This is a genomic window from Kitasatospora sp. NPDC087271 (genome assembly GCF_044744605.1).
Taxonomy (GTDB): Bacteria; Actinomycetota; Actinomycetes; order Streptomycetales; family Streptomycetaceae; genus Kitasatospora.
The window spans coordinates 57,672-99,103 of record NZ_JBIUYQ010000010.1 but is presented as its reverse complement, the minus strand read 5'-3'; the positions used below and the strand labels follow the sequence as shown (position 1 = coordinate 99,103).

Below are 41,432 nucleotides of genomic sequence, written 5' to 3'. Positions count from 1 at the left end.
GGACGTCGGCGGAGTACGCCTCGGCGGCGGTGCGCTGCTCGGTGGTCTCGCGCTCGGCGAGCTCGCGCAGTTCGGTGGTCTCGCGCTCGGCGAGCTCGCGCAGTTCGGCGCTCTCCCGCTCGGCGAGGGCCCGCAGCTCGGTCGCCGTCTGCTCGGCCTGCTCGTGGGCGGCCTGGGCGGCGGCCAGCTGCTCGGCGGTCTCCTCGCGTTCGCGGCGCAGCCCGGCGGCGGCCTCCTCGTGCTCGCGCCGGCTCTCCTCCCGCAGCGCGTTCGCGGCGGCCTCGGCCTCGCTGCGGGTACGGGCGGCCTCGGCGTCGGCCTCGGTGCGGACGCGCTCGGCGTCGGCCACCGCGGCGTCCCGGACGGCGTTCGCCTCGGCCTGCGCCTCGGCGCTGAGGGCGGTCGCGGCGGCGTTCGCCTCGGCCCGGACCCGCTGGTCGAACTCGGTCGCGTCCCGGCGGAGTTCGGCGGTCTCGCGCTCGGCGGCCGCACGGTTCTCGGCGGCCGCGGCCTTGGCGGCGGCGAGGGCGTCCTGGCCCTGCTGCTCGGCGGCGGTGGTGGTCTTCTCGGCCTCGGTGCGGGCCCGGGCGAGGGTCTGCTCGGCCCGGCCCTGGGTCTCGGCGGCCTGTTCCTGGGCCTGCGCGCGCAGCCGCTCGATCTCCCCGGCGGCGCCCGCGCGCAGCTCGTCGGCGTCGGCCTTGGCCCTGGTGAGCAGTTCCTCGGCGTTCTTCGCCGACTCCTCGATCTGCACGACGGCCTGGCGGCGGGCCTCGCCGCGCACCCGGTCGGCCTCGGCGGCGGCCTGGGCGCGCAGCTCCTCGGCCTCGGCCCGCAGCCGGGCCGCCTCGTCCTGCATCTGCTCGATCCGCTCGCGGATCGCGGCGGCGTCGTCGAGCGCGGCGTTCTGGGCCTGCTCGACTGCGGCCTGGGCCTGCTCGCGCAGGCGCTGTGCCTCGGCGGCGGCCTCGGTGCGGATCCGCTCGGCCTCGGTGGCGGCCTCGGTGCGGGCGGTCTCGGCGTCCTGGTCGGCCTGGCCGAGCACCTCCTCGGCGGTCTTGGCGGCCTTGGCGAGGTGGACGGTGGCTTCCTTGGCGCCGGCCGCCCGGCCCTCCTCCTCGGCCGCGTGGCGCAGCCGCTGGGCCTCGGCCTCGGCGTGGGCGCGGAGTTCGGCGACCTCCCGGTCGGCCTGGGCGCGCAGTTCGGCGATCGCGGCCTCGGCCTCGGCGCGCAGCTCGCCGGCCACCGATTCGGCGGTGGCCCGCAGCCGTTCGCTCTCCTCGGCGGCGGCGGCCTTGGCGGCCTCCGCCTCGGCCTGCTTGGTGGTGGCCTCGGCGCGGATCGCCTCGGCCTCCTTGGTGGCGTGGGCGACCATCCGGGCGACCTCGGCACGGGCGGTCTGCGAGCGCTGCTCGTTGGCGGCCTCGCCGTCGGCGGCCTTGCGTTCGGCGGCGGCCTCGGCGTCGGCCTGGAGCTGTTCGGCGGCCTGTTCGGCCTGGGCCCGCAGCTCGGCGGACTCGCGGCGGGTGCGTTCGGCCTCGGCGATCGCCTCGGCGCGTAGCCGCTCTATCTCGGCCTGGGCGTGGGCGAGCTGCTGCTCGGCCCGGATCTGCTCGGCGGAGGCCTGTTCCTTGAGCCGGCCGATCTCGGCCTTCGCGACGGCGAGCTGCTGCTCGGCGGCGGCGTGCGCGGCGGCCAGCTGCTGCTGGGCCTCGCCGCGGGCGGCGTCCACGTCGGCGGCGGCCTGGGCGCCGGCCTGCTGGGCGTGCTCGGAGGCGGCGCGCAGCAGGCGCTCGGCGTCGCTCTGGGCCCGCTGGAGGGCGGCCTCGGCGGCGGCCTGGGCCTCGCCGCGGGCGGCGTCGACGTCGGCGGCGGTCTGGGCGCGGGCCTGGTCGGAGAGCGCGACGGCCTCCGCGCGGGCGGCGGCGACCATGCGCTCGGCCTCGGCGCGGGCGTCCTGGAGCAGGCGCTGGGCCTCCTGCTCGGAGCCGGTCCTGGTCTGCTCGGCCCAGCCGTTGACGTGCTGCTCGGCGGTGCGGCGCAGCTCGGTGAGCTCGTCCTCCAGCTGGCGGCGGCGGGCGGTGAGCTCGGCCTCCAGCCGGGCGGTGCGCTCGGCGGCCTCGGCCATGATCCGCTGGGTGGCGGCCTGGGAGTCGCGCAGCTGGCGCTCGGCGTCGGCGCGCAGCTGCTGGGCCTGCATCTCGGCAGTGCGGAGCATCTGCTCGGCCTGGCCGGAGACGGCGTCGAAGGCGCGCGGCTGGGCGAGCATGCGGCGGGACTCGTGCAGCTTGGCCCGGAGCACCTCCACCTGGTAGGCGAGGTCCTCGGCATGCTCGACTGCCTTGTCCCGCTCCTTTCGAGTCCGACCCATCTCGGCCTCGAACTGGGAGAGGTGATCGTCAACCTCGTAGCGGTCGTTGCCCCGCACTCCGCGGTCCCATCCATCTCCTGGTCGCGTCCTCGACCCGGCCGGTCCAGGGCACCCGTTGTCCGGGTACTGGTCCGACTGGCTCCTTGCATCCGCAGCCGGTGGACGGCCCGCCGGTCAAGCCGGGGCCGCCCGCCGCGGTCGTCGGAGCCCTGGGCGTGGAAGCGCGGTGATGCCGCGTTCCCCCGTCCGGGTGGACTCCTGGGCGAACTCTTGCCTTGTGGAGAATGGTGACAGATCAGTGTTGCGACTGTTCAGCCGTGCCCGCGTTGTGGACTCCCCTGCGACGGGCCGGCCACCGCTGGGCGGACGGGCCTGTCATCGGCCGTGCCCGTCGCCTCCGTCCCCCGGAGCCTTCGCGCACCTGGGCATTGTAGTGGGAGCGCACCGCGGGGGAATGGCCGCGTGGTGGTTTTCCGGCTGTCGGACGAGGTTACTGACGGGTCATGACCGACGATTCGGGGGTGCCGCCCGGTCGTGGACGGCACCTGGCGGGGGTCAGTGGGCGTCGTGGACGCCCGGTTCGGCGGAGGTGACCAGCTCGGTCAGGACGCCGCCGCAGTCCTTGGGGTGCAGGAAGGTGATCCGCGAACCCATCGAGCCGATCCGGGGCTCGTCGTAGAGGACCCGCACGCCCTTGGCCCGAACGGCCTCGGCGTCGCCGTCCACGTCGGCGGTGCCGAAGGCGATGTGGTGCACGCCCTCGCCGTTCTTCTCCAGCCACTTGGCGACGGTCGAGTCGGGCCGGGTGGGCTCCAGCAGTTGGAGGTAGGAGGCGCCGCCGTCGCCGGTGTCGTTGATCTTGAGCATGGCCTCGCGGACGCCCTGCTCCTCGTTGACCTCGGTGTGGAACACCTCGAAGCCGTAGGTGGCGCGGTAGAACTCGACCGTCTTGTCGAGGTCGCGGCAGGCGATGCCGATGTGGTCGATACGGGTCAGCACGGCGACCTCCGGGGGCGGGTTGGGTACCTCGGGAACCAGGTGGCACCAGTGCAGCGCATCGCCGCTGACCGGCGCCAGCGCCGGACGTGCGAGTCTGCTCACACGCCGGGGGTCCACCCGGGCCGCACACCGGGGGCAGACGCCGGGGTTCACCCGGGCCGCGTTGACACGGTGTTGACTGGAAGGTGCCAGTGCGCTCGATCACACCGTCGCTCCGGTGACGGGCGGGTAACGGGTCAGTACATTGAGCGCATCCTCACCTGGCCACGACGTGCGAAGGGGCTCGTCCCATGACCAACACCACCTCTGTGATCGTTGCCGGTGCGCGGACCCCGATGGGTCGCCTGCTCGGTTCCCTCAAGGGCTTCTCCGGTGCCGACCTCGGCGGCTTCGCGATCAAGGCCGCGCTGGAGCGGGCCGGCATCACGGGTGAGCAGGTCCAGTACGTGATCATGGGCCAGGTGCTGCAGGCCGGCGCCGGCCAGATCCCGGCCCGCCAGGCCGCCGTCCGGGCCGGCATCCCGATGAGCGTCCCGGCGCTCACCATCAACAAGGTCTGCCTCTCCGGCCTGGACGCCATCGCGCTGGCCGACCAGCTGATCCGGGCCGGCGAGTTCGACGTCGTGGTGGCCGGCGGCCAGGAGTCGATGACCAACGCCCCGCACCTGCTGCCGAAGTCCCGCGAGGGCTACAAGTACGGCGCGATCGGGATGCTCGACTCGATGGCCCACGACGGCCTCACCGACGCCTACGAGAACATCCCGATGGGCGAGTCGACCGAGAAGCACAACACCCGGCTGGGCATCGCCCGCGAGGTGCAGGACGAGATCGCCGCGGCCTCCCACCAGCGGGCCGCCAAGGCGCAGGCCGACGGCGTCTTCGACGCCGAGATCACCCCGGTCGCGATCCCGCAGCGCAAGGGCGAGCCGGTGCTGTTCGGCCAGGACGAGGGCATCCGCGCGGACACCACCGTCGAGGGCCTGGCCAAGCTGCGTCCGGCGTTCGCCAAGGACGGCACGATCACGGCCGGCACCTCCTCGCAGATCTCCGACGGCGCCGCCGCGGTGGTCGTGATGAGCAAGGCCAAGGCCGAGGAGCTGGGTCTGAGCTGGATCGCCGAGATCGGCGCGCACGGCAACGTGGCGGGCCCGGACAACTCGCTGCAGTCGCAGCCGTCCAACGCGATCAAGCACGCGCTGGCCAAGGAGGGCCTGGAGGTCTCCGACCTCGACCTGATCGAGATCAACGAGGCGTTCGCGGCCGTCGCCCACCAGTCGACCAAGGACCTGGGCGTCTCCTCGGACATCGTCAACGTCAACGGCGGCGCGATCGCGCTCGGCCACCCGATCGGGATGTCCGGTGCCCGCGTGGTGCTGCACCTGGCGCTGGAGCTCCAGCGGCGCGGCGGCGGGGTCGGCGCGGCCGCGCTGTGCGGCGGCGGCGGCCAGGGCGACGCCCTGATCGTGCGCGTCCCCAAGGACGCCAGCCCGAAGGCCTGATCAGCTGACATGCCTTCGGGGCTGCGGACCGCCATGAGCGGCGCCGCGGCCCCGAAGGCATCCGCGCGAGGAGCTCCCGATGATCGATGTCGCCACGCTGGTCGAACAGGCCCGGGCGGGCCGGCCGCGGGCGGTCGCCCGGCTGATCACGCTGGTCGAGAACGCCGCCCCGCAACTGCGCGAGGCGATGGCCGCGCTCGCGCCGTACACCGGGCAGGCCTACACGGTGGGCCTGACCGGCTCGCCCGGGGTCGGCAAGTCCACCTCCACCTCGGCGCTGGTCTCCGCCTACCGGCGGCTCGGCAAGCGGGTCGGGGTGCTGGCCGTCGACCCGTCCTCGCCGTTCTCCGGCGGTGCGCTGCTCGGCGACCGGGTCCGGATGCAGGACCACGCCACCGACCCCGAGGTGTTCATCCGCTCGATGGCCACCCGCGGCCACCTCGGCGGGCTGTCCTGGACGGCGCCGCAGGCCCTGCGGGTGCTGGACGCGGCCGGCTGCGACGTGATCCTGGTCGAGACCGTCGGGGTGGGCCAGTCCGAGGTGGAGATCGCCGCGCAGGCCGACACCACCGTGGTGCTGCTCGCCCCCGGCATGGGCGACGGCATCCAGGCCGCCAAGGCCGGGATCCTGGAGATCGGCGACGTCTTCGTGGTCAACAAGGCCGACCGGGACGGCGCCGACGCCACCGCGCGCGAGCTCAACCACATGCTCGGCCTCGGCGAGGCCCGCGGGGCGGGGGACTGGCGCCCGCCGATCGTCAAGACCGTCGCCGCCCGCGGCGAGGGCGTCGACGAGCTGGTCGAGGCGCTGGAGAAGCACCGCGCCTGGCTGGAGGAGCACGGCGAACTGGCGGCGCGCCGCCGCCGTCGGGCCTCCGACGAGATCGAGGCCATCGCGCTGGCCGAACTGCGCACCCGGATCGGCGACCTGCGCGGGGACCGCCACCTGGCTGGCCTGGCCGAGCGGGTGGTGGCGGGCGAACTGGACCCGTACGGCGCGGCCGACGAACTCGTGGCCGGCCTCACCCGGGGCTGAGGACGGCGCGGGGCCGGCCCCCGGTGGGGCCGGCCCCGGTGTGCTGGGGGGCGGCGCGTCAGGCGCGGCCGCGCAGGCCGCGGAGGTGTTCGGCGACCGGGGCGAGGGCCTCGTACATGGCGTCGAGCTGCTCCTGGGTGAAGCGGTCGATGAAGTGGGCCCGGACGCTGCGCACGTGGTCGGGGGCGACCCGCTGCATGGTCTCCCAGCCGTGCTCGGTGAGGTGGGCGTAGAGGCCGCGGCGGTCGCCGGGACACTCCTGGCGCAGCACCAGGCCGGCGTTCTCCATCCGGGTGATCTGGTGCGAGAGCCGGCTCTTGGACTGGAGGGTGGCGGTGGCGAGGTCGGTCATCCGCATCCGGCGGTCGGGGGCCTCGGAGAGCACCACCAGGATCTCGTAGTCGTTGATCGCCAGGTTGTGCGGCTGGAGTTCACGGCTGAGCTGGTACTCCAGCAGCTTGGCGACCTCCAGATGGGCGCGCCACATCCGCTGCTCCCTGGCGGTCAGCCAGGGAGTCTCCTCCTCGGGCTGCGACGGAGGGGTGTCCGCAGTGTTGATCGTGTGCGTATCCATGGGCTCAGCATACCCTATTTAGTTCAATCTTGTACAAGTTTACAGGCCGAAACGTCGCCCCAGATCGCCCAGATTACCGAGACCCGGCACGTTGAGGTTGCCCCCGCCGTGGCCCGACGCCGCCGGCTGCGACGGCACCCCGCCCACCGGCACGCCCGCCTCGGCGTCCACCTGGCCCACCGACCGCTCGGCCATCAGTTTCTCGCTGGACTGCAGCAGCACCTGGCCGGCGCCGATGAACTCGAACTGGTGCTCCTCGCCGGAGGCCCCGCCCAGCCCGGTCAGCCGCCGGATGCCGCCGATCAGCCCGTGCATGTAGTCGTGGTCGTAGTGGTGGCACGGCGCCGGGCAGTCCGCCCAGCCCACCAGCGCCTGCGGGTCCACCCGGATCGGCGGCTCGACGAAGTGCACCGGCCCGTTGGAGGCGGCGACGAACTTCCCGGTGCCGATCAGGGTCAGGAAGCCCGGGATGATCGACTGCTTGAGCCGCAGTGACGGGTCGAAGGCCAGCAGGTTGCCCGAGCGGACGGTCAGGTTGCCGTCGTCCAGGTCGTAGGAGTTGAGGTCGAAGGCCCGGTCGGCCAGCAGCAGCTTGCCGCGGCCCTGGGCGACCACCCAGTCCGCCGCGTGCATCGGCGAGTTGAAGTGCTGGCCGATCACCCGGTCCAGCATGCCGGCGCCGACGCCCTTGAAGGTGATGTCGCCGTAGTAGGCGACCATCTTGCCCTTCTGCAGGAAGTACGAGCCGTTCAGGTCGACCGAGAAGGCGTACGGGTTGACGTTGTCGTTCACCGGCAGGCTGTACGCGTCGTGCACCACCGGGCCGGAGCCGCCGTGCGCGCTCGGCAGCGGGGCCTGCTGGCCGCCGAACTGCTCCTGGGCGTAGGCCTGTTGGGGCTGCTGCGGGGGAGGCGGCGGCGGGTACCCGCCCTGCTGGGGGTAGCCCTGCGCGGGCGGCGGCGCGTAGCCCGGCGGGGGAGGGGCGGCGAAGCCGGGCTGGGTCGGCTGGTCGTACGGCGACTGCCCGTACGGCGGCTGCGGCGGGTAGGACATCAGAGCTTCTCCTCGCTCGCCTGGACGTACACCGCGCCCTGTCCGGACAGCTCCAGCTGGAAGGCCTCGCCGGAGCCGCGGCCGATCATGTCGCGCCAGCCCAGCGCCGTGGACAGCTTGTTCTGCACCTGGCCGCGGTGCGCCACGTACGCCTGCGGGTCGACGTGCACCGGCTGGCCCGGGACGATCGGCAGCTCGAAGACGCCGCCGTGCGCCATCACCGCGACCGAGCCCTTGCCGTCCAGCTGGGTGGTGAACAGGCCCTGGCCGGTGACCTGGCCGCGGACCATGCCCATCACCCCGCCCTGCGAGCCCATGAACATGGTGGACTGGCGCAGCGTGCCCTCGAAGGCCAGCAGCCGGTCCGCCTCGACGTACAGGGTGTCGCCGGCCAGGTCGATCACGTGCACGTGGTGGCCGCCGTGGCCGAACATCACCCGGCCCTGGCCCTCGACGGTCATCAGCGGGGTGTCCTCGTTGGCCACCCGGCGGCCGATCATCGACATCACGCCGCCCTGCCCGCCGGTGATGTTCGGCGTGAAGCGGACGTCCCCGGTGTACGCGAGCATCGCGCCGCGCTGGCTGAACAGCCGCTGCCCGGGCAGCACCACGGCCTCGACCATCTTGCCGTTGATCTTCGTGAAGCCCATCAGACGTCGCCCCCGATGGTGACCTTCTCCGACGGCTGCACGTACACCAGGCCCTCTCCGGTGAACTCCACCTGGACGGCCTCGCCGCCGCCCTCGCCGATCACCGTCGTCCAGCCCGCGCCCGACTTCAGACTGCGGTGCAGGCTGCCGGTGTGCGCCACGTAGGCGCCCGGGTCCACCCGCAGCGGCTGGCCTTGGCCGACCCGCAGGATGATCGCGGGCCCGTTCGAGGTGACGGCGGCCCAGCCGTGGCCCTCCACCTTGGTGGTGAAGAGGCCGTTGCCGGAGGACATGCCGTTGAGTCCGGTGAAGGTGGTGCCGGTGCGCAGCGAGCCCTCCGTGCAGAGCAGGTTGTCCGCCTCGACGAACAGCGTCTCGCCGTTCAGCCGGACCAGGTTGATCTCGGTGGCCTTGTCGGCGAAGTAGCAGGTGCCCTGGCCCTTCACCTCCATGACGGTCATCTGCTCGCCGGTGAGCCGGCGGGCGACCATGCCGCGCAGGCCGTCCCCGCCGCCGGTCAGCTTCTTGAAGCTCATCTGGCCGGTGTAGGCGACCATCGAGCCGTGTCTGGCCTTGACGGCCTCGCCGGCCAACTCGACCGCGAGTACCCGGGATCCCTGGAGTCTGAACTGTGCCACGGCCGCAATCTAGCGGGCGCGGCCGGTGCGGGGGGAGGGGCGGGGGCGGAACTGGTACCGGTCTGCGACAAACGCGCCGGTCACGCCCGCGCGTGCGCCCCCCGTGCGGCGTGCGGGACGGCGCCGGCCGCCTCCTCGACCTCCAGCAGCGAGGCCGAGTGGCGCTCCGCCTCGAAGGCCACCACGCCGCCGCGCAGCCCGAACAGCCGCTTGGACAGCATGATCCAGAGCACCGCGGCGATGTTCAGCACCAGCGTGCCGATCTTCACGGCGCTGACGTGCTCGCTCAGCTCGTAGCCCTCCAGCGGCAGGAAGGCGGCGGTGGCCACGACGGTGAGGTACTCGGCCCAGCGCCTGCCCAGCCAGAGGCCGACCGCCTCGACGATCTCGATCAGCGCGTAGGCCAGCAGCGCGCCCGCGACGATCAGCAGGGTGCTCTTCCTGTAGTCGAAGGTCTTGCGGATGGTGTCGACGATCGGGGAGTGCTCGAGGTCCCAGTGGAAGTGGTCGGTGACCGGCCGGAAGACCGACAGGTTCTCGTCGAAGACCCGGTGCACGGCGTCCTGGCTGTTGGAGAACTTCCAGACGGCCCAGGCCACGATGATGATCAGCAGGCCGCGCAGCACCCGCTCGACGGCGAGGAAGCGCAGGATGAAGAGGTCCCGCAGCGCCTTGCCGCGCGGCACCAGCGGGGCGTCCTGCGCCGGGCCGGAGCCGTGCGGGGTGCCGAGCGCGAAGTCGCCGCAGCGCAGGCAGCGCCAGGCGTCGCCGAGGGCGGTCGCGGCGTGCAGCCGGGCGGCCAGCTCGGGCTCGGTCGGCGCGTAGGTGGTGTGGCCGCGCTTGGCGCAGGTCCTTCGGTCCCAGTCCCGCTTGAACATGTGGTCGCTACCCCCGGTCGTCCGATGTCTACGGCGCCCGGTGCGTCGGGCGCGGGCAGCAGGATAGGGGCAGCGGGTGACGGGCCGGCGCGACGAGCCGGGTTCTGGCGCACAGCTGTGACACGGACGCGACGGTCGTGGCGCCGGGGCGGGCCACGGCGGTTGTGACGTCGGGCACGGTGCCCACCCCGGCCGGGGCTTCGGACAGGTACTCGGTGATAATGGCCGGAAGGCTTGTGAGTCGCTTCACAAGCAGGTACGCCTCCGACCCCCGTATTGAGGTACCCATCGTGAACAGCAGCGCCGTCCACCGCCTGCGCCTGGTCTCCGGCCCCGAAGGGGTCTCGTTCATCCTGCTGCTGATCTGCTCCGTGCTGAAGCGGACCACGTCCTTCGACGGCGTCCCGGTGATGGGCATGGTCCACGGGATCCTGTTCATCCTGTACGTCGTCTTCTGGATCCAGGCCTGGCAGGCGCAGAAGTGGGACGCCAAGCGCGGCGTGCTGCTGTTCGTCCTCTCGGTGCTGCCCACCGGCGGCTTCTTCGCCGAGCGGATGCTCGCCAAGGAGGAGCGCGGCGAGCTGAAGCCGGCCACCGCGTAGGGACGCGCGCCCGCCACGCGACGGTCGACAGGCTGCCGCGGCCTCCTCTCCCAAAGGGCCGCGGCAGCCTGTCGCCGTTTCTTACCGGGGGTGGCTGGGGGGTGCTGGGGCGCGCACTAGTTGACGTTGACGCCGCTCCACGCGGCCGCCACGGTCTTGTACTCGGTGCTGGTGGCGCCGTACAGGTCGGTCGCGGCCTTCAGGGTCGCCGTGCGGGCGGCCTTGTAGTTGGTGGTGGAGGTCATGTAGACGGTCAGCGCGCGGTACCAGATCGCGGCCGCCTTGGTCCGGCCGATGCCGGTGACCGTCGAGCCGTTGGAGGTCGGGCTGTTGTAGCTGACCCCGTTGACCACCTTGGCGCCGCTGCCCTCGGACAGCAGGTAGAAGAAGTGGTTGGCGATGCCCGAGGAGTAGTGGACGTCGAGGTTGCCGACGCCCGAGTACCAGGAGTCCGCGGAGCTGCCGTCCTTGGAGGGCTTGTCCATGTAGCGCAGCGGCTTGCCGTTGCCGAAGATGTTGAGCTTCTCGCCGATCAGGTAGTCCGGCGGGTCCGCGGGCAGGTTGGCCGACCACTCGACCATGGTGCCGAAGATGTCGGAGGTGGCCTCGTTGAGGCCGCCGGACTCGCCGGAGTAGTTGAGGTTCGCCGTGGCGGAGGTGACGCCGTGGGTCATCTCGTGGCCGGAGACGTCGATCGCGGTCAGCGGGTTGGTGTTGCCGGAGCCGTCCCCGTACGTCATGCAGAAGCAGGAGTCGTCCCAGAACGCGTTGACGTAGTTGGAGCCGTAGTGGACGCGGCTGGCGGCGCCGACGCCGTTGTTCTTGATGCCGTTGCGGCCGAAGGTGTTCTTGTAGTAGTCCCAGGTGGCCGCGGCGCCGTACTGGGCGTCCACGGCGGCGGACTCGCGGTTGGAGGCCAGGCCGTTGCCCCAGGAGTTGCTGGTCTTGGCGAACAGCGTGCCGTTGCCCGAGGTGGCGCCCTTGAGGTCGGTGGTGGACTGGCCGCCGCGCGTGGCGTCCTTCAGCGAGTAGGTCGAGCCGCTCTGGGTGGTGGTCAGCGTGACGGTGCCGACGTTGACGCCCTTGCCGGTGCCGGAGGCGGTCTGCACCTGCTCGCGGGTGGACAGCACCTCGCCGGTGGCGGCGTCGGTGACGACCTGCTGGCTGCTCGGGGTGCCGTCGGCCCGCTCACCGCGGACCACCGTGCGGTGGGCCAGCCGCGGCGCGCCGTCGGCCGCCCACACCACCAGTTCGGCCGCGCCCGCGCCGTCGACCCGGCTGAGCGCCGCCTCGTCCTCGTCGGCGGCCGTCCCGACGGTCGCCCGCACCGCGGCGGTGGCCCGCTCGGCCGCCTGCCCGGCGGCGAGGCCCGGGGCCAGGCTCGGCAGTGACAGGCTGCCGTCGAAGGCCCGGTCGACCGAGTCCACCGAGCCGTCGGCGCGCTGGTGGACGACCAGGTCGCCGCCGAGCACCGGCAGGCCGGCGTAGGTCCGCTCGTAGCGCAGGTGGCGTTCGCCGTTGGCGTCCGCGACGACGTCCTTGACCACCAGCCGCTCCTGGCCGCCGAGGGCCAGGGCCTGGGCGACCGGGCTGCTCTGCCCGGCGGCCACCGCGAGCAGCGCGGCGCGCTGCTGCTCCGGCGACGGGGCGGCGGCCTGGGCGGCGGGGACGATGGCGATCTGGATCACGCCGGCGAGCAGGGCGGTGGCGGAGAGTATGGCGCCGGCTGTCAGCTTTCGCTTCACGTGCGGGGGTTCCTTCCACGAAACCGCGTGTGCGCGCGGTTGCGCCGCGTACCGGGGCGCCGGGGTTGGCGCCGTGGGGCGGTAGGGCGCGGACGTGCTGCTCCCGTGCGGTACCTGACGATCCGTCGACGGGTGGGGGTGACGGACGTCGGACGGGGCTTGGGCAGAAGCATGACAATCGATGGCAGGAAATGACAGACCACGGACAGGGATTGGCCGGGATCCGCCAGTGCCGGTGCGGATGGTTCGGCTGCCGCCCAGTGCCCGCTACGGGCGGTTCGTCCGGCTGGCGGGACTTCGCCACCCCGGGAGCGGAGCGGGCGGGCGGAGCGGGCGGGCGCGCGGGGGAGGGCGTGCGAGGGGGTGCGCGGACGCCCGGGGCCGCCCTCCACGGGGCCCCGGACGTCCTGTCACCGTGCGCCGTGCGTCAGTTGACGTTGACGCCGCTCCACGCGGCCGCGACCGCCTTGTACTCGGCGCTGGTGGCGCCGTACAGGTCGGAGGCGGCCTTCAGGGTGCCGGTGCGGGCACTCGCGTAGTTGGTGGTGGAGGTGAAGTAGACGGTCAGCGCGCGGTACCAGATCTGCGCGGCCTTGTCCCGGCCGATGCCGGTGACGGCCGAGCCGTTGGAGGTCGGGCTGTTGTAGCTGAAGCCGTTGATGCTCTTCGCGCCGCTGCCCTCGGACAGCAGGTAGAAGAAGTGGTTGGCGATGCCCGAGGAGTAGTGGACGTCGAGGTTGCCGACGCCCGAGTACCAGGAGTCCGCCGAGGCGCCGTCCTTGCTGGGCTTGTCCATGTAGCGCAGCGGGGTGCCGTCGCCGTTCAGGTTGATCAGCTCGCCGATCCAGTAGTTCGGCGGGTTGGAGGGCAGGTTGGCGTAGAACTCGACCATCGTGCCGAAGATGTCGGAGGTGGCCTCGTTGAGGCCGCCGGACTCGCCGGAGTAGTTGAGGTTCGCCGTGGCGGAGGTGACGCCGTGGCTCATCTCGTGGCCGGCCACGTCGATCTCGGTGAGCGGGTGGGTGTTGCCGCTGCCGTCGCCGTAGGACATGCAGAAGCAGGCGTCGCTCCAGAACGCGTTCACGTAGTTGGAGCCGTAGTGGACGCGGCTGGTCGCGCCGACGCCGTTGTTCTTGATGCCGTTGCGGCCGAAGGTGTTCTTGTAGAAGTCCCAGGTGGCCGCGGCGCCGTACTGGGCGTCCACGGCGGCGGACTCGCTGTTGGAGGCCAGGCCGTTGCCGAAGGCGTTGGTCGAGTTGGCGACCAGCGTGCCGGTGCCGGAGGTCTTGTTCTTCAGGTTGACGGTCGACTGGCCGCCGCGCGTGGCGTCCTTCAGCTGGTACGAGGTGCCGCTCTGGGTGGTGGTCAGCGGGACGTTGCCGACGAAGACGCCCTTGCCGGTGCCGGAGGCGGTCTGCACCTGCTCGTGGGTGGACAGCACCTGGCCGGTGGCGGCGTCGGTGACCAGCAGCTGGCTGCTGGGGGTGCCGTCGGCGCGCACGCCCTCGACGGTGGTCCGGTACGCCAGGCGCGGGTTGCCGTCGCTCGCCCAGACCACCAGCTCGGCCTTGCCGGTCTGGTGCACGGCCGCCAGCGGGGACTCGTCCTTGTCCGCGGCGACGCCGACGGTGGCCTGGACGGCGCCGGTGGCCTGCGCGGCGGCCTTGTCGGCCGGGATCTGCGGGGCCAGGCTCGGCAGGCTCAGCTGCGCGGAGACCGCCTTGTCGACCGACTCCACCGCGCCGCGGGCGCTCTGGTGGACGACCAGGTCGCCGCCGAGCACCGGCAGGCCGGCGTAGGTGCGCTCGAAGCGCAGGTGCCGGGTGCCGTCCTGGTCCACCACGGCGTCCTTCGCCACCAGTTGCTCCTGGCCGCCGAGGGCGAGGGCCTTCGCCAGCGGGCCGGACTGGCCGCCCGCCAGGGCGAGCGCCGCCGCGTGCTGCTCGGCGGCCTGCGCCTGCGCCGCGGGGATCGGGCTGGCCTGGGCGGCGGTGCTCACCTGGACGACGCCGGTGAGCAGGGCGGTGGCGGAGAGTACGGCGACTGCTGCGAGCTTTCGCTTCACGGACGAGTCCTTCCGGGTAACCGCGTGTGGGCGGTCGCGCCGCGTCCCGGGGGCCGGGGTCGGCACCTGAGGGGCGGGACGGGCGCTGACGTGCGGACCCCGTGCGGTCGAGCGGCGCGCCACCGGTGGGTGGGGGTGGTGGCTACCGGACGGGGTTGGCGGAAAGCATGACAATCGAGCAAATCAAATGACAGGTCTTGCTCATGAATTGGCCAAGTCCCGCCAGCCGGAGGGATTGTGAACGGGCGGACAAAGGGTGCGAATCACCCGGCCTTTCAGCGGGTTACCATCCGAACCGAGGCCTGATAGTGCGGCTGCGGACGGATCGGCCGTCAACTCCGCCGCGCCCCGGTCCCGTTGCCCCGCATTCACACCGGTGCAATGTCCTGGTATGGACCTGGCCGCCCTTTTGGCGGGTTCCCGCCACGCGTCGCGCTTGTCCACCATCAGGACGGCTGGTAGCGCCCGCCCCCTCCGCCGGTACGGTAAGGAGGTGCCCAAGCCCCTAGCCCTCGACTTCGACCCGATCGCCCGCGCCGACGAGCTCTGGACCCGCCGCTGGGGCGGGGTCCCCTCGATGGCGGCGATCACCTCGATCATGCGAGCCCACCAGATCCTGCTCTCCCGGGTCGACGCGGTGCTCAAGCCGTACGGGCTGACCTTCGCCCGGTACGAGGCGCTGGTGCTGCTGACCTTCAGCCGGACCGGCGAGCTCTCGCTGTCCAAGATCGGCGAGCGGCTCATGGTCCACCCGACCAGCGTCACCAACACCGTCGACCGGCTGGAGCGGGCCGGCCTGGTCGCCCGCCGCCCCAACCCGCTGGACGGCCGCGGCGTGCTCGCCGCGATCACCGGCCGCGGCCGCGAGACGGTCGAGGAGGCCACCCGGGAACTCATGGCGATGGAGTTCGGGCTGGAGGAGTACGACACCGAGCAGTGTCGGCAGGTGTTCGAACTGCTCAGGCCGCTGCGGATCGCCGCCGGCGACTTCACCGACGACCGCGGCGAGGGGGCTGCGCGGGAGCGGCCGTGAGGACGGTTACCCTCGTGGGAGCGGTGCGCGGATCCGGGCGTACCGGTCGATCCCTGCCGAACGAGGCGATGAAGAGTATGAAGGCGACCCCCCTGCTGGGCTGGTACCGGGCCCTGGCCATTGCGACCGGTGTGGCCCTGCTGGTGTTCTGCGGCTTCATGGTCGCGAAGTACGGCTTCGACGCGGCCGAGGACCTGACCACGTACGTCGCGATGCTGCACGGCTACCTGTACATCGGGTACTTCGTGGTGACCTTCCTGCTCGGGCAGAAGCTGAAGTGGCCGCTCGGCCGGATGATCCTGACCCTGGCCGCCGGCTGCATCCCGTTCGCGTCCTTCGTCTTCGAGCGCAAGGTGGTCCGCGAGGCCGCCGAGCGGCTCCCGGCCGGCGCCGACGCCCGCCAGCCCGCCGGCGTCTGATCCGACGCCCCGGCGAGTGCCCCTTCCCCCGCGGGGGAAGGGGCACCGTGCGTTTCCGGGCCCCGGGAGGGCGCCCGCGGCGTTTCGACCCGGGCATCCATCGACAGCTGCTAGGACGTCCGAGTAAATTAGTAGGACGTCCTAATAGCTGTGCCGCCCCGGTGCCGTGGCGGCCGTACGGAGCGGAGTTCGGGGTCATGGACGCCGAGGAGATCGAGCGCGGACGGCAGCGCTGGCAGCAGCGGTACGACAGCGCCCGCAAGCGAGACGCGGACTTCACCACCCTGTCCGGCGACGAGGTCGAGCCGGCGTACGGTCCCGCCCCCGGGCAGGCCGTCGAGGGCTTCGAGCGGATCGGCTGGCCTGGCGAGTACCCCTTCACCCGCGGGCTGCACCCCACCGGCTACCGGGGCCGCACCTGGACTATCCGCCAGTTCGCCGGCTTCGGCAACGCGCAGCAGACCAACGAGCGCTACCGGATGATCCTGGAGGCGGGCGGCGGAGGCCTCTCGGTCGCCTTCGACATGCCCACCCTGATGGGCTACGACTCCGACGACGCCAAGTCGCTCGGTGAGGTGGGCCACTGCGGCGTCGCCATCGACTCGGCCGCCGACATGGAGGTGCTGTTCAACGGCATCCCGCTCGGCGAGGTCACCACCTCGATGACGATCAGCGGCCCGGCCGTCCCGATCTTCTGCATGTACCTGGTCGCCGCCGAGCGTCAGGGCGTCGACCCGGCGGTGCTCAACGGCACCCTGCAGACGGACATCTTCAAGGAGTACATCGCCCAGAAGGAGTGGCTCTTCGCCCCCGAGCCGCACCTGCGGCTGATCGGCGACCTGATGGCGTACTGCGCCCAGGGCATCCCCGCGTACAAGCCGCTGTCCGTCTCCGGCTACCACATCCGCGAGGCCGGGGCGACGGCCGCGCAGGAGCTCGCGTACACCCTCGCCGACGGCTTCGCGTACGTCGAGCTGGGCCTGTCCCGGGGCCTGGACGTGGACGTCTTCGCGCCCGGCCTGTCCTTCTTCTTCGACGCGCACCTGGACTTCTTCGAGGAGATCGCCAAGTTCCGCGCCGCGCGCCGGATCTGGGCCCGCTGGATGCGCGACCGCTTCGGTGCCAAGACCGACAAGGCGCAGTGGCTGCGCTTCCACACCCAGACCGCCGGCGTCTCGCTGACCGCGCAGCAGCCCTACAACAACGTGGTCCGCACCGCGGTGGAGGCGCTGTCCGCGGTGCTCGGCGGCACCAACTCGCTGCACACCAACGCCCTGGACGAGACCCTGGCGCTGCCCTCCGAGCAGGCCGCGGAGATCGCCCTGCGCACCCAGCAGGTGCTGATGGAGGAGACCGGCGTCGCCAACGTGGCCGACCCGCTGGGCGGTTCCTGGTACGTCGAGGCGCTCACCGACCGGATCGAGCAGCAGGCCGAGGCGATCTTCCAGCAGATCTTGAACAAGAGCCGTCTCGACAAGGGCCGCGAGGACCACGGGATCGGCCCGATCACCTCCGGCATCCTGCGCGGGATCGAGGAGGGCTGGTTCACCGGTGAGATCGCCGAGGCGGCCTTCCAGTACCAGCAGTCGGTGGAGAAGGGGGACAAGCGCGTGGTCGGCGTCAACTGCCACCCGCGCAGCGTCACCCCCGAACTGGAGATCCTGCGGGTCAGCCACGAGGTCGAACGCGAGCAGGTGCGGGTGCTGCGCGAGCGCAAGGAGGCCCGGGACGAGGCGGCGGTGCGGGCCGGGCTGGACGCCATGCTGGCGGCCGCGCGCTCGGGCGAGTCGATGATCCCGCCGATGCTGGACGCGGTGCGCGCCGAGGCGACCCTGGGCGAGATCTGCAACGCGCTGCGCGAGGAGTGGGGGACGTACCGGGAGAACGCGTCCTTCTAGGACGTGCGGGTGGGCCGCCCCCTACGGAGCTTCTCCGTGCGGGGCGGCTTCGCCGTGCCCTCGGCCGGGCAGGACCTGGTCACCCAGCAGGCTGGGGAAGGGGCCGAGCAGCAGGTTGGTGAAGCGGCGGGTCCAGTCGGCGGTGATCGGCTCGCCGCTGACCAGGACGCGGTGCTCGACCGTCCCGGCGATGGTGTCGAAGATGATGTCGATCTCCTCGCCGGCCGTCCGCGGGTCGGCGTCCGGGGCGAGTTCGCCGCGCGCCTGGGCGGCCGCCCGGCCCTGCCGGACCAGGCGCTTCTGCGGGTCGACGATGGCCTCCCGGATCCGGCGGCGCAGGTGCGGGTCACGCGTGCCCTCGGCGAACAGCGCGAGCAGCGCGGCCTGGGTCTCGGGGCGGGCCAGCAGGTCGGCGAACTGGGCGACCACCGCCTCGATGTCGGCCCGCAGGCTGCCGAGGTCGGGCATCACCAGGTCGTCGAAGAGGCTGGCGACGGCGTCCACCACGAGTTCGTTCTTGGATGGCCAGCGGCGGTAGAGGGTGGTCTTGGCGACCTTGGCGCGGGTCGCGACGTGGCCCATGGTCAGCCCGCCCCAGCCGAGTTCGGCGAGGGTCTCGCGGGTGGCGTCGAGGATGGCGCGGTCGGCGGCGGCACTGCGCGGGCGCCCCTTGGCCCTGGTCGTGGCACCCGCCGAGGGGGCGGGGCCGTCCGCGGTCTCCGGGCCCGTGACGTCCGGGTTCGCGGGGGGCTGGGGGGCCGGCAACCGGGGCTCCTTGCGCTCTACTGGTGAGTAACATGGGTGGGGCTGGTAACGGTAGCGGCTGTTCGCCCGTTCGGGCAGCCGGGCCGCCCCGGAAAGTGGGGCAGGTCACGTCGCGGAACCGCCGGTGGGGCTTGCGGCCGGGACCCCGGCTCCAGTTACGCTACGACTCGTAGCGAAAGCAGTGACAACCAGGCGCCGCACCCGTGGGACGGGGCGGCGCGGGCGCGGGTGGGGATCCGCGCCGAACGGTTCAGGCTACCGGGGGAGGGCCACCGCGCCCGGGAATCCGCGCCGCGCGGCCCGTGCGGGGCGACTTTCCCGAGGTTGGTTGCCCGCGGGCGGCGCGAACGGGGGAGGATGGTGCCATGCAGCCACGGAATTCGCGTCTCAACAGCTCCGCCCTGCGCGGTGCGGTCGACCTCGCCGCAGTGAAGGCAGCCGGCGAGGCTGCCCAGAAGGCCGAGCAGGCCCGGGTCGAGCGGGCCCGCCAGGCGGCCGCCGACGAAGCGGCCGGGGTCACCCCCGCGCAGTCCGCCTACGCGCTCGTCATCGACGTCACCGAGGACACCTTCGAGGCCGAGGTCGTCCAGCGCTCCACCGAAGTGCCGGTCGTCATCGACTTCTGGGCCGAGTGGTGCGGCCCCTGCAAGCAGCTCAGCCCGATCCTGGAGGGCCTGGCCGAGGAGTACGCCGGCCGGTTCGTGCTCGCCAAGATCGACGTGGACGCCAACCCGCTGATCTCCCAGCAGTTCGGCATCCAGGGCATCCCGGCCGTGATGGCCGTGGTGGCCGGCCAGTTGGTGCCGCTGTTCCAGGGCGCCGAGAGCGCGGCCAACGTCCGCAAGGTGCTGGATCAGCTGATCCTGGTCGCCGAGCAGCGCTTCGGCGTGGTCGGCGGCGCCGGGGCCCCGGGCGAGGCGTCGGACGCCGCCCCGCAGCGACCGGAGGACCCGGCCCTGGCCGCCGCGCACGACGCGCTGGACAGCGGCGACCTGGGCGGCGCCGTCCAGGCCTACCGGAACGTGCTGGCCGACCAGCCGGGCAACACCGAGGCCAGGCTGGGCCTCGCCCAGGCCGAACTGCTGCAGCGGATCGAGAGCGTGGACCCGCAGGCCGTCCGCGCCGCGGCCGCGGCCGACCCGAAGGACGTTGAGGCCCAGCTGCGGGCGGCCGACCTGGACCTGGTGGGCGGTCACGTCGAGGACGCCTTCGGCCGGCTGGTGGACACCGTCGGCCGGACCGCCGGTGAGGACCGGGACGCCGCCCGGCTGCGCCTGCTGGAGCTGTTCGAGGTGATCGGCCCGGAGGACCCGCGGGTCACCGCGGCCCGCACCGCGCTGGCGCGCGTGCTGTTCTGACGCCGCCTCCGGTCCGGGCCCGGCCGGTCCCGGGCGGGTCCTGGCACGGCGGATGACCTGCGGTGTCGCCGGGTGATTTGGCGACAATCCGGTCAACCGGACAGAGGTTTACCAAATCTTGACAACACCCGTGGACAGTCACACTTGGTGACTGTCCACGGGTGTTTCGTTCGTGTTTCCGGCGGATTTCTTCGTCACGTTTCCTTCAAGACGTCACACACGGTGCATGTCGCATCGATTTCATGATCAACGCTGTCGAGTGTTGCATTACCCGTCAGTAAGGAACCTCTTGTGCTTCGCCCGGGATTCGAGCACGATCGGCGACGCCCGGTCCCTGACTCCACACCCTCCGATCCGGTCGGCCACGTGGAGCACGGGATCCCCACCGGGTGATCCGCCGGCCCCGGTCGGCGGTAGGGAGGGCAGGGGGGTATCCGCGGTCCCACGGCGGTTCCTGTCCTTCGACCGGCCGCGCGGCCCTGCGCGGTCGCTGGTTGTCGCTCGGGGGTGATCGCCGATGTCGTCGGTCCTGCCCGCCGCCCCGCAAGGACGGCCGGTGGAGGGACGGGAGTGCCGCTGTGTGCCGGCCGCTCCCGCGTCCGACGACGCCCAAGGCGCTCTCCGCTACCGAGGACGTAGCTCTCTCCCATCCCAGTCCCCCACCGGCGCGGGCGCGCCGCCGGGGAGCCGGAGATGTACGTCCTAGAAGGAGGACTCGCATGTCCCAGACCTACGGCAAGACCCGCTGGAAGCGCTTCGCGCTGGTGATGGTGCCGAGCATCGCGGCCACCGCGATGGTCGGCGCCGCCATGGCCAACAACGCGCTGGCGGCTTCGTTCAGCGTCTCCGGCCAGAGCTTCAAGGTCACCACGCCGGAGCTGCACGGCAAGAACTTCGCCCAGTTCGGCTCGATCGACGCCGAGGTGAACGGCACTCCGCACCCGGTCGCGGTCTCGGCCTTCGACGAGGCCACCATCAAGGGCCTCTGCCAGTCGGTGGTGACCGACCCCAACGTCATCCCCGGTCTGCCGTGGAAGCTGCCCAAGATCGTCCTTCGCCTGGAGGCGGGCAACAGCGACGACGTCAAGAAGCAGGTCTACGCCAAGAACCTGCTGATCGACCTCGACCAGCTGAACGCGGACGCCGAGTTCACCAACATCAACATCGGCCAGGACGCCTCGACCCTCAAGGGCGAGGCCACCCAGGGCTGGAAGTCCAAGCTCGGCGGCCTGCCGTCCGGCGCGACCGGCTTCGCCCAGGCCGCCGACAAGGCCGACCTGTACAACGTGCAGCAGACCGCCTGGGCCACCTCGGCCGGCACCTTCAAGCTCCCCGGCCTGAAGCTCGCGCTGCACACCGACGGCACCGGCGAGTGCTACTAGGCCGTTGACGGGCGGCGGACCGGGCCCGGTCCGCCGCCCCGACGGCACCTGTGGGACCGGTGGCGGCGCGTGCGCCGTCGCCGGATCCCGTGTCTCGTCCATCCCTCGTTCACACCATCGAGGAGCTGCACCGTGTCCAGCGCCCTTGCCTCATTCCGGCCCGCCGAGCACGAGAACCCCGTCCAGTGGCTGCGCCGGGTGTTCCGTACCTTCCGTCGGACGCGGCCGTACTACGGCGGCCTGCTGGCCATGATCGCCGGCGTCCCGATCATGTACTTCCCGTACGCCAAGCTCTCGTTGGGCGGCATGACGGTGGCCATGGCCACCACGGCGGGCGCCGGATCGCTGATCATCGGCGTGCTGCTGATCGTGCTCGGGCTGACCGCGTGGTTCCAGCCGACCGTGCGGGTCTTCGCGGGAGTCGCCACCACGCTGCTGACGCTGGTCTCGATCCCGGTCTCCAACCTCGCCGGGTTCGGCCTGGCGCTGCTGCCGGGGCTGATCGGCGGCGGCCTGATGGCGTCCTGGGCGCCGCTGCCGGAGCCGAAGGCGGCCAAGACCGCCGTCGCCGCGAGCGTCGCCGCCGAGGCCCCCGCTGCTGAGGTCCCGGCACCTGGGACACCGGCCTCCGAGGCCGCCGTCGGCGAGAGCGCGGTCGTCGTCGAGAACGTCGCCACCGAGCCCGCGGCGGCCGGAGCGCCCACCGCGAAGCTGCCCGCACAGGCCGCGTCGAACGAGCAGGCCGCCGCCGTGGACCCGAAGGAGGCGCGGTGAGCGCGTCGGAGGACCAACCGCAGCGCGCCGGTCGACACGCGGCGCCGCGCACGCCCGTCCGGGTCCGGCTGAGAGGCCGCGCGCTGGCGATGGCCGCGGTGCCGACGGCGCTGCTGATGGCCGCCGCGTACACCCCCAACCCGGCCGTCGCCGAGTCCACGGCGGGCAAGCCCTGCGGGACCGCGCCCGCCACCGTGCCGGACGTCGCACCGCTGGAGACGCCCGTCCCCAAGAGCGAGCTGCCCGAGCCGCCGCCCGGTCCGTCCACGGCGCCCCCCACCGTGCCCTCGACGGCGCCCTCGACGGGGCCGAGCGCGATCCCCACCCAGACGCCGACCACCGCGCCCACCCAGCAGCCCTCCGCGCCGGCCGGTACGCCGAGCGCCGGCGCGACGCCGACCGATGCCCCGACCGGCGCGGCCACCACCCCGGCGACCACGCCGCCGGTCGCCCGCTCCGCCGCCCCCGGCGGTTCGGACACGGCCCACCGGGCCGGGCTGATCGACGACGTCCTGGGCGGCGTCAACCACCTGCTGGACCCGGGTGGTTCACCGAGCCCGACGCCGAGCGCCAAGTCGACCGGCACCCCCGCTCCGGCCACCACCCAGGCCCCCGCGCCGGCCGTCCCGGCCCCGCGCGCCGGGACGCCGGCCCAGCCGCAGGCCCCGACGACCGGGGCCCCGGCCGACGCGCAGCCCGGCACCCCGCCGCCGCCCGCCGCCGGCAGCGGCGAGCAGGCCCCGGCGGGCGACCAGGCCTCGCCCGCCGCGACGGCCTCCGCCGCCGGTGGCCCGGCCGGCGGCACGGCGGGGAAGCCGAGCGGCAAGGCGAGCCCGAGGACAGCCCCCGCCACGCCGTCCGGGGCCGCCGCCGACACCCCGGCGTCCTCGCCGAGCGCGAACCCCAACTGCGCGGTGGACACCAGCGGCCTGACCGCCGGCGCGCCCGCCACCGGGGACGTCGTCCCGCAGCAGAACTGGACGCTGGCGACCAGCCGGCTGGCGCTGCACGGCGCGGCCTTCCACGGCGTCTACGACGTGCGGACCCCGACCGGCACCAAGCGGGTGCTGAAGTTCGTGGTGGACAGCGTCGACATCGACAACCTCGACATGTCGACGTTGCAGGGCAACGGCAAGACCTTCCACGTGAAGGGCGCCCCCGGCTCGACCTCGACCATGCGCAAGGGCCCGGTCACGATGTACGTGGAGCGGCTGTCCGGCCACCTCTCCAAGGTGCTCGGCCTGCCGATCCCGATCGACCTGGGCGAGATCACCCTCACCCCGGACACCCTGCCGCGCTGGCTGTACGACCTGATCGGCTCGATCCCGATCCCGCTGGACCTGGAGCTGACCGGGGTCACCGCCAAGCAGGCCGGCCAGTTCGGCGGCACGCTGACCATCCCCGGCATGCGCCTGTTCAACGACGACGCGCCCTACAGCGACAAGTAGGCGACCGGCAGCCGCGCCACGGCGGCGGCGACGTCGCGAGAACGCCCGTGGGGCGGCCCTCCACCGGAGGACCGCCCCACGGGCGTCGGAACCACGGGGTGTTACTCGCCCCGGGTGCCCAGGTGGTGCACCTGGACCATGTTGGTGTTGCCGGGGATGCCGGGGGGCGAGCCGGCGGTGACGATGACGGTCGCGCCCTCGGCGAGCTGGCCCATGCTGAGCAGCTCGCGGTCGACCTGGGCGACCATCGCGTCGGTGGACCCGACCTGCTCGGTGACGTGCGCCTCGACGCCCCAGCTCAGCGAGAGCTGGTTGCGGGTGGCGACGTCCGGGGTGAACGCGATCACCGGGATCGGCGAACGGTAGCGGGACAGGCGGCGGGCGGTGTCACCGGACTTGGTGAACGCGACCAGCGCCTGGCCGTTCAGGAAGTCGCCCAGCTCGCACGCGGCGCGGGCGATCGAGCCGCCCTGGGTGCGCGGCTTGCGACCCGGGTTGAGCGGCTGGAGGCCCTGGGAAAGCAGCTCCTCCTCGGCCCTCTCGGCGATCCGGCTCATGGTGCGGACGGTCTCGATCGGGTACTTGCCGACGCTCGACTCGGCGGACAGCATGACCGCGTCGGTGCCGTCCAGGATGGCGTTGGCGACGTCGGAGACCTCGGCGCGGGTGGGGCGCGAGGCGTGGATCATCGACTCCATCATCTGGGTGGCGACGATGACGGGCTTGGCGTTGCGGCGGGCCAGCGTGATCAGCTGCTTCTGGACCAGCGGCACCCGCTCCAGCGGGTACTCGACGGCCAGGTCGCCGCGGGCGACCATGATGGCGTCGAAGGCGAGGACGATCTCCTCCATGGCCTCGACGGCCTGCGGCTTCTCGATCTTGGCGATGACCGGCACGCGGATGCCGACCTCGTCCATGACCTCGTGGACGTCCTTGACGTCGTCCGCGTTGCGGACGAAGGACAGGGCGACCATGTCGACGCCCAGGCGCAGCGAGAAGCGCAGGTCGTCCTTGTCCTTCTCGGACAGGGCGGGCACGTTCACGGCCGCGCCGGGCAGGTTGATGCCCTTGTTGTTCGAGAGCACGCCGCCCTCGATCACCACGGTCTTCACCCGCGGGCCGTCGACGCTGACGACCTCCAGGGCGATGACGCCGTCGTTGATCAGGATCGGGTCGCCGGGCTTGACGTCGCCGGGCAGGCCCTTGTAGGTGGTGCCGCAGATGTGCTGGTCACCGGGGACGTCCTCGGTGGTGATGGTGAACTCGTCGCCGTTGTCGACGGTCACCGGGCCGTTGGCGAAGGTCGCCAGACGGATCTTGGGACCCTGGAGGTCGGCCAGGACGCCGATGGCCTTGCCGGTGTCCTCCGAGACCTGGCGGACCTTGCGGTACCGCTCCTCGTGGTCCGCGTGGTTGCCGTGGCTCATGTTCAGTCGGGCGACGTTCATGCCCGCCTCGACGATGGCCTTCAGCTGTTCGTAGGAGTCCGTCGCCGGACCCAGGGTGCAGACAATTTTCGCTCGGCGCATATGGATCAGTCTATCCGTTCGTGTTATAGGTGCATTCGGCACGAATCGTGAGGAATCGCCGACGAAGGATCCCGAGGGGCGAGACGGCGTCCGGTCACTCCCCGGGCCGCCGGTGCACCAGGGCGAAGGCCTGTCGGGCGATCTCCAGTTCCTCGTCGGTGGGCACCACGGCGACCGCCACCCGGGCGTACGCGGGCGAGATGATCCGGGCCTCGCCGGAGCGCACCGAGTTCAGCTCGGGGTCGACCGCGATGCCCAGTTCGTCCAGCCCGGCGGTGGCCGCCGCGCGCACCGGCGCCGCGTTCTCCCCGACGCCCGCGGTGAACGCGATCGCGTCCACCCGGCCGAGCACGGCGTAGTAGCCGCCGATGTACTTGCGCAGCCGGTGGATGTACGCGTCGAAGGCGAGCTTCGCGTCGGCGTCCCCGGCCCCGGCCCGGCGCATGATCTCGCGCATGTCGTTGTCGCCGCACAGGCCGCGCAGACCGCTGCGGCGGTTGAGCAGATCGTCGATCTCGTCGATCGACAGCCCGCCCACCCGGTGCAGGTGGAACACCACACCGGCGTCGATGTCGCCCGAGCGGGTGCCCATGACCAGGCCCTCCAGCGGGGTCAGGCCCATCGAGGTGTCCAGGCAGCGACCACCGGCGACCGCCGAGGCGGAGGCGCCGTTGCCCAGGTGCAGCACGATCACGTTCACCTCGGCCGGGTCCTTGCCGAGCAGCCGGGCGGTGGCCCGCGAGACGTACTGGTGCGAGGTGCCGTGGAAGCCGTAGCGGCGCACCCGGTGCTCGTCGGCCACGCCCTTGTCGATCGCGTACCGGGCCGAGAACTCGGGCATCGAGGCGTGGAAGGCGGTGTCGAAGACGGCCACCTGGGGGAGGTCCGGGCGCAGCGCGCGGGCCACCTCGATGCCGGTGATGTTGGCCGGGTTGTGCAGCGGCGCGACCGGGATCAGCCGGCGGATCTCCTTGAGCACGTCGTCGGTGACCACGGTCGGCTCGGTGAACCGCTTGCCGCCGTGCACCACCCGGTGGCCGATCGCGGCCAGCTCGGGGGAGTCCAACCCGAGGCCGTCGGCGGCCAGCTCCTCGGCGACGGCCTTCAGGGCGGCGGAGTGGTCCGGGAAGAGCTGCGGCAGCTCGCGCGGCCCGCCCGAGTGCGGGGTGTGCACCAGCCGCCCGCCGGGCTCGCCGATCCGCTCCACCAGGCCGGAGGCCAGCCGGGCACCGTCCAGCATGTCGATCAGCTGGTACTTCACCGACGAGGAGCCGGCGTTCAGGACGAGAACGCGCGTTCCTTCGCTCATGCCTTCGGCTCCTTCTCGTCCTGGGCCTGGATGGCGGTGATCGCGACGGTGTTGACGATGTCCTGGACCAGCGCGCCGCGCGAGAGGTCGTTGACGGGCTTGCGCAGGCCCTGGAGGACGGGGCCGACCGCCACCGCGCCCGCCGAGCGCTGGACCGCCTTGTAGGTGTTGTTGCCGGTGTTGAGGTCCGGGAAGATCAGCACGGTCGCCCGGCCCGCCACCGCGGAGCCCGGCAGCTTGGTGGCCGCGACGTGGGCGTCCACCGCCGCGTCGTACTGGATCGGGCCCTCGACCAGGATGTCCGGCCGCAGCTCGCGGACCAGCTCGGTGGCCTTGCGGACCTTGTCGACGTCCGCGCCGGACCCGGAGGTGCCGGTCGAGTACGAGAGCATCGCGACCCGCGGCTCCACCCCGAACTGGGCGGCGGTGGCGGCGGACTGGATCGCGATGTCGGCCAGCTGCTGGGCGTCCGGGTCGGGGTTGACCGCGCAGTCGCCGTACACCAGCACCTTGTCGGCCAGGCACATGAAGAAGACGCTCGACACGATGGCCGCGCCCGGCGAGGTCTTGATCACCTCGAAGGCGGGCCGGATGGTCGCGGCGGTGGAGTGCACCGCGCCGGAGACCATGCCGTCCGCGATGCCCTCCTGGACCATCAGGGTGCCGAAGTACGAGACGTCGGTGACCACGTCCAGCGCCAGCTCGACGGTCATCCCCTTGTGGGCGCGCAGCCGGGCGTACAGCTCGGCGAACTGGCGGCGCAGCGGGCTGGTGGTCGGGTCGACGATCCGGACCTGGGCGCGGTCGGTGCCCGACTGCTCCTGCGGGAGGTCGATGCCGAGGCTCGCGGCCTTGCGGCGCACCGCGTCGGCCTCGCCGAGCAGGGTGAGGTCGCAGATGTTGCGGCGCAGCAGGATCTCGGCCGCGCGCAGCACCCGTTCCTCGGTGCCCTCCGGCAGGACGACGTGCCGCCGGCTCGCCCGGGCCCGTTCCAGCAGCTCGTGCTCGAACATCATCGGGGTGACGCGCTCGGACCGGCCGACCTCGATCAGGTTGGTCAACTCGGCCGTGTCGACGTGCAGTTCGAACAGCCCGAGGGCGATCTCGGCCTTCCGCGGACTGGCCGCGGTGAGCTTGCCCTCCAGATGGGTGAGGGTCGCGGCGGTCGGCCAGCTGCCCTCCGGGACGACCGCGACCGGGGTGCCGGGGGCGAGCCGGGCGGCCAGCGCCATCACGTTCGGGCCGGGGTGCTGGCCGAGTGTCAGCAGCACGCCGGCGATCGGCGGGGCGCCGGCGGCGTGCGCGGCCAGCGAGCCGATCACCAGGTCGGCGCGGTCCCCGGGGGTGACGACCAGGGCGCCCTCGGTCAGGGCGTCCAGGAAGGTGGGCAGCATGGCGCCGCCGAAGACGAAGCCGCGGACGTCCCGGGCCAGGCCGGCGGCGTCCCCGAGCAGGACCTCGGCGCCGGTCGTCTCGACCAGCTGGGCGACGGTCGGCGCGGCCAGCGCCGGCTCCTCCGGGATGACGTAGGCGGGGATCGGAAGCTTCTCGGTGAGCTTGCGCTGGATCCGCTGCTTGGCACCCGGGGCGACCCGGTTGGCGATCATCGCCAGGGTCTCGCAGCCCAGGTCGGTGAACGCCCGGTGGGCGTTGCGGACCTCGGCGATGACGGCCTCCGGGTCCTCGGCGTGCCCGCCGACGACCGGCAGCACGGCGGCGCCGAACTCGTTGGCCAGCCGGGCGTTGAAGGCCAGCTCGTCCGGGATGTTGGTGTCGGCGAAGTCGGTGCCGAGCACCAGCACCGCCTGGCAGCGCCGCTCCAGCGCGCGGAAGCGGTCGACCAGGGCGGAGACCAGCTCGTCCTGCCCCCGGGCGGCCTGCAGCGCGGCGGCCTCCTCGTAGCTGAGCCCGTACAGCTCGGAACTCGGCAGGTCGATCCGGTACCGGCCGCGCAGCAGCTCCACCACGTGGTCCGAGCCCGGCTCGGACCCGGCCCGGTGGCCGGCAGGCGCCCCCGCGTGCGCGTGCACCAGCGGCCGGAACACCCCGACCCGGTCCACCTGGCGGGTGAGCAGTTCCATGACCCCGAGTTCGACCGCCTGCCGGCCGTCCCCCCGGTCGATACCGGTCACGTACACGCTGCGCGCCACGTGGGTGTCTCCGTCCCGTCGTCTCGGAATATGGCCATATCGACCATACCTTCGCACCGCGAACGGGCGTCCGCGAGCAGAGCGGCCGAGTCGGGGCAAGGGCTGAACGTCCTGGGCGTGGGGTTTGCGCTGCCGCTCGCCCTTGATGTACCTACATGACGTAGTTACATTGGAGGGCATGGAGACCATGGGACTGCGTGAGCTGAACCAGAACCCGTCCAAGGCGGTCGCGCGGGTCCGGGCCGGCGCGACGATCGTCGTCACCGACCGCGGGCGGCCCGTGCTGAGACTCGTGCCGGAGGAGCCCCCGGCGACGGTCCTCGAACGCATGGTCGCGGCCGGCGAGGTCACCCCGCCCGCCGAGGAGGGCATGCCCGAGCTGGCCCTCGACCTGTTGCCGGAGATCGGCAGCCTCTCGGACCTCCTGGTGGAAGACCGCGAACGGGAGCGGAACCGTTGATCTACCTCGACTCCTGCGCGCTGCTGAAGTTCATCAAGCCGGAGCCGGAGACGGCCGCACTGCGGGCGTGGCGGCAGGCGCTGCCCGCCGGGACCGAGCTGATCACCAGCGCGCTGGCCCGGCTGGAGATCACCCGCACCCTGCTCCGCGCGGGCCTGGCCCACCAGCAGGTCCCCTACTACGTGGACCAGGCGCTCCGGGGCAGCCACCAGGTCGACCTCAGCAGCGCGGTGCTCGCCCGGGCGCTCTCCTACCGCACTCCGCGCCTCGGCTCGCTGGGCGCGTTGCACCTGGCCGGCGCGGACCCGTTCCGCACGGAGCTGACCGAGTTCATCACCTACGACCGCGAGCTGGGCAGGGCCGCGGAGGACCTCGGCTTCCCGGTGTCGGCGCCGAGCTGAGCGCCTGCCCGGCCGGGCAGGCGCTCAGACACTCAGGTGCTCAGGCCCTCAGCGGGCCGGGCGGAGCCAGAGGGTGGCGAGCGGGGGGAGGACCAGTTCGGCGGAGCGGGGCTGGTCGTGCCAGGGGGTCGGTTCGGCCTTGACCGGGTGGGAGTTGCCGATGCCGCCGCCGCCGTAGGCCTCGGCGTCGGTGTTGAGCAGTTCCTCCCACAGCTGGTCGCGGCCGTCCAGGTCGGGCAGGCCGACCCGGTGGCCGTGCCGGACGACGGGGGAGAAGTTGCAGACCGCGACCAGCGGCGAGCCGTCGGCCGCGTACCGGACGAAGGAGAGCAGGTTGTCCTCGGCGGCGCCGCCGTCGAGCCAGCGGAAGCCGTCCGGGGTGGTGTCCCGTTCCCAGAGGGCGGGGGTGTCCAGGTAGTGCCGGTTGAGGTCGCGGACCAGCCGGCGGACGCCGCGGTGGTCCTGGTGGGCGGGCCACTGCTCGTCGAGCACCCACCACTGCGGGCCCTGCTCGTGGTCCCATTCCGCTCCCTGGGCGAACTCCTGTCCCATGAAGAGCAGTTGCTTGCCCGGGTGGGACCACATGAAGCCCAGGTAGGCGCGGTGGTTGGCGCGCTGCTGCCACCAGTCGCCGGGCATCTTGGAGACCAGCGCCTGCTTGCCGTGCACCACCTCGTCGTGCGAGATCGGCAGGACGTAGTTCTCCGAGTAGGCGTACACCATCGAGAAGGTGATCTCGTTGTGGTGGAACTTGCGGTGCACCGGCTCCTTGGACATGTAGACCAGCGAGTCGTGCATCCAGCCCATGTTCCACTTGAGCCCGAAGCCGAGGCCGCCGGCGTCGGTCGGGCGGGTGACGCCGTCCCAGGCGGTGGACTCCTCGGCGATGGTGACCACGCCGGGGCAGCGCCGGTAGACGGTGGCGTTCATCTCCTGGAGGAACGCGGCCGCGTCCGGGTTCTCCCGGCCGCCGTGCTGGTTGGGCGTCCAGGCGCCGCCCTCGCGGGAGTAGTCGAGGTAGAGCATCGAGGCGACGGCGTCCACCCGCAGGCCGTCGATGTGGAACTCCTCGCACCAGTAGACCGCGTTGGCGACGAGGAAGTTGCGCACCTCCGTGCGGCCGTAGTCGAACTCCAGGGTTCCCCAGTCGGGGTGCTCGGCGCGCAGCGGGTCGGCCGGCTCGTACAGCGGCTCGCCGTCGAAGCGGGCGAGCGCGAAGGCGTCCTTGGGGAAGTGGGCGGGCACCCAGTCGACGATCACGCCGATGCCGTGCCGGTGCAGGGTGTCGACCAGGTGGCGGAAGTCGTCGGGGCTGCCGAGCCGGGCGGTGGGGGCGTAGTAGCCGGACACCTGGTAGCCCCAGGAGCCGCCGAAGGGGTGCTCCATGACCGGCATGAACTCCACGTGGGTGAAGTTCAACTCCTTGAGGTAGCGCGGCAGTTCCTCGGCGATGGCGCGGTAGCTGGTGAGGTCGGGCCGCCAGGAGGCCAGGTGCAGCTCGTAGACGGACATCGGCGCCCGGTGGTGCGCGGCGCGGGCCCGGCGGGCCATCCACTCGCCGTCCTGCCAGCGGTAGTCGGAGGAGGTGACCACCGAGGCGGTGGCGGGCGGGCACTGGGCGGCCCGGGCGAGCGGGTCGGCCTTGTCGAGCACCCAGCCCTGCCGGGTGTGGATCTCGTACTTGTACGCGGCGCCCTCGGCGAGGCCCGGGACGAAGAGCTCCCAGATGCCGGACGAGCCGAGCGAGCGCATCGGGTGCCCGGTGCCGTCCCAGTGGTTGAAGTCGCCGATCAGCCGGACGCCGACGGCGTTCGGCGCCCAGACCGCGAAGGCGGTGCCGGCGACGCCGTCGACGGTGCGCACGTGCGAGCCGAGGGCCTGCCACAGCTGCTCGTGCCGGCCTTCGGAGATCAGGTGCAGGTCGAGTTCGCCGAGGGTGGGCGGGGTGCGGTAGCCGTCGTGCTGGGCCAGCGGCTCGCCGCCGGGGTAGGTCACCAGCAGCCGGTAGTCCACGGCGTCGGCGCCGGCCACCAGCCCCGTGAACAACCCGCCCTGCTGATGGGTGAGTTCGGCCGGGCCCTGGGTGGTCTCGACGACCACCCGCTCGGCGAACGGGCGCAGCACCCGGATCGCGGTGCCGCCGTGCACCGGGTGCGCGCCGAGCAGGGCGTGCGGGTCGTGGTGCTGCCCGCCGACCAGCCGGTCCACCTCGGACGGCGGCAGCGGCGCCTCGGGCAGGCGCAGCGAGGCCGTGGGCGGAGCCGTGACCGGTGCGGATTCCTCCGTCGGGGCGGGTTCGCCGGCCGGCGCGGACTCCTCGGCCGGGACGGGCTCGGGCCGGGGCGAGTCCGGGCCGGCCAGGAAGGTGGCCGGGACGGGGCGGGTGGTGCGGCCGGGCGGGTCGAGCGGCGTCACGGCTGGGTCCTCCTGCGACGGGGGGTGGGCTAACTCCAGGGCGGCGGAACCGGGGGTGCGGGTGGGGCAGGGGGCGGGCAGGGCAGGGGGTGCGGGCGGGCCGGAGCGGTCAGACGGTGAGGGCGAGCCGGTTGATCGCGGCGAGCGGGATCGGCAGCCAGCTCGGCCGGTGCCGGGCCTCGTACACGACCTCGTACACCGCCTTGTCGATCTCCAGGGCCCGCATCAGCTCCGGTGAGGCCGCCGGGTCGGCGCCGCCGCCGGCGGTGTAGCCGGCGCAGAAGGCGGTGCGGTTGCGCTGGGCCCAGGCGGCGGCGAGGTGGGCGAGTTCCGGATCGACCGGGCCGCCGGCCAGCAGGTGGGCGGCCGCGTAGTCGAAGGAGCGGAGCATGGCGGCGACGTCGCGCAGCGCGGGCTGGGGTTCGCGGCGTTCGTTGACGGACTTGGCGGGTTCGCCCTCGAAGTCCAGCAGCACCCAGCCGTGCGGGGTGCGCATGGCCTGTCCGAGGTGCAGGTCGCCGTGGATGCGCTGGACGGGCAGGCCGTCGGGGTGGGCGTCGGCGAGTTGCTGGAAGGCGGTGCGCAGTGCGGCCCGGTAGCGCAGCAGGCCGGGGACGGCGGCGACGGCGCTGTCCAGCCGGTCGGCCATGGTGGTGGCGAGCCGGCTGGTCTGGGCGCGGTCGAGCCGGGCGACCGGCATCGAGCGGGCCAGGACCCGGTGGACTTCGGCGGTGGCCCGGCCGAGTCGGTGGGCCTCGATGGCGAAGTTGCCGGGGGAGGGGTCGCCCTTGAGCCGGCCGACCTGGTCGAGGGCGAGCTCCCAGCCGTCCTCGGCGTCCGGCAGGTAGCGCTGGAGCAGCCCGAGGGTGGCGGGTTCGGCGCGTTCCAGCCGGCTCTCGAACCAGGCGGCGACCCGGGGGATCCGGGTGGAGCCGGCCCGGGAGAGGGCGAGGGAGAGTTCGAGGTCGGGGTTGGTGCCGGGGTGGATGCGGCGGAACAGCTTGAGGATGTACGAGGTGCCGTAGATGACCGAGCTGTTGGACTGCTCGGCGGTGGAGGCGCGGCCTGGGAGGTTGGCGGGGAGCCCGGAGCCGGGGGTCCGGCGGAAGGACAGCGAGCCGAACCGGTCGCCGGTGGCGAGGTGTTCCAGCAGCCGCCCGGTGAGTTCGGGGTCGTGGACGGCGTCGTAGAGCGCCGCGCCGTCGTACGGGCCCTGGCTGAGCCGGCCGAGCACGGCGCTGGGCTCGATGTCCGCGGGCCCCTCCGAGCGGATGCCGAGCAGGAGTTGGTAGATGTCGCCGTGCGGGGCGCCGGCCGTGGTGGCGTGCTCGACCCGCAGCAGCAGGTGCAGCAGGGCGGGGTCGCCGACCTGGAGCGGGGTTCCGACCATCGGGGTGAGGCCGGTGATGGGCCGTCCCTTTCCGGCGTACCACCGCTGGGTGGGGAGCCACTCGGCGATCAGCGGCAGCGCGGCCTGGACGAGTTCGCTGACCCCCAGGGCGGTTCTCCGGGCCCCGGTGCTCCGCGCGCCCGCCGGCGCGGCGGTGTCGGCGGGGGCGTCCTGCTGCACATGGGCTTGAGAACGGGAGGTTTCGGACATGACTCCCTTTCCCCGGAAGCGGGCGGACTGCCCGACGGGTCTGGCCGGGTCCGTCAGTCTTCCGGATTTCGGCGGCGCGGCGGCGGCGGCACGCGAGCGGGGCTCAGGTGTCACGCCTTCGTGTGGGTGGCCGTTGGGCTGTTCTCCGTACGCGGCGGTGCAGAGAACTCCGGGGGCGCAGGGGTTCAACTCGCGCCCCCGGAGGGTCTGGTGGTGCTGTGGGGCAGGGTGTGGCGGATCGTTACTTCGAGCGCCTGGTCCCGCTCAGCCGCGGCGGCTGCCGGAGCTGGAACCAGTAGAAGCCGTGGCCGGCCAGCGTGAGCAGGTAGGGCCACTCGCCGATGGAGGGGAAGCGCACCCCGCCGATCAGCTCGACCGGGTACCGTCCGCCGTACTGCCGCAGATCCAGCTCGGTCGGCTGCGCGAACCGCGAGAAGTTGTTCACGCACATGACCAGGTCCCCCTCGTGTTCGCGCACGAAGGCCAGCACGGCGGGGTTGCTGGAGGGCAGTTCGGTGTACGTACCGAGGCCGAACGCCGGATTGAGCTTGCGGATCTCGATCATGCGACGCGTCCAGTGCAGCAGCGAACTCGAACTGCTCTGCTGTGCCTCGACGTTGGTCACCTGGTAGCCGTACACCGGGTCCATGATGGGCGGCAGACTGAGCCTGCCCGGGTCGGCGGAGGAGAAACCCGCGTTGCGGTCCGGGGTCCACTGCATCGGCGTGCGCACGCCGTCCCGGTCGCCCAGCCAGATGTTGTCGCCCATGCCGATCTCGTCCCCGTAGTAGAGGACCGGCGAGCCGGGCAGCGAGAACAGCAGGGCGGTGAACAGCTCGATCTGGTTGCGGTCGTTCTCCAGCAGCGGGGCGAGCCGGCGGCGGATGCCCACGTTGGCGCGCATCCGGGGGTCCTTGGCGTACTCCGCGTACATGTAGTCGCGCTCCTCGTCGGTGACCATCTCCAGGGTCAGCTCGTCGTGGTTGCGCAGGAAGATGCCCCACTGGCAGCCGCCGGGGATCTGCGGGGTCTTGCTGAGGATCTCCGACACCGGGTAGCGGGACTCCCGCCGCACGGCCATGAAGATCCGGGGCATCACCGGGAAGTGGAACGCCATGTGGCACTCGTCGCCGCCCGCGGTGAAGTCGCCGAAGTAGTCGACGACGTCCTCGGGCCACTGGTTGGCCTCGGCCAGCAGGACGGTGTCGGGGTAGTCGGCGTCGATCTCCTTGCGGACCCGCTGGAGGAACTCGTGGGTCTCCGGCAGGTTCTCGCAGTTGGTGCCCTCGCGGGCGAACAGGTACGGCACCGCGTCCAGCCGGAAGCCGTCGATGCCGAGGTCGAGCCAGAACCGCAGTCCGGCGATCATCTCCTGCTGGACGCGGGGGTTGTCGTAGTTGAGGTCCGGCTGGTGGGAGAAGAACCGGTGCCAGAAGTACTGCTTGCGGACCGGGTCGTAGGTCCAGTTGGAGGTCTCGGTGTCGACGAAGATGATCCGGGCGTCCGGGTACTGCTTGTCGTCGTCGGCCCACATGTAGAAGTCGCCGTACGGGCCGTCCGGGTCCGTCCGGGAGGCCTGGAACCACGGGTGCTGGTCGCTGGTGTGGTTCATGACGAAGTCGATGATCACGCGCATGCCGCGGGCGTGCGCGGCGTCGACGAACTCCATGAAGTCGGCGAGGTCGCCGAACTCCGGCAGCACCGACTTGTAGTCGGCCACGTCGTACCCGCCGTCGCGCAGCGGCGAGGCGAAGAACGGCGGGAGCCAGAGGCAGTCGACCCCGAGCCACTGCAGGTAGTCGAGTTTGGTGGTGAGCCCCTTCAGGTCCCCGACCCCGTCGCCGTTGCTGTCCTGGAAGGACCGCACCAGCACCTCGTAGAAGACCGCACGCTTGAACCACTCCGGGTCCAGGTTCTTCTTCGAGGTCTCCGGGAAGGTGTCGGGGACGGGCTCGTTCACAGTCACGCTGGGTTCCTCCGAACCGTGAGGAGGTGAGCCGGCTCGGCTGAGGGATCGAGCCGGACGTAGTTGTGCCGGCCCCAGGTGTAGACGGCGCCGGTGAGCTCGTCGTGCACCGCGTACGGGCCGTCGCCGTCGAGGGTGACGGTGGCCTCCTGGACGTGGTGCGGGTCGAGGTTGACCACGGTGACGACCTGGTCGGTGAGGCCCTCGGGGGTGGTCGCGGTCTTGGAGTAGGCGAGCACCTGGTCGTTGTCGGTGGGGTGGAAGCGCAGGTTGCGCAGCTGCTGGAGGGCGGGGTGGCGCCGGCGCAGCCTGTTCAGCACGGTGAGCAGCGGGGCGAGGGAGTCGGTGCGGGTCCAGTCGCGCGGGCGCAGCTCGTACTTCTCCGAGTGCAGGTACTCCTCGGAGCCGGGGTGGGCCGGCTCGTCCTCGTACAGCTCGAAGCCGGCGTAGACGCCGTAGCTGGGGGCGAGGGTGGCGGCGAGCACGGCGCGGATCGCGAACGCGGCGCGGCCGCCGTGCTGGAGGTAGCCGTGCAGGATGTCCGGGGTGTTGGCGAAGAAGTTGGGCCGCATGTAGGCGGCGGCGTCACCGGTGAGTTCGGTGAGGTACTCGGTGAGTTCCGGCTTGGTGGTGCGCCAGGTGAAGTACGTGTACGACTGGTGGAAACCGATCTTCCCCAGGGTGTGCATCATCGCGGGCCGGGTGAAGGCCTCCGCCAGGAACACGACGTCCGGGTCGGTGCGGGCGATGTCGGCGAGCACCTTCTCCCAGAACGCCACCGGTTTGGTGTGCGGGTTGTCGACCCGGAAGATCCGAACGCCGTGGGACATCCAGAACCGGAGGATCCGGATGGTTTCCTTGACGATTCCTTCCATGTCCTGGTCGAAGTTGATCGGATAGATGTCCTGGTACTTCTTCGGCGGGTTCTCGGCGTACGCGATGGTGCCGTCCGCGCGGTGGCTGAACCATTCCGGGTGCTTGTTCACCCACGGGTGGTCGGGGGAGCACTGGAGGGCGAAGTCCAGCGCCACCTCCAGGCGCAGGGCCTCGGCCTCGGCGACGAAGTGGTCGAAGTCCTCGATCGTGCCGAGGTCGGGGTGGACGGCGTCGTGGCCGCCCTCGGGGGAGCCGATCGCCCAGGGCGAGCCGACGTCGTGCGGACCGGCCGTCAGGGCGTTGTCCGGCCCCTTGCGGAAGGCTCGCCCGATCGGGTGCACCGGCGGCAGGTAGACCACGTCGAAGCCCATCGCGGCGACGGCCGGCAGCCGCTCGGCGGCGGTGCGCAGGGTGCCCGAACGCGGCGGCTCGACGCCGCTCGGATCCACCACCGCGCCCTCCGAGCGGGGGAAGAACTCGTACCAGGAGCCGTACAGCGCGCGCTCGCGGTCCACCTGGAGCGGCAGCGGGCGGGAGGCGCTGAGCAGTTCGCGCAGCGGGTACCGGGCCAGCAGGTCCAGCACCTCGGGGGCGAGCGCGGCGGCCAGCCGGGACAGCGGCGGCAGGCCGGGGTCGCGCAGCGCGTCGGCGGCCGCCAGCACGTGCGCGCGGCCCTCCTTCTTCGGCACGCCGACCGCGGCCTGCTCCAGCAGCCGGGCGCCGTCCTCCAGGACCAGCGCGGTGTCGATCCCGGCGGGCAGCTTCACGGCGGCGGTCCGGCGCCAGGTGGCGACCGGGTCGCTCCACGCCTCGACCAGGTACGACCAGCGGCCGGGCGCGGTCGGGGTGACGTGCGCGCCCCAGCGGTCGGTGCCCTCGGCCAGCTCGCGCATCGGCGTCCACGGGCCGCCGCGGCCGCGCGGGTCGCGCAGCACCACGTTGGCGTTGACGGCGTCGTGGCCCTCGCGGAACACGGTCGCGGTGACCAGGAAGGTCTCGCCGACGACGGCCTTGGCCGGGCGGCGGCCGGAGTCGACGAGGGGGCTGACGTCCAGGACGGGGATGCGGCCGATCACGGTGTCGCTCTCTGTCGTCTTGCGGGCGGCGGGCTTGCGGGCGGAGGCCTTGCGCGGCGCGGCGCCGGAGTCGCCCTCGGCGGTGGTCCCGGCGGTCCCGGCGGCGTCGGCGGTGGCCTTCGCGGTGGCTGCGGCGCGGCGCGTGGTGGTGGTGCGCCTGCGCGGTGCCGCGGTCCGGCCCTCCTCGGCCCCGGGTTGTCGGGCCGCTTCGGCCGGCTCGGTGCGGACCGCCCCGGCGGCCCGCGGCGCCGGCATCGCCGGATCCGTCCGAGTGTCAGAATCCATCCGTCCGGCGGATTCCGCGACCGCTGCGTCGTGGCTGTCGGCCACCGGTGTGGACTGGTCCCGCGTGTCGCCGTGCATGTCAAACTCCTGCCCGAGATCGGCGGCAGCTCCCGCGGGCCGGGGAATGGGCCAGGGGAGTACCGGGAGGACTGCTGGGTGGGGAGGACGTGCGACCGGAAGCCTGCCCGCGCCGCCGTCCCCGGCAACCTGCCCGGCGCCCGCCGAGCCCTCGACGGGGGGCCCTGGAGCCGCGCGCGTCCCGGCGCGCGCCTCCAGGGGCACGCCCCTGGGCGACCCGGTCGACCCGTGAACGAGCAGGCCGAGTACGAGGACACGCGTCGGTGCGAGGTGAGCGCCGAATGGGCTAAGAAGAAGGGGAACGATCAACGCGAAAAGGATTCGGACGTGCTGCTTCAAGGCGGACGCCACCCGCCGCCGCACTCCCCGCAGCATCAACGACCTTGAGTCATCCTCGCACCGGGGACAAGACTTTTGCAGCGGTACGACAGTAGTTTCGGGCTTTGTCCTGAGCGGATGAGCCATCGGAAATGGACCTGTTCCGCAGTGTTCATGCATTGGTAGCGCAGGACCCCGGAAATGTGCGCCGCGCGCGCCCCCCGTGCAGACCAATGCGCCGAATGCGATCTCATCAATAGGCCGAACGGATGCCCAATAGCCCACTTGACGCACTGTCATGACGGACATCGCGGCTACGCTTCACGCCGTGAAGGCAATCCGCAGATTCACCGTCCGCACCGTCCTGCCCGAACAACTCCAGCCGCTGCACGAGCTGGCCCTCAACCTGCGCTGGTCCTGGCACCCCGAGACCAGGGACCTCTTCCGGTCCGTGGACCCGGAGGTCTGGGCCGCGACCGGCGAGGACCCGGTGCGGCTGCTCGGGGAGGTCCCGGCCGCCCGGCTCGCCGCCCTCGCCGCCGACCGGCGGTTCCTGCGCAGACTCGGCGACCTCGCCGACGACCTGCGCGAGTACCTCAGCGGCCCGCGCTGGTACCAGGCCCAGCAGGAGGCCGGCGCCACCCCGCCGCCCGCCGCCATCGCCTACTTCTCCCCCGAGTACGGCATCGCCGCCGCGCTGCCCCAGTACTCCGGCGGGCTCGGCATCCTGGCCGGCGACCACCTCAAGGCCGCCAGCGACCTCGGCGTCCCGATCATCGGCGTCGGCCTGTTCTACCGGCACGGCTACTTCCGGCAGTCCCTCAACCGGGACGGCTGGCAGCAGGAGCGCTACCCGCTGCTCGACCCGGACGAACTCGCGGTCAGCCTGCTCCGGGAGGACGACGGCACCCCCGGCCGGGTCGACCTCGCGCTGCCCGGCGGCCGCACCCTGGCCGCGCACATCTGGAAGGCCCAGGTCGGACGGGTCCCGCTGCTGCTCCTCGACTCCGACATCGAGGCCAACTCGCCCGCCGAGCGCGACGTCACCGACCGGCTCTACGGCGGCGGCAGCGAGCACCGGCTGCTCCAGGAGATGCTGCTCGGCATCGGCGGCGTCCGCGCCGTCCGCGCCTACTGCCGGCTCACCGGGCACCCCGCCCCCGAGGTGTTCCACACCAACGAGGGCCACGCGGGCTTCCTCGGCGTCGAACGGATCCGCGAGCTGGTCTCCACCGGCTCACCCGGCCCCGACAGCGTCGGCCTGGACTTCGCCGCCGCCCTGGAGTCCGTCCGGGCCGGCACCCTGTTCACCACCCACACACCCGTCCCGGCCGGCATCGACCGCTTCGACCGCGAGCTGGTCGCCCGCCACTTCAGCGGCGACGCCGCGCTGCCGGGCGTCCCGGTCGAGCCGGTGCTCGCGCTCGGTGCCGAGACCTGGCCCGGCGGGGACCCGAAGCTCTTCAACATGGCCGCCATGGGCCTGCGGCTCGCCCAGCGCGCCAACGGGGTCTCCACCCTGCACGGCGAGGTCAGCCGCTCCATGTTCAACGGCCTCTGGCCCGGCTTCGACGCCACCGAGGTGCCGATCACCTCCGTCACCAACGGCGTCCACGCCGCCACCTGGATCGACCCGGCGGTCGTGCGGCTCGGCGCCGCCGAGATCGGCGCCGACCGCGCCGAGGACGCCATGACCACCGGCGACGCCAAGCGCTGGACCGGCCTGGAGCGGATCGGCAACACCGAGATCTGGGACCTGCGCCGCAGCCTGCGCGCCCAGCTGGTCGACGAGGCCCGCCGCCGGCTGCGCGACTCCTGGCGCCAGCGCGGCGCCGGCGAGGCCGAACTCGGCTGGGTCTCCTCGGTGCTCGACCCCGACGTGCTCACCATCGGCTTCGCCCGCCGGGTGCCCTCGTACAAGCGGCTCACCCTGATGCTGCGCGACCCGGACCGGCTGCGCGCCCTGCTGCTGCACCCCGTCCGGCCGGTGCAGATCGTGGTCGCCGGCAAGGCCCACCCGGCCGACGACGGCGGCAAGCGGCTGATCCAGCAGATGGTCGCCTTCGCCGACGACCCGGCCGTCCGGCACCGGATCGTCTTCCTGCCGGACTACGACATGGCGATGGCCCGGCACCTCTACCCGGGCTGCGACGTCTGGCTGAACAACCCGCTGCGCCCGCTGGAGGCCTGCGGCACCTCCGGGATGAAGGCCGCGCTCAACGGCTGCCTCAACCTGTCCGTCCTGGACGGCTGGTGGGACGAGTGGCACGACGGCCAGAACGGCTGGGCGATCCCCACCGTCGACGAGACCGGCGGCGTGCTCGACCCGGAGAGCAGCGAGGCCGAGCGCCGCGACGACATCGAGGCCGCCGCGCTGTACGACCTGATCGAGGACCAGGTCGCCGGCCGGTTCTACGACCGGGGCACGGACGGGCTGCCGCACCGCTGGATCGCCATGGTCCGGCACACCCTGGTCACCCTCGGCCCCAAGGTGCTGGCCGGGCGGATGGTCCGCGAGTACGTCGAACGGCTGTACACCCCGGCGGCGCTGGCCCAGCGGGAGCTGGCGGCGGCGGAGCACCACGGTGCCCTGGAGCTGGCGGCCTGGAAGGCGAAGGTCCGGGAGGCCTGGCAGGCCGTCCGGGTCGAGCACGTCGAGGCGGACTGTCCGGACGAGGCGCAGGAGCTGGGCAGCTCGCTGGCGCTGCGGGTGCAGGTCACGCTCGGGGCGCTGGAGCCGGGCGACGTCGAGGTGCAGGCGGTGTCCGGCCGGGTGGACGAGGCGGACGGCATCTCGGATGGCTGCGTGCTCGCCCTCAAGCCGGTCGGCGGGTCCGACCTGGACGGCCGGACCCGCTACGAGGGCTCGCTGGAGCTGTGCCGGACCGGCCCGTTCGGCTACACCGTCCGGGTGCTGCCGGCCCACCCCCGGCTGGCCTCCCCGGCGGAGCTGGGGCTGGTGGCCCTGCCCGCCGAGTCGTCGGGGATGGACGCGGGGGTGCTGCGCTGAGGCCCTGCCGGGGGGAGCGCCGGCCCTAGACCAGGCTGTCCCGCCAGGCCTGGTGGAGGGCGGCGAAGCGGCCGGATCCGTCGATCAGCTCCTGCGGGGAGCCGTCCTCGACGATCCGGCCCTGGTCCATCACCAGGACGCGGTCGGCGATCTCCACGGTGGAGAGCCGGTGCGCGATGATCACCGCCGTCCGGCCGGCCAGCACCGTGCGCATGGCCCGCTGGACGGCCTGCTCGCCGGGGACGTCCAGCGAGCTGGTCGCCTCGTCCAGGATCAGCACCGCCGGGTCGGCGAGCAGGGCGCGGGCGAAGGCGACCAGCTGGCGCTGCCCGGCGGAGATCCGGCCGCCGCGCTTGCGCACGTCGGTGTCGAAGCCGTCCGGGAGCGCGGCGATGAACTCGTACGCGCCGATGTCCCGGGCGGCCTGCTCGACCTCCTCGCGGCCGGCGCCGGGGCGGCCGATCGCGATGTTCTCGGCGACGGTGCCGGAGAACAGGAAGGACTCCTGGGTCACCATCACCACGCCGCGCCGCAGCTCGGGGGTGGCGAGGTCGCGCAGGTCCACGCCGTCCAGCCGGATCCGGCCGTCGGTCGGGTCGTAGAAGCGGGCCAGCAACTTGGCGACCGTCGACTTGCCGGCGCCGGTCGCGCCGACCACCGCCACCGTCTGCCCGGCCGGGATCACCAGGTCGAACGGCGGCAGCACCTGCTTGCCGGTGCGGTAGGCGAAACGGGTCTCCTCGAAGCGGACCTCGCGCCCCTTGCCGGCGGCCTG

Annotated in this window: 30 protein-coding genes and 1 pseudogene (1 of these 31 only partly in view); 13 read left to right on the top strand and 18 right to left on the bottom strand. The window is 72.6% G+C overall.

Going from position 1 to position 41,432, the window contains the following annotated elements:
* Positions 1-2,425 (bottom strand): annotated as a pseudogene (locus tag ACIO9K_RS18855) (hypothetical protein); the annotation flags it as partial.
* Between the two features lie 498 nt (positions 2,426-2,923).
* Positions 2,924-3,367, bottom strand: a complete 444-nt coding sequence (gene mce / locus ACIO9K_RS18850; protein ID WP_363582154.1) for a methylmalonyl-CoA epimerase — start codon at positions 3,365-3,367, stop codon at positions 2,924-2,926.
* Positions 3,368-3,657: 290 nt separating this feature from the next.
* Between mce and ACIO9K_RS18845 the strand changes: the two genes are divergently transcribed.
* Complete coding sequence (locus ACIO9K_RS18845) at positions 3,658-4,866, top strand: acetyl-CoA C-acetyltransferase (protein ID WP_363582026.1); 1,209 nt, start codon at positions 3,658-3,660, stop codon at positions 4,864-4,866.
* A 79-nt stretch (positions 4,867-4,945) separates the two neighbouring features.
* A complete protein-coding gene (gene meaB / locus ACIO9K_RS18840) occupies positions 4,946-5,902 on the top strand; it encodes a methylmalonyl Co-A mutase-associated GTPase MeaB (RefSeq protein WP_363371930.1) in 957 nt (318 codons plus the stop codon).
* Between the two features lie 58 nt (positions 5,903-5,960).
* Here meaB and ACIO9K_RS18835 read toward each other — a convergent pair whose 3' ends face one another.
* The 5 genes from ACIO9K_RS18835 to ACIO9K_RS18815 all read right to left on the bottom strand — a co-directional run bounded on the left by ACIO9K_RS18835 (position 5,961) and on the right by ACIO9K_RS18815 (position 9,695).
* Positions 5,961-6,476, bottom strand: a complete 516-nt coding sequence (locus ACIO9K_RS18835; protein ID WP_350879579.1) for a MarR family transcriptional regulator — start codon at positions 6,474-6,476, stop codon at positions 5,961-5,963.
* Between the two features lie 39 nt (positions 6,477-6,515).
* Positions 6,516-7,325 (bottom strand): AIM24 family protein, encoded by an 810-nt coding sequence (locus tag ACIO9K_RS18830; protein WP_363628739.1) that lies wholly within the window; start codon positions 7,323-7,325, stop codon positions 6,516-6,518.
* Positions 7,326-7,528: 203 nt separating this feature from the next.
* Positions 7,529-8,179, bottom strand: coding sequence for an AIM24 family protein (locus ACIO9K_RS18825; protein WP_063347778.1), 651 nt, complete (start codon positions 8,177-8,179; stop codon positions 7,529-7,531).
* Positions 8,179-8,817, bottom strand: a complete 639-nt coding sequence (locus ACIO9K_RS18820; RefSeq protein ID WP_079135621.1) for an AIM24 family protein — start codon at positions 8,815-8,817, stop codon at positions 8,179-8,181. Before ACIO9K_RS18820 ends, ACIO9K_RS18825 begins: the two co-directional genes overlap by 1 nt.
* An 80-nt stretch (positions 8,818-8,897) precedes the next feature.
* The gene (locus tag ACIO9K_RS18815) at positions 8,898-9,695 is read right to left on the bottom strand and encodes a DUF2127 domain-containing protein (protein ID WP_363619293.1); all 798 of its coding nucleotides are present in this window, start codon (positions 9,693-9,695) and stop codon (positions 8,898-8,900) included.
* A gap of 290 nt (positions 9,696-9,985) precedes the next feature.
* Here ACIO9K_RS18815 and ACIO9K_RS18810 point away from each other — a divergent pair, with 290 nt between their 5' ends.
* Positions 9,986-10,297, top strand: coding sequence for a DUF3817 domain-containing protein (locus ACIO9K_RS18810; protein WP_371517107.1), 312 nt, complete (start codon positions 9,986-9,988; stop codon positions 10,295-10,297).
* A 116-nt stretch (positions 10,298-10,413) separates the two neighbouring features.
* Here the strand turns inward: ACIO9K_RS18810 and ACIO9K_RS18805 are convergent, their stop codons facing one another.
* Together ACIO9K_RS18805 and ACIO9K_RS18800 are read right to left on the bottom strand one after the other, a co-directional pair.
* A complete protein-coding gene (locus ACIO9K_RS18805) occupies positions 10,414-12,042 on the bottom strand; it encodes a M4 family metallopeptidase (protein ID WP_363619292.1) in 1,629 nt (542 codons plus the stop codon).
* Positions 12,043-12,469: 427 nt separating this feature from the next.
* Positions 12,470-14,107 (bottom strand): M4 family metallopeptidase, encoded by a 1,638-nt coding sequence (locus ACIO9K_RS18800; RefSeq protein WP_363582034.1) that lies wholly within the window; start codon positions 14,105-14,107, stop codon positions 12,470-12,472.
* 493 nt (positions 14,108-14,600) lie between these two features.
* Here ACIO9K_RS18800 and ACIO9K_RS18795 point away from each other — a divergent pair, with 493 nt between their 5' ends.
* The 3 genes from ACIO9K_RS18795 (at position 14,601) to ACIO9K_RS18785 (ending at position 17,457) form a co-directional block, all read left to right on the top strand.
* Complete coding sequence (locus ACIO9K_RS18795; protein ID WP_363619291.1) at positions 14,601-15,140, top strand: MarR family transcriptional regulator; 540 nt, start codon at positions 14,601-14,603, stop codon at positions 15,138-15,140.
* Positions 15,141-15,217: 77 nt separating this feature from the next.
* A complete protein-coding gene (locus ACIO9K_RS18790; protein WP_350879572.1) occupies positions 15,218-15,559 on the top strand; it encodes a DUF3817 domain-containing protein in 342 nt (113 codons plus the stop codon).
* Positions 15,560-15,756: 197 nt separating this feature from the next.
* The gene (locus ACIO9K_RS18785) at positions 15,757-17,457 is read left to right on the top strand and encodes a methylmalonyl-CoA mutase family protein (protein WP_363582040.1); all 1,701 of its coding nucleotides are present in this window, start codon (positions 15,757-15,759) and stop codon (positions 17,455-17,457) included.
* A gap of 21 nt (positions 17,458-17,478) precedes the next feature.
* On the opposite strand, the gene ACIO9K_RS18780 is transcribed toward ACIO9K_RS18785, so the two are convergent.
* Positions 17,479-18,222, bottom strand: a complete 744-nt coding sequence (locus ACIO9K_RS18780; protein WP_363619289.1) for a TetR/AcrR family transcriptional regulator — start codon at positions 18,220-18,222, stop codon at positions 17,479-17,481.
* Between the two features lie 365 nt (positions 18,223-18,587).
* Here ACIO9K_RS18780 and ACIO9K_RS18775 point away from each other — a divergent pair, with 365 nt between their 5' ends.
* From ACIO9K_RS18775 to ACIO9K_RS18760, 4 genes are all read left to right on the top strand, one after another.
* Positions 18,588-19,580 carry a tetratricopeptide repeat protein gene (locus ACIO9K_RS18775; protein ID WP_363619288.1) on the top strand — a complete coding sequence of 331 codons (993 nt, stop codon included), beginning with the start codon at positions 18,588-18,590 and terminating at the stop codon, positions 19,578-19,580.
* A gap of 719 nt (positions 19,581-20,299) precedes the next feature.
* Complete coding sequence (locus tag ACIO9K_RS18770; protein ID WP_063347768.1) at positions 20,300-20,962, top strand: DUF6230 family protein; 663 nt, start codon at positions 20,300-20,302, stop codon at positions 20,960-20,962.
* A gap of 132 nt (positions 20,963-21,094) precedes the next feature.
* A complete protein-coding gene (locus tag ACIO9K_RS18765; RefSeq protein ID WP_400331192.1) occupies positions 21,095-21,736 on the top strand; it encodes a DUF6114 domain-containing protein in 642 nt (213 codons plus the stop codon).
* Positions 21,733-23,184 carry a hypothetical protein gene (locus tag ACIO9K_RS18760; protein WP_400331189.1) on the top strand — a complete coding sequence of 484 codons (1,452 nt, stop codon included), beginning with the start codon at positions 21,733-21,735 and terminating at the stop codon, positions 23,182-23,184. The genes ACIO9K_RS18765 and ACIO9K_RS18760 overlap by 4 nt, the downstream gene beginning before the upstream one ends.
* A 101-nt stretch (positions 23,185-23,285) precedes the next feature.
* Here ACIO9K_RS18760 and pyk read toward each other — a convergent pair whose 3' ends face one another.
* The 3 genes from pyk to pta all read right to left on the bottom strand — a co-directional run bounded on the left by pyk (position 23,286) and on the right by pta (position 28,172).
* The gene (gene pyk / locus ACIO9K_RS18755) at positions 23,286-24,713 is read right to left on the bottom strand and encodes a pyruvate kinase (RefSeq protein WP_063347766.1); all 1,428 of its coding nucleotides are present in this window, start codon (positions 24,711-24,713) and stop codon (positions 23,286-23,288) included.
* Between the two features lie 94 nt (positions 24,714-24,807).
* The gene (locus ACIO9K_RS18750; protein WP_363619284.1) at positions 24,808-26,022 is read right to left on the bottom strand and encodes an acetate kinase; all 1,215 of its coding nucleotides are present in this window, start codon (positions 26,020-26,022) and stop codon (positions 24,808-24,810) included.
* The gene (gene pta, locus ACIO9K_RS18745; RefSeq protein WP_363619283.1) at positions 26,019-28,172 is read right to left on the bottom strand and encodes a phosphate acetyltransferase; all 2,154 of its coding nucleotides are present in this window, start codon (positions 28,170-28,172) and stop codon (positions 26,019-26,021) included. Before pta ends, ACIO9K_RS18750 begins: the two co-directional genes overlap by 4 nt.
* 178 nt (positions 28,173-28,350) lie before the next feature.
* Between pta and ACIO9K_RS18740 the strand changes: the two genes are divergently transcribed.
* Complete coding sequence (locus ACIO9K_RS18740; protein ID WP_363582054.1) at positions 28,351-28,632, top strand: type II toxin-antitoxin system prevent-host-death family antitoxin; 282 nt, start codon at positions 28,351-28,353, stop codon at positions 28,630-28,632.
* Positions 28,629-29,033 carry a type II toxin-antitoxin system VapC family toxin gene (locus ACIO9K_RS18735; RefSeq protein WP_363619282.1) on the top strand — a complete coding sequence of 135 codons (405 nt, stop codon included), beginning with the start codon at positions 28,629-28,631 and terminating at the stop codon, positions 29,031-29,033. The genes ACIO9K_RS18740 and ACIO9K_RS18735 overlap by 4 nt, the downstream gene beginning before the upstream one ends.
* Before the next feature lie 48 nt (positions 29,034-29,081).
* Here ACIO9K_RS18735 and glgB read toward each other — a convergent pair whose 3' ends face one another.
* The 4 genes from glgB to ACIO9K_RS18715 form a co-directional block, all read right to left on the bottom strand.
* A complete protein-coding gene (gene glgB, locus ACIO9K_RS18730) occupies positions 29,082-31,448 on the bottom strand; it encodes a 1,4-alpha-glucan branching enzyme (RefSeq protein WP_400331184.1) in 2,367 nt (788 codons plus the stop codon).
* Between the two features lie 109 nt (positions 31,449-31,557).
* Entirely contained in the window at positions 31,558-33,048 is a 1,491-nt protein-coding gene (locus ACIO9K_RS18725; protein ID WP_363619280.1) for a maltokinase N-terminal cap-like domain-containing protein, read from the bottom strand.
* Between the two features lie 241 nt (positions 33,049-33,289).
* Positions 33,290-35,014, bottom strand: a complete 1,725-nt coding sequence (gene treS, locus ACIO9K_RS18720; RefSeq protein WP_063347760.1) for a maltose alpha-D-glucosyltransferase — start codon at positions 35,012-35,014, stop codon at positions 33,290-33,292.
* Entirely contained in the window at positions 35,011-36,966 is a 1,956-nt protein-coding gene (locus ACIO9K_RS18715) for an alpha-1,4-glucan--maltose-1-phosphate maltosyltransferase (protein ID WP_363619373.1), read from the bottom strand. The genes treS and ACIO9K_RS18715 overlap by 4 nt, the downstream gene beginning before the upstream one ends.
* A gap of 1,009 nt (positions 36,967-37,975) precedes the next feature.
* Here ACIO9K_RS18715 and glgP point away from each other — a divergent pair.
* A complete protein-coding gene (gene glgP / locus ACIO9K_RS18710; protein ID WP_400331180.1) occupies positions 37,976-40,657 on the top strand; it encodes an alpha-glucan family phosphorylase in 2,682 nt (893 codons plus the stop codon).
* A gap of 25 nt (positions 40,658-40,682) precedes the next feature.
* On the opposite strand, the gene ACIO9K_RS18705 is transcribed toward glgP, so the two are convergent.
* On the bottom strand, positions 40,683-41,432 hold the final stretch of the coding sequence (locus ACIO9K_RS18705; RefSeq protein WP_363582065.1) for an ABC transporter ATP-binding protein. It continues 1,107 nt past the right edge of the window; 750 of the gene's 1,857 nt are visible here — the last part of the coding sequence; the start codon falls outside the window, past its right edge — the gene reads right to left on this strand; the stop codon is at positions 40,683-40,685.

Bases quoted from the DNA above. Each gene is read 5' to 3' on its own strand.
- ACIO9K_RS18845 (WP_363582026.1), top strand. From the start codon at position 3,658: ATGACCAACACCACCTCTGTGATCGTTGCCGGTGCGCGGACCCCGATG.
- meaB (WP_363371930.1), top strand. From the start codon at position 4,946: ATGATCGATGTCGCCACGCTGGTCGAACAGGCCCGGGCGGGCCGGCCG.
- ACIO9K_RS18835 (WP_350879579.1), bottom strand. From the start codon at position 6,476: ATGGATACGCACACGATCAACACTGCGGACACCCCTCCGTCGCAGCCC.
- ACIO9K_RS18825 (WP_063347778.1), bottom strand. From the start codon at position 8,179: ATGGGCTTCACGAAGATCAACGGCAAGATGGTCGAGGCCGTGGTGCTG.
- ACIO9K_RS18815 (WP_363619293.1), bottom strand. From the start codon at position 9,695: ATGTTCAAGCGGGACTGGGACCGAAGGACCTGCGCCAAGCGCGGCCAC.
- ACIO9K_RS18790 (WP_350879572.1), top strand. From the start codon at position 15,218: ATGAAGGCGACCCCCCTGCTGGGCTGGTACCGGGCCCTGGCCATTGCG.
- ACIO9K_RS18785 (WP_363582040.1), top strand. From the start codon at position 15,757: ATGGACGCCGAGGAGATCGAGCGCGGACGGCAGCGCTGGCAGCAGCGG.
- ACIO9K_RS18775 (WP_363619288.1), top strand. From the start codon at position 18,588: ATGCAGCCACGGAATTCGCGTCTCAACAGCTCCGCCCTGCGCGGTGCG.
- ACIO9K_RS18770 (WP_063347768.1), top strand. From the start codon at position 20,300: ATGTCCCAGACCTACGGCAAGACCCGCTGGAAGCGCTTCGCGCTGGTG.
- pyk (WP_063347766.1), bottom strand. From the start codon at position 24,713: ATGCGCCGAGCGAAAATTGTCTGCACCCTGGGTCCGGCGACGGACTCC.
- ACIO9K_RS18750 (WP_363619284.1), bottom strand. From the start codon at position 26,022: ATGAGCGAAGGAACGCGCGTTCTCGTCCTGAACGCCGGCTCCTCGTCG.
- ACIO9K_RS18740 (WP_363582054.1), top strand. From the start codon at position 28,351: ATGGAGACCATGGGACTGCGTGAGCTGAACCAGAACCCGTCCAAGGCG.
- ACIO9K_RS18725 (WP_363619280.1), bottom strand. From the start codon at position 33,048: ATGTCCGAAACCTCCCGTTCTCAAGCCCATGTGCAGCAGGACGCCCCC.